The organism is Alteromonas sp. ABM1_013, assembly GCF_056160505.1.
This window is the reverse complement of sequence record NZ_JBSWXH010000005.1, coordinates 461371-519041: the sequence shown is the minus strand read 5'-3', so window position 1 is coordinate 519041 and position 57671 is coordinate 461371. Positions and strand designations below refer to the sequence as shown.

54 protein-coding genes (2 of these 54 only partly in view) are annotated in these 57671 nt (G+C 43.9%); 34 read left to right on the top strand and 20 right to left on the bottom strand.

All coding sequences use genetic code 11. The annotated features are described in order from the left end of the window. Nucleotides 1-279, bottom strand: the 5' portion of a protein-coding gene (locus ACXAGK_RS16970) for a DUF2244 domain-containing protein (protein WP_474857138.1). The gene continues 204 nt to the left of window position 1, outside the view; 279 of the gene's 483 nt are visible here — the first part of the coding sequence; the start codon lies at nt 277-279; its stop codon lies beyond the left edge, outside the window. A gap of 152 nt (nt 280-431) precedes the next feature. Between ACXAGK_RS16970 and ACXAGK_RS16965 the strand changes: the two genes are divergently transcribed. The 3 genes from ACXAGK_RS16965 to ACXAGK_RS16955 all read left to right on the top strand — a co-directional run bounded on the left by ACXAGK_RS16965 (nt 432) and on the right by ACXAGK_RS16955 (nt 3046). Continuing rightward, on the top strand, nt 432-1340 hold the full coding sequence (locus ACXAGK_RS16965; protein ID WP_474857137.1) for a sulfite exporter TauE/SafE family protein: 909 nt from the start codon (nt 432-434) through the stop codon (nt 1338-1340). Nucleotides 1341-1437: 97 nt separating this feature from the next. Next, a complete protein-coding gene (locus ACXAGK_RS16960; protein WP_474857136.1) occupies nt 1438-2742 on the top strand; it encodes an alpha-amylase family glycosyl hydrolase in 1305 nt (434 codons plus the stop codon). Nucleotides 2743-2827: 85 nt separating this feature from the next. Continuing rightward, nucleotides 2828-3046 (top strand): hypothetical protein, encoded by a 219-nt coding sequence (locus ACXAGK_RS16955; protein ID WP_474857135.1) that lies wholly within the window; start codon nt 2828-2830, stop codon nt 3044-3046. 187 nt (nt 3047-3233) lie between these two features. Here the strand turns inward: ACXAGK_RS16955 and nadS are convergent, their stop codons facing one another. The 6 genes from nadS to ACXAGK_RS16925 form a co-directional block, all read right to left on the bottom strand. Next, nucleotides 3234-3524: a NadS family protein gene (gene nadS / locus ACXAGK_RS16950; protein WP_474805911.1), complete on the bottom strand. Its 291-nt coding sequence runs from the start codon at nt 3522-3524 to the stop codon at nt 3234-3236. After that, on the bottom strand, nt 3521-3790 hold the full coding sequence (locus ACXAGK_RS16945) for a type II toxin-antitoxin system RelE/ParE family toxin (protein ID WP_474857134.1): 270 nt from the start codon (nt 3788-3790) through the stop codon (nt 3521-3523). Before ACXAGK_RS16945 ends, nadS begins: the two co-directional genes overlap by 4 nt. A gap of 275 nt (nt 3791-4065) precedes the next feature. Further along, a complete protein-coding gene (locus ACXAGK_RS16940; RefSeq protein WP_474857133.1) occupies nt 4066-4689 on the bottom strand; it encodes a phosphatase PAP2 family protein in 624 nt (207 codons plus the stop codon). A 127-nt stretch (nt 4690-4816) separates the two neighbouring features. Then, nucleotides 4817-5512, bottom strand: coding sequence for an EF-hand domain-containing protein (locus ACXAGK_RS16935; RefSeq protein WP_474857132.1), 696 nt, complete (start codon nt 5510-5512; stop codon nt 4817-4819). 319 nt (nt 5513-5831) lie between these two features. Beyond that, nucleotides 5832-6230, bottom strand: coding sequence for a GFA family protein (locus tag ACXAGK_RS16930; protein WP_474857131.1), 399 nt, complete (start codon nt 6228-6230; stop codon nt 5832-5834). A gap of 47 nt (nt 6231-6277) precedes the next feature. Next, nucleotides 6278-7333, bottom strand: a complete 1056-nt coding sequence (locus ACXAGK_RS16925; RefSeq protein ID WP_474857130.1) for an aromatic ring-hydroxylating oxygenase subunit alpha — start codon at nt 7331-7333, stop codon at nt 6278-6280. 162 nt (nt 7334-7495) lie between these two features. Between ACXAGK_RS16925 and ACXAGK_RS16920 the strand changes: the two genes are divergently transcribed. Together ACXAGK_RS16920 and ACXAGK_RS16915 are read left to right on the top strand one after the other, a co-directional pair. Beyond that, nucleotides 7496-8416, top strand: a complete 921-nt coding sequence (locus ACXAGK_RS16920) for a cation diffusion facilitator family transporter (RefSeq protein WP_474857129.1) — start codon at nt 7496-7498, stop codon at nt 8414-8416. 103 nt (nt 8417-8519) lie between these two features. Then, nucleotides 8520-8852, top strand: a complete 333-nt coding sequence (locus ACXAGK_RS16915; protein ID WP_474805923.1) for a hypothetical protein — start codon at nt 8520-8522, stop codon at nt 8850-8852. Between the two features lie 197 nt (nt 8853-9049). Here ACXAGK_RS16915 and ACXAGK_RS16910 read toward each other — a convergent pair whose 3' ends face one another. Next, on the bottom strand, nt 9050-9289 hold the full coding sequence (locus tag ACXAGK_RS16910; RefSeq protein WP_474805925.1) for a hypothetical protein: 240 nt from the start codon (nt 9287-9289) through the stop codon (nt 9050-9052). 298 nt (nt 9290-9587) lie between these two features. Between ACXAGK_RS16910 and ACXAGK_RS16905 the strand changes: the two genes are divergently transcribed. The 12 genes from ACXAGK_RS16905 to ACXAGK_RS16850 all read left to right on the top strand — a co-directional run bounded on the left by ACXAGK_RS16905 (nt 9588) and on the right by ACXAGK_RS16850 (nt 21706). Further along, a complete protein-coding gene (locus ACXAGK_RS16905; RefSeq protein WP_474857128.1) occupies nt 9588-11507 on the top strand; it encodes an ATP-dependent DNA helicase in 1920 nt (639 codons plus the stop codon). A gap of 76 nt (nt 11508-11583) precedes the next feature. Continuing rightward, on the top strand, nt 11584-12300 hold the full coding sequence (gene tsaB / locus ACXAGK_RS16900) for a tRNA (adenosine(37)-N6)-threonylcarbamoyltransferase complex dimerization subunit type 1 TsaB (protein WP_474857127.1): 717 nt from the start codon (nt 11584-11586) through the stop codon (nt 12298-12300). A gap of 136 nt (nt 12301-12436) precedes the next feature. Further along, the gene (locus tag ACXAGK_RS16895) at nt 12437-12730 is read left to right on the top strand and encodes a hypothetical protein (RefSeq protein ID WP_474805929.1); all 294 of its coding nucleotides are present in this window, start codon (nt 12437-12439) and stop codon (nt 12728-12730) included. 348 nt (nt 12731-13078) lie between these two features. Next, the gene (locus tag ACXAGK_RS16890) at nt 13079-13735 is read left to right on the top strand and encodes a Slp family lipoprotein (RefSeq protein ID WP_474857126.1); all 657 of its coding nucleotides are present in this window, start codon (nt 13079-13081) and stop codon (nt 13733-13735) included. Between the two features lie 96 nt (nt 13736-13831). Then, entirely contained in the window at nt 13832-14671 is an 840-nt protein-coding gene (locus ACXAGK_RS16885) for an alpha/beta fold hydrolase (RefSeq protein ID WP_474857125.1), read from the top strand. Between the two features lie 121 nt (nt 14672-14792). Continuing rightward, nucleotides 14793-16445 carry a long-chain-fatty-acid--CoA ligase FadD gene (gene fadD, locus ACXAGK_RS16880; protein ID WP_474857124.1) on the top strand — a complete coding sequence of 551 codons (1653 nt, stop codon included), beginning with the start codon at nt 14793-14795 and terminating at the stop codon, nt 16443-16445. A 62-nt stretch (nt 16446-16507) separates the two neighbouring features. After that, entirely contained in the window at nt 16508-17665 is a 1158-nt protein-coding gene (gene rnd / locus ACXAGK_RS16875; RefSeq protein ID WP_474857123.1) for a ribonuclease D, read from the top strand. Nucleotides 17666-17742: 77 nt separating this feature from the next. After that, entirely contained in the window at nt 17743-18039 is a 297-nt protein-coding gene (locus ACXAGK_RS16870) for a YcgL domain-containing protein (protein WP_474857122.1), read from the top strand. A gap of 6 nt (nt 18040-18045) precedes the next feature. Beyond that, nucleotides 18046-19128 (top strand): lytic murein transglycosylase, encoded by a 1083-nt coding sequence (locus tag ACXAGK_RS16865; RefSeq protein ID WP_474857121.1) that lies wholly within the window; start codon nt 18046-18048, stop codon nt 19126-19128. Continuing rightward, nucleotides 19128-19796, top strand: a complete 669-nt coding sequence (locus tag ACXAGK_RS16860; protein WP_474857120.1) for a fumarylacetoacetate hydrolase family protein — start codon at nt 19128-19130, stop codon at nt 19794-19796. Before ACXAGK_RS16865 ends, ACXAGK_RS16860 begins: the two co-directional genes overlap by 1 nt. Further along, entirely contained in the window at nt 19793-20287 is a 495-nt protein-coding gene (locus ACXAGK_RS16855) for a YcgN family cysteine cluster protein (protein ID WP_474857119.1), read from the top strand. The genes ACXAGK_RS16860 and ACXAGK_RS16855 overlap by 4 nt, the downstream gene beginning before the upstream one ends. Nucleotides 20288-20422: 135 nt before the next feature. Next, the gene (locus tag ACXAGK_RS16850) at nt 20423-21706 is read left to right on the top strand and encodes an alginate export family protein (RefSeq protein ID WP_474857118.1); all 1284 of its coding nucleotides are present in this window, start codon (nt 20423-20425) and stop codon (nt 21704-21706) included. Between the two features lie 85 nt (nt 21707-21791). Here ACXAGK_RS16850 and ACXAGK_RS16845 read toward each other — a convergent pair whose 3' ends face one another. The 3 genes from ACXAGK_RS16845 to nhaB are packed head-to-tail and all read right to left on the bottom strand — an operon-like array spanning nt 21792 to nt 24442. After that, nucleotides 21792-22340, bottom strand: a complete 549-nt coding sequence (locus ACXAGK_RS16845; RefSeq protein WP_474857117.1) for a GNAT family N-acetyltransferase — start codon at nt 22338-22340, stop codon at nt 21792-21794. Beyond that, a complete protein-coding gene (dsbB, locus tag ACXAGK_RS16840; protein ID WP_474857116.1) occupies nt 22337-22864 on the bottom strand; it encodes a disulfide bond formation protein DsbB in 528 nt (175 codons plus the stop codon). Before dsbB ends, ACXAGK_RS16845 begins: the two co-directional genes overlap by 4 nt. A gap of 3 nt (nt 22865-22867) precedes the next feature. After that, complete coding sequence (nhaB, locus tag ACXAGK_RS16835) at nt 22868-24442, bottom strand: sodium/proton antiporter NhaB (protein ID WP_474857115.1); 1575 nt, start codon at nt 24440-24442, stop codon at nt 22868-22870. Between the two features lie 429 nt (nt 24443-24871). Here nhaB and fadR point away from each other — a divergent pair, with 429 nt between their 5' ends. The 5 genes from fadR to ACXAGK_RS16810 all read left to right on the top strand — a co-directional run bounded on the left by fadR (nt 24872) and on the right by ACXAGK_RS16810 (nt 30212). Then, nucleotides 24872-25582, top strand: coding sequence for a fatty acid metabolism transcriptional regulator FadR (fadR, locus tag ACXAGK_RS16830; protein WP_474805955.1), 711 nt, complete (start codon nt 24872-24874; stop codon nt 25580-25582). A 361-nt stretch (nt 25583-25943) separates the two neighbouring features. Further along, complete coding sequence (locus ACXAGK_RS16825; RefSeq protein ID WP_474857114.1) at nt 25944-28121, top strand: S9 family peptidase; 2178 nt, start codon at nt 25944-25946, stop codon at nt 28119-28121. Between the two features lie 170 nt (nt 28122-28291). Next, entirely contained in the window at nt 28292-28651 is a 360-nt protein-coding gene (locus ACXAGK_RS16820) for a phasin-related domain-containing protein (RefSeq protein WP_025255732.1), read from the top strand. Nucleotides 28652-28862: 211 nt separating this feature from the next. Then, nucleotides 28863-29627: a hypothetical protein gene (locus tag ACXAGK_RS16815; RefSeq protein ID WP_474857113.1), complete on the top strand. Its 765-nt coding sequence runs from the start codon at nt 28863-28865 to the stop codon at nt 29625-29627. 309 nt (nt 29628-29936) lie between these two features. Then, nucleotides 29937-30212 carry a hypothetical protein gene (locus ACXAGK_RS16810; protein WP_474857112.1) on the top strand — a complete coding sequence of 92 codons (276 nt, stop codon included), beginning with the start codon at nt 29937-29939 and terminating at the stop codon, nt 30210-30212. A 78-nt stretch (nt 30213-30290) separates the two neighbouring features. On the opposite strand, the gene ACXAGK_RS16805 is transcribed toward ACXAGK_RS16810, so the two are convergent. Both ACXAGK_RS16805 and ACXAGK_RS16800 read right to left on the bottom strand, forming a co-directional pair. Beyond that, a complete protein-coding gene (locus tag ACXAGK_RS16805; RefSeq protein WP_474857111.1) occupies nt 30291-31724 on the bottom strand; it encodes a hypothetical protein in 1434 nt (477 codons plus the stop codon). 78 nt (nt 31725-31802) lie between these two features. Continuing rightward, complete coding sequence (locus ACXAGK_RS16800; protein ID WP_474805962.1) at nt 31803-33263, bottom strand: DUF3336 domain-containing protein; 1461 nt, start codon at nt 33261-33263, stop codon at nt 31803-31805. Between the two features lie 413 nt (nt 33264-33676). Between ACXAGK_RS16800 and ACXAGK_RS16795 the strand changes: the two genes are divergently transcribed. The 3 genes from ACXAGK_RS16795 to ACXAGK_RS16785 are packed head-to-tail and all read left to right on the top strand — an operon-like array spanning nt 33677 to nt 37056. Then, nucleotides 33677-34885, top strand: coding sequence for a DUF445 domain-containing protein (locus ACXAGK_RS16795; protein ID WP_474805964.1), 1209 nt, complete (start codon nt 33677-33679; stop codon nt 34883-34885). A gap of 55 nt (nt 34886-34940) precedes the next feature. Then, nucleotides 34941-35606, top strand: a complete 666-nt coding sequence (locus ACXAGK_RS16790; protein WP_474805965.1) for a TetR/AcrR family transcriptional regulator — start codon at nt 34941-34943, stop codon at nt 35604-35606. 10 nt (nt 35607-35616) lie between these two features. Then, nucleotides 35617-37056, top strand: a complete 1440-nt coding sequence (locus ACXAGK_RS16785) for a wax ester/triacylglycerol synthase domain-containing protein (protein WP_474805967.1) — start codon at nt 35617-35619, stop codon at nt 37054-37056. Nucleotides 37057-37080: 24 nt separating this feature from the next. On the opposite strand, the gene ACXAGK_RS16780 is transcribed toward ACXAGK_RS16785, so the two are convergent. Further along, nucleotides 37081-37806, bottom strand: coding sequence for a DUF1439 domain-containing protein (locus ACXAGK_RS16780; protein WP_474857110.1), 726 nt, complete (start codon nt 37804-37806; stop codon nt 37081-37083). A gap of 214 nt (nt 37807-38020) precedes the next feature. Here ACXAGK_RS16780 and ACXAGK_RS16775 point away from each other — a divergent pair, with 214 nt between their 5' ends. Continuing rightward, nucleotides 38021-39673, top strand: coding sequence for a GMC family oxidoreductase (locus ACXAGK_RS16775; RefSeq protein WP_474857109.1), 1653 nt, complete (start codon nt 38021-38023; stop codon nt 39671-39673). A gap of 139 nt (nt 39674-39812) precedes the next feature. On the opposite strand, the gene ACXAGK_RS16770 is transcribed toward ACXAGK_RS16775, so the two are convergent. Next, nucleotides 39813-40418 carry a TetR/AcrR family transcriptional regulator gene (locus ACXAGK_RS16770; protein WP_474857108.1) on the bottom strand — a complete coding sequence of 202 codons (606 nt, stop codon included), beginning with the start codon at nt 40416-40418 and terminating at the stop codon, nt 39813-39815. A 138-nt stretch (nt 40419-40556) separates the two neighbouring features. On the opposite strand from ACXAGK_RS16770, the gene ACXAGK_RS16765 reads away from it, so the two are divergent. The 3 genes from ACXAGK_RS16765 (at nt 40557) to ACXAGK_RS16755 (ending at nt 44231) form a co-directional block, all read left to right on the top strand. Further along, entirely contained in the window at nt 40557-41396 is an 840-nt protein-coding gene (locus ACXAGK_RS16765; protein ID WP_474857107.1) for a crotonase/enoyl-CoA hydratase family protein, read from the top strand. A 222-nt stretch (nt 41397-41618) separates the two neighbouring features. Further along, entirely contained in the window at nt 41619-43661 is a 2043-nt protein-coding gene (locus ACXAGK_RS16760) for an oxidoreductase (protein ID WP_474857106.1), read from the top strand. 207 nt (nt 43662-43868) lie between these two features. Then, nucleotides 43869-44231, top strand: a complete 363-nt coding sequence (locus ACXAGK_RS16755; protein WP_474857105.1) for a HopJ type III effector protein — start codon at nt 43869-43871, stop codon at nt 44229-44231. Nucleotides 44232-44302: 71 nt separating this feature from the next. Here ACXAGK_RS16755 and ACXAGK_RS16750 read toward each other — a convergent pair whose 3' ends face one another. The 4 genes from ACXAGK_RS16750 to ACXAGK_RS16735 form a co-directional block, all read right to left on the bottom strand. Beyond that, entirely contained in the window at nt 44303-46552 is a 2250-nt protein-coding gene (locus tag ACXAGK_RS16750) for a tetratricopeptide repeat protein (protein ID WP_474857104.1), read from the bottom strand. 79 nt (nt 46553-46631) lie between these two features. Continuing rightward, on the bottom strand, nt 46632-47852 hold the full coding sequence (locus tag ACXAGK_RS16745; RefSeq protein WP_474857103.1) for a retropepsin-like aspartic protease family protein: 1221 nt from the start codon (nt 47850-47852) through the stop codon (nt 46632-46634). Continuing rightward, the gene (locus ACXAGK_RS16740; RefSeq protein ID WP_474857102.1) at nt 47849-48298 is read right to left on the bottom strand and encodes an acyl-CoA thioesterase; all 450 of its coding nucleotides are present in this window, start codon (nt 48296-48298) and stop codon (nt 47849-47851) included. The genes ACXAGK_RS16745 and ACXAGK_RS16740 overlap by 4 nt, the downstream gene beginning before the upstream one ends. Nucleotides 48299-48404: 106 nt before the next feature. Further along, entirely contained in the window at nt 48405-49115 is a 711-nt protein-coding gene (locus ACXAGK_RS16735; protein ID WP_474857101.1) for a DUF8198 family protein, read from the bottom strand. A gap of 155 nt (nt 49116-49270) precedes the next feature. On the opposite strand from ACXAGK_RS16735, the gene ACXAGK_RS16730 reads away from it, so the two are divergent. The 4 genes from ACXAGK_RS16730 (at nt 49271) to ACXAGK_RS16715 (ending at nt 54479) form a co-directional block, all read left to right on the top strand. Then, entirely contained in the window at nt 49271-49954 is a 684-nt protein-coding gene (locus tag ACXAGK_RS16730) for an elongation factor P hydroxylase (protein WP_474857100.1), read from the top strand. Next, a complete protein-coding gene (locus ACXAGK_RS16725; protein WP_474857099.1) occupies nt 49951-51114 on the top strand; it encodes an ATP-NAD kinase family protein in 1164 nt (387 codons plus the stop codon). The genes ACXAGK_RS16730 and ACXAGK_RS16725 overlap by 4 nt, the downstream gene beginning before the upstream one ends. A 113-nt stretch (nt 51115-51227) precedes the next feature. Next, a complete protein-coding gene (locus tag ACXAGK_RS16720; protein ID WP_474805991.1) occupies nt 51228-51521 on the top strand; it encodes a YfcL family protein in 294 nt (97 codons plus the stop codon). 204 nt (nt 51522-51725) lie between these two features. Then, nucleotides 51726-54479 (top strand): M16 family metallopeptidase, encoded by a 2754-nt coding sequence (locus tag ACXAGK_RS16715; protein WP_474857098.1) that lies wholly within the window; start codon nt 51726-51728, stop codon nt 54477-54479. A gap of 62 nt (nt 54480-54541) precedes the next feature. On the opposite strand, the gene ACXAGK_RS16710 is transcribed toward ACXAGK_RS16715, so the two are convergent. Beyond that, nucleotides 54542-54883: a carboxymuconolactone decarboxylase family protein gene (locus tag ACXAGK_RS16710; protein WP_202943007.1), complete on the bottom strand. Its 342-nt coding sequence runs from the start codon at nt 54881-54883 to the stop codon at nt 54542-54544. 272 nt (nt 54884-55155) lie between these two features. On the opposite strand from ACXAGK_RS16710, the gene ACXAGK_RS16705 reads away from it, so the two are divergent. Beyond that, nucleotides 55156-57671, top strand: the 5' portion of a protein-coding gene (locus tag ACXAGK_RS16705; protein ID WP_474857097.1) for a hybrid sensor histidine kinase/response regulator. 1735 nt of this gene lie beyond the right edge of the window; 2516 of the gene's 4251 nt are visible here — the first part of the coding sequence; it begins with the start codon at nt 55156-55158; the stop codon falls past the right edge of the window.

Sequence of the window (57671 nt, the reverse complement as noted above, 5' to 3'; positions counted from 1 at the left end):
GTTCGAGCAGGATATAAGGATGCGGTCAGCCGAAATTATAATGGTTTCCCATCGGTAGGTGGCTCTAGACACCAAGTACATAACTAGCGCGAGCAACCCCACTTCTAATCCTGCAAACGGCAAAATTACCCAGGCCCCCGCTATTGACCACGCGATAGCGATTAGACCAATAAACAAAGCAAACGCCATGATTAAGTATTTAGTCTGGCGCCATGTTGCTGAGCGGTTTGGCGAAAGATGCAGTTGCACCTGCTGCTCAAATGTAGATACTTCAACCATATTTTACAAAGTACTGTATATAACAATTGTGTAAGTAAAAGCTTATACGTTATGAGCTAACAATAGTTTGAAAAATGTACTGATGCGAATGGTTAACGTATCAAACAAGTTTATTTTCTGACAATTATCATAGTTGTGTCGTAAGGACGTGTGTGATCTCTTTATTAAAGCGCCAACCTGGCAAGTCAATTTTTGTTCTACTTCTTCTTACTTGGTGTAGCCTTTTATTATCGCAGCCTGCATCTATTGAACTTGTTAAAGAGTTCGGACTTTTCAGCCTTCTTGGTGTGATAGGTGCTATATTTGCAAATGCTACAGGCGCCGGTGGCGGTGTGGTGTTTGTTCCGTTTTTTAACTATCTATCGTTTTCCCCTCAAAGCGTAGTGGCAACCAGCTTTGCTATTCAATGCTGCGGCATGACTGCGGGGGCATTGACCTGGGCGGCGTATTATAAAAGACAGCACCAGCACGATAACTATTGGAACGCGCTGCCGAGCGCTCTACTGCTAACCGTTCCTTCATCTATTTGTGGCATAGGGTTCGCGCAATATTCGTCGCAAAGCCAATTGTTGTTAGCGCAATTGTGGGGCGGTGCCAATAACCTTCACATTGCCTTCGGTGGGTTTTCTATTTTATTAGCCATTGCCATATTCGCGTCTGTTCCATTAATGAAGCGCACTCATTTAGTTAAGGATTTACAAACAAAAGATTTAGTGTTTTTACCATTCATTGGTTTTGTCGGGGGCGTTATTACAGCTTGGCTTTCAGTGGGAGTGGGTGAGTTAGTGGCGGTTTACCTCATTATTCGTGGGTTTAATGTCACTATGTCTATCGCGGTAGCGGTTATTTTATCCGCGTTTACTGTGTGGTCAGCGTTGCCGTATCACGCTTTTATAAATCCGTCGGTGGTTTGGCAGGTCGTTTTGTTTGCGGGGGCTGGTGCAATTATCGGTGGAATGATTGCCAAATATGTAGTTTTGGCATTTTCTGTTCAGCGTCTAAAACTTTTTTTCGGTATGTGGGTACTAATTTTAGGCATCACAAGTTTACCTATATTTTAAGCGTAGCTATCGCCGCTATACAAATGCTAGTGATTAAGGTCGTGAGTGTGATGCGAATTCTTCTTTAAAAACGCTAATCTGTAAAAGGAAAGATAATATGGATATCAATCCTACTCCCCAGAAACGCTATAACGTGCTTCAGCCAAAATGGTCATCTCATGCGGTTATTTATCAAGTAAATACCCGTCAGTTTTCAAAAGAAGGTAATTTTGAGGGAGTAAGAAAGGGACTTGCGCATATTAAATCCCTCGGCGCGGATATCATTTGGCTAATGCCTGTACATCCTATCGGTGAAAAAAACAGAAAAGGTGAACTTGGCAGTCCCTATGCCGTTAAAGACTACTTGGCCATTAATCCAGAGTTCGGTGGCGAAGAGGATTTCAAAGCGCTGGTGGACGAAGCGCACCGGCTATCGCTGAAAGTCATTATAGATTGGGTACCAAATCACAGTGCATGGGATAATCCACTGGTTGAACAACACCCTGAGTGGTACGCCAAAGACTACGAAGGAGATTTTCGTCCATCTCCGTGGTGGGATTGGAGCGATATCATTGAGTTCGATTATGAACAAATTGGCCTTCGAAAATACATGATAAATGCACTGTGTTACTGGGTTGAAAAGTTCAACATCGACGGCTTTCGCTGTGACGTAGCAGGCTATGTGCCTAACGACTTCTGGCGTCAAGCTGTTGAAACATTGAATGCAATTCGACCGGTCTTTATGTTGGCTGAATGGGAGAATCGCGATCTCCACGAAAATGCGTTCAATATGACTTATGCATGGAGTTGGAATGAAACACTGCATGAACTCGCTCACGGAAAGTGTTCACTGGATAGGTTGCGTAAATATTATTCGTGGAACGAACGCAGCTGGCCTCGTTCGGCTTACAGAATGACTTTCGTTAGTAATCATGACAAAAATGCCTGGGATGGCACACAGCGTGAACAGTTTGGCAAAGCACTTGAAGCGTGCATTGCTTTATCGGTAATAGGTGAGGGCATGCCGCTTATTCACAACGGGCAAGAAGCGGGAGAAACCAAACGCTTAGCATTCTTCGAACGCGATCCTATACAGTGGCAAGACCATGAAATTGGCAACTTGTATCGCGAGCTTATTGCACTCAAAAAATCTAAAGCCGTGTTAGGAAATGGAGAGTATGGCGCAAGAATGATTCAGGTCCCGAATTCGAAAATGGACCAGGTTTTTAGCTTCGTACGTCACAACGAGCGAGAAAAAGTGTTTGTTGTGATTAACTTTTCTAATAAACAGCTTGATGTAACGTTTGAAGAACCATTGTTTGAAGGTGATTATACGCACTGGAAGTATGAAAGAAAGCGAAATTTTGAAGCTGGTTCTGTCTGTAAGCTTGAACCTTGGAAGTTTGAAATTTGGGTAGCTTGAAGCGTTGATCGTTTGGCGTCGTGTTTAACTACAAAAGGTATATGAGATTTTTTATTTTTTACTAAGTAAAGATTAAGGACGAACAATGACTACGAATGATCCAAATGAAAAAACCGAAGACCGCTCTTTAAATAATCATGCTGCGCTGAAAACTTCCATTGCCAATGGGGATGTGGATGAGGTTAAAACGCGTCTTAAAGGCCACGCATTAGATAAGCTAGAAAAAGGTTATCTTATCGATCTCGCCCGCTTGAGTGGTAACAGTGAAATCGAGAAAGTGATCAAATCTACACCGGAAATTTGAATGTATGCCTTATAGACCTAATGTGTAACACATTAAGCCTATTGGTGTGATTACTAAGGGAAACTGACGGTATAAGTTCTAAGCTATTCTGACATAATCTGGCAGGCGGCTATAGACAAGGAGCGGATATTCGTCGTGGCTCCTAGTGCATTGCCGAACGTACTATCATGCGGTTAATATTGGCTATCTAGTGATTAAGTGCTTCCAAGGCGAGCTTAGGATCAGCATCTAAGATCTTAAGCAAAGCACGAGCAGGACCTGTTGGATGGCGTCGGCCTTGTTCCCAATTCTCTAGTGTGCGTTTACTCACCCCCAAAACGTCAGCAAAACGGGTTTGTGTTAACCCCGTTTTTGCACGAATGGCTTTAACTTGAGGCTTAGCAAATTCAGTTGTACGGGAAGGCTTTGCTTTACCTTTGATGATATCGTCTGCCTGAGACACACTTTCTATCAATTGTTCAAACATGTCACCATTCATTCTGACCACCTCTCTACGATCTTCTTCAGCGCTTTAAGCTGCGTATCTGTCAAATTATCCTGCACATTTTTTGGGTATGCCAACAGCATATAAAGTTGGTCATTGTCGGTCATCCAATAATAGATAACTCTAGCACCACCACTTTTACCCCTTCCTTCCAGCGCCCAGCGTACCTTTCTAAGGCCACCACTATTTTTAATTAATGAGCCTCTATCTGGCCTGCTGACAAGTGCTTCCTGCAAGTCTTTGTATTCATCATCATCCATCAACTCTTTTATGAGCTTGGTGAATATGGGGGTTTCTATAATTACCATGTGTTAACTATAACATTAACACCATAATACGCCAATGGCGTATGCGGATATTTAAAGCCCAACTAACCTTTTCCCTAAAAATAACAAATCACATCTCGCAGAAGTATGGATGATATCCTTAACTTTCTAGGCACCATTGTAAGCATTAAACAACAAGCCTATGCAAGTGTGTTCCCTCACTAAAAAAGTGAGGAAACATGCCTTAACTCGTATTTCCGTGATTAGCGTTATTTAAATCGATTCGGCAGGTGAGAGCTTTGCTTAAGACTTTCAACTTCATCTTCAACAGGCTTTTCGAGCTTTGACACCGCGTAGGCCACACCAAAGCCCAAACAACTTCCCACCAAAACATCTGATAAGTGATGCGCGTCGCGCTTAGTCCTCGACTTTCCTATAACTGCTGTAGCAGCTAAGCCTGCCGCTGACGCTAACAATAAAGGTCCAGAACTACGAGGTATTGAACCAGCCACTGCGGCTACTGCTGCCGCATGTCCTGATGGCATAGAGTTAAATTTGTCTTTCAATGCCGGGCCTTTTATTTCAGGGCCTGCCTCAGCTTTAGGACGCTTTCGGCCAATTAAGCGTTTAAGGCCAGCATTAAGTAGCCCCGCCACCGAAGCTGATAATGTCGATTTCAAAAGGAAGCGTTGTACCTTCGGAGCGTCCGTCATCTTAGATACGGCATAGGCTGAACCTGTTATTGCGACGACAGATGGTGGCGTCGTTGCATTACTTAATTTGCTGGAAGTAATAAGATTTTCTTTACCCTGCGCTTTATCTGCACTGGGCCCATTCATTTTTCGCAGTGCTCGGTAAGCGAGTAAACTTTTAATTCCTGTGGAAGCTAACATAAAAAATCCTTTCTTCAATGAAGAGGTGTGGAAGGAGTTCTATACGTGCAGGCTCGATAGCACGTCTACTAAAAAGTATTTGAATAATAAAAAGAGCCGCACGAGCGACTCTTATCTTGCTTACATATTACTCTTCCGAGTTATCGCCTAAATTTCCTTTAGATGTACGCTGATAACGCTTAAACTCTGTACGTGTAATCAATTCATCATCATTTAAATCAATTTTATCAAAATTGCATGTCACGCCACTTCTTGAGGCTTCAGCTTTTGTAAGCTCGCCATCGTTATTCGCGTCCATCATATCGAATTTACTACGCGCGATTACTGCTTCATCTGCGATCACAGTCTTATCGTTCACAACAGTATCTTTGGCTACTTTATCGACCTTTGTCTTTTCTAGGTTTCCATTAGCTTTAAGCTCAGTTTCAGCTCTTAACTCGTGAGTGAGCCTTTTATCTTTTGTCGCGGCAACCACTTCATCTACATCGGAATCAACGTTAACCTTCGTTTCCATTGTACCTTTTGCCCCCATGCTTTCTTTCATCGACTTGACCGTGGAAAGCACTTCATCATCGAAATGTTGAGGGTGTTTCATGACATGAGCATTAAATTCTTTGGCTGAAAGTTGCATGTCTGAATTGGTATCAATTTTAGAAAAATGTGCATAAATCTCATCGTCGTCAGCTTCTTCTCGTGAGATGTAGCCGTTATCATCGTTGTCTAAATCGACGAACGTTGTGTCGATTTTCTCCATGTCGTTGCCAGCAAATGCACCAGCAGACAGAGCGGCACTGATTAATGTAGCAATAGTTAACTTTTTCATATCTTACTCCTTGGTTTTTCGGCCTCCATACTGCATAAAAACGGAGGAGAGAGTTCACAAAGAGTCATTCACAGCATATGCCATTCAAATAAAGTTTATTTAAATCAATGTGTTGGTTTTTTTAAGGGACAGGTGGAGGCAGGAGGAATTGTGAGAACTATAGAATTTTATGAAAAAGTTACCCGTTATTTTTAACAAAAATGGAACATATTAAGCGGGGCATGTTGTGAATGTGAGCAACGATCGACCTGCCGTTATTCAAACCGCGATTTCTATCTAGTATAAAGCCACTATGTTTCGAATGAGCACCCAGTGTTTGTTACGGTAAACGTTCGAATGTTGTAATTGTTTCTAAGCTTTCTTCCCACGCAGCTTTGCTTACGCCGAAGATATGTGCAGTAGGTTTAATCAGTAGTTTCGTATCCAGACATCCAGCGGGTACGGCTAGAATGTCACCGAGTTGAGTACACGGAAGGGCTGAACCACAAATTTTACAGAAACTTTTGCTATGACGCGTGTTCTCGAGCGTGAAGTTGACTACAGCGTCAACACCCGATGCCCAAGTTAATATAGCCGAACTTGAAAACAGGTTGGCTGCGAAGGCCGAACCTGTATCCTTTTGACAATGTTTGCAGTGGCACAGATAAAAACTGTCAAAATCACCCTCAATTTTAAAAGTTACCGACCCGCACAAACAAGACCCTTTGTAATTGTTCATCAAAACTCCTTTTTTGTGAAATACCACTATTTAAAGCACTAAGACTGCTACTGTTTAGCAAGCCAATCGTAAAAATGCGCCACGCCCGCTTCTAAAAACGGTTCTATGGGACCGTGTTCTTCTTCGCCTGATAAATAAAGTGCTCGTCGACCTTTTTCTAGCAATAGGCAGGCTTCTTCATCTTCTACCGCTGTTTCCATATAGGCCGCTTTTTCCGCTGCAAAGTAGTCTGGCATATCTTTATAAAGTGCTTCGGGATAATAAAATTCAACGTGGTTTACACATGCGCCGGCACCCTTGGGATAAATAGTGCTGACGACAATAATATCTGGGTACCACTCAATCATAATATTAGGGTACAAAAAGCACCATATTGCGCCAAAGCGAGGAAGTGTTTGCCCGAATCGTGCCAATAATGCGTCTTGGAACTCTCTGTAACGCGGTGTTGTGCGCTTGGTAAGCTGGTCGCCTAGCCCAACTTTTTGAACTGAAAAATCATCGCCAAACGACCATTCTAAATCATCGGGTTTAACAAACTGGCGAAGCCCAGGGTGCATGGAGTACACGTGATAGTTCTCTAGATAGATTTCGATGAATGTCTTCCAGTTAAATTGATATTCCGTGGTTTCAGAACCGGCGTAAAAGTAATCGGTAAAGTCGAGATAGTCCTCAAGCCCAAGGGCAGATAAGTCCATATTAGGAGATCGCCCTCGAAATAGAAGACAGTTCCACACTGACAGTGATTCCTTTTTCAACTGACCGCTAGGGGCATCCTTAAAGTGGGGCGCACCTTTAAGCTGGCCTGTATTGTCATAGCCCCAGCAGTGGAGTTTACAAACAATGCTGCGTGCTCGACCTTGCCCTTCAAGAAGTTGAGCTTGTCGATGTAAGCAAACATTGGATATAAGTTCATAATTCTCACCCTGATTAAACAACGCATAACGGTCGTTAAAGTGAGGAAGCACTTGATAACTAAACTTCTCTGGCACCATTAGGGAATGGCCCGCATAAGCAAGCCCCCGAGAGAATGTCTGCTCGATTTCCTGCTGGCTTTCATCAGCATCAAAGTAACTTTTTATAGAAGGGTGGGTAACGGTATTCATAGTTTAAAATGAGTGCTAAAAACGCATTGCGTTAAGTAGAAATTATATAGGCGCTATTTATCACTGAATTGATTAAAAAAATAGCAATATTTTTATTCAAAGCACTATTATTTTTAAAATAACGGAGTAGAATCCGCGCACCTTAATTTCGATGTGACTCTCATGGACATTGGCTTCCATCACCTTGAAGAAAAGCGTTTATTAACGCTTTCTTTTTACATTGCCGGCGCATTTGTCGTTATTGCACTTGGTTTTGCCATTTTAACCAGTTCTGGCGCTATTTTATTTGATGCCGCTTACTCGTTAATTGCTTTTGTTATGTCAATGCTAACGCTAAAAGTGGCTAACTTGGTTCAACGTCCTGATGATGACCGGTTCCACTTTGGTTACACGGCAATTGAGCCCACGCTCAACATGTTTAAGTCGCTTATTATCATTGCCACGTGTGTGTATGCGGTCGCGAGCTCTGTTCAGAGTTTATTAGCAGGTGGACATGCTGCTGAGTATGGCATCGGTATGGTCTACGGTATGGTGGCAACGGTTGGTTGTTTTTCTATCTCTCTTTACATGCGTATAAAGAGTAAGCATTTGATTTCTGACTTGGTAAAAGTAGATTCCCACACCTGGATGATAGACGGTGTGTTAAGTGCATCCATTTTGTTCGCTTTTATTTTGGCCTACGGGCTTGAATTAACGGAATATAGAAGGCTGTCGCCATACGTTGACCCTGTATTATTAATTATTCTTGGCTCAGCAATGTTGCCAGTGCCTTTTAAAATTCTGCGTGAAAGTCTTAACGAGGTCATTAATAAGGCGCCTCCTGAAGCAATATCCGCAGTAATTGAAAAGAAGTTCAAAAAGACATTGGCCGACGTACCATACGAACATGTAGAAGTGCGAATTAGTAAACGGGGTAGGGATGTTTATCTTTTAGTCCACATTATAGTGGATGACGCATTCTCGATTGCTACGATAAGTGAGTTAGACGAAATTCGACTGAAATGCGAAGCAGAAATGCGCGAATGGGACCCTGCAATTATTATGGATATTTTGTTCATAAAAGACCCCGAACTAGCAGAGTAGTGATAAAGGGGGGAAATGATATTTCTCGTATTCACCCTCTTCGTGGCTGGCAAAATACTCCAAATTTTCCGATAATCAAGTCTTTAAACTAATTGAAGATGTGATGGAAACGCGACTTCCGCTATATAAAAAGCTGCTGGTGATGTACCGCATAGAACCGGGGTGTCTTGGGCCGCAAGGTGCAGACTATGTCGAGGAGTTTTGTGTATTTGCCAAAAAAAAGCTAAAGGACAACAATGGTCATTGCTTGAGATGGACCATTAAGCCCCGCTACGACAAGACACTGCCCGAGCTTGAATTTCAGATAAAAAACGCCGTACTTTCCCGTGACAATGCGGCTAAATATATGGATAGCTTTGGCATTGATATCGACGCTTTTGAAGAAGAGTTAGAGGAGGCACTGGCCGATTTGGTTGATGCATTTTTTGAGCGTTAACTTTTATATTGAGCTGCTATGGTATACGTCGCCGTCAAAAACGCTGAACAGCTAAAAATTTTTCTAAGACCAGAGCCCGAAACCACGCCCCAAAAAAGGAAAAGACCAAAAAAGAAAAGTACAAAAAAGCCTCGTCATTTCTGGCGAGGCTTGTTTATCAATTCAGATAAAGTGAATCAGTAACTCACCTTATTAGATTAGTTTAAAGATTTCAGCTTTTGGTAACCTTCAGCTTCTAGCTCATCATTTACGCACTCTAATACAAATGCATCTTCCGACTTGTCTTTTGTGCCTTCTTCTTCAGCGATTTCTTTACAGAACTGAGTTAATTCAGCTACTAGTTCCGCAGGTGCTTCTTCTGATGCAGCTGCAATTACAGAGAACGCCATTGCGCTTAAACCTACTAAGCCTAAACCTATAAAGCGTAAACCTTTCATAATTACCTCGTTAAATAGTTGAGTGTAAACATTTACGAGCTGGATTTTGCGCCTAAGTATTAAGTTTAAAAAGCAAATTCTTTTGTTCTAGAAGATAAATTCTTTTCATCAAAAAATTAACATTTGTGTTGCTTGATAAGTGAAGTTAAGCGCTACGTGCTTTTCGTAATTTAACTATCAAGCTAGGCAAATGAATGGAAGAAGACGACGTTAAAATGCAAACCTTTATTGGGCATTCAATAGGCTTTTTGGCATAATGCGCGGCCTAAAGTAGAAAAGTAATGACAGCGCTTAAACCATGCCCACAATAAATAATGTATTCTCATCAGATGGCCTTCTTGCTGGTGCTATCAAGGGGTTCGTACCTCGCGAAGCTCAAACTGAGATGGCGAAGGCGGTTAAGCGCGCTATTGATACCACAGGTAGTTTAATCGTAGAGGCGGGTACAGGAACCGGTAAAACCTTCGCCTATCTTGCTCCTGCATTGCTAAGCGACGGAAAAGCCATCGTCTCTACCGGTACTAAAAACCTACAAGAACAGCTGTTTCACCGTGACCTACCTTTGGTAAAAAAGGCTTTGGGCAGCAAGCGAAAAACGGCACTGCTAAAAGGCCGTTCAAACTATCTTTGCCTGCACCGGGTAGCGCAGCATAGCGGTAATTCTACTCTGGTTGAAAAAGAGGTATTGGGACAGCTTTCAGAAGTGAAACGCTGGTCTAGTACAACGAAAACGGGTGATATGGGTGAGCTTAAAACCCTTCCTGAAGATGCCCGTGTTTTACCGTTGGTTACCTCTACAGTAGATAATTGCTTGGGCCGCGATTGCCCAGATTATGAAGATTGCTACTTGGTAAAAGCGCGCAGAAAGGCGCTGGATGCTGATATTATTGTGGTAAACCACCACCTTTTCTTTGCAGATATGGCGCTTAAAGACACGGGGTTTGGCGAACTTATCCCAGAAGCTGACGCGATTATTTTTGATGAAGCCCATCAAATTCCTGATATTGCGAGCGACTATTTTGGTGAGTCACTTTCGACCAGACAAATTCACGATATTGCGAAAGATATCACGCTCTTGTTCAGAACAGTGCTAAAAGATGCTGGGCAGCTAGATAAAGCGGCTGACAAATGCAGAATGATTGCCTCTGATTTACGGTTATTGTTCCCGGATACGGCTGAACGTGGCAACTGGGCTGAGGCGCTAGACCGTGACGACGTACGAATGCAGGTGGGCAAGCTGGCCGAAGCGCTAGGTGTACTGCATGAGGTGTGCAAGTTACACATTGGCCGCGATAAAGATTTAGACAACATGTATGAACGTGTTGTCGCTGCACGAGAGCAGTTAGATGCGTTAAGTGACAATAAGCAAGAAAATGTAAGTTTGTGGTATGAGACTACGCAGCGTCACCTCATTATGCATTTAACGCCATTATCGATTGCGGCTAAATTTAGGCGTTTCGTATCATCGCCCCCGCGCGGGTGGATATTTACCTCGGCAACCTTAATGGTAAACGGCGGTTTTGATCACTTCCAGCGCCGCATGGGCTTAGAAGATGCTGAAACATTGGGATTAGATAGCCCGTTTAATTATCCTGAACAGGCCATGCTGTGCGTGCCCCGCTATTTACCAGAACCAAACAGCTACGCTATGCGCGAAACTTTGCTAGAAACAGCCAAACGGCTAATCAAAGCAAGTCGCGGCAGATGTTTTTTGTTGTTTACTAGTCACGCCATGCTTCGAGAAATTGCGCAGAAGCTAGAAGATGAGATAGACAACCCGCTACTGGTGCAAGGGACTACCACTAAGCAAGCATTGCTGGATGCCTACCTTGCAGATGAAAAAGCCGTACTAATGGGCACAGGTGCATTTTGGGAAGGGGTAGACGTACGCGGCAATGACTTGGTTTGCGTGATGATTGATAAGCTGCCCTTTGCGTCCCCTGACGATCCGCTGCTTCAAGCGCGTATGGAAGATGTAAAAAAACGAGGCGCAAATCCTTTTGGCGTCATCCAAATTCCCCAAGCTGTTATTACGTTAAAGCAGGGTGCAGGACGACTCATTCGAGACCCATCAGATAAGGGCGTACTGGTAATATGTGACAACCGATTAGTGACAAAACCTTACGCCAAAACCTTTGTCGGCAGCTTGCCGGATATGAAAAGAACAAGAAGCCTGGTCGAAGTGGAAAAATTTTTAGCCGGCATTGATGAAGCCTAAGTTAAAGCGCTGAAAGCGGTTAATGTGACTTCACCCACTAACACTATTTTCAGCTTATATGAAATAAGAGATAAACATGAATATTTTAGCTATAGATACGGCAACCGAAGCTTGCTCGGTAGCGCTTCATTATAACGACACTGTTGTTACGCGCTTTGAAATATGCCCTCAGCAGCATAGTCAGCGTCTTCTACCCATGGTGGATGAGGTGTTAAAGGAAGCAAAGATTTCGCTGGGCGATCTAGATTTACTGGCTTTCGGTCGAGGCCCTGGCAGCTTTACCGGTGTTCGAATAGCGACGGGAATGATTCAAGGTTTAGCGTTAGGAACAGGCTTAAAAGTAGCGGGCGTGAGTACGCTTGAAGCTATGGCGTTTGAAGTGGCGTCTGAAACTCAGAACAAAGATGCATTTGTCGCCGTTGCATCGGATGCGCGTATGGGGGAAGTGTATTTTGCTGTTTATAGGCAGACAGAAGAAGGTGTTTTACTCACTATTGACGAGCAAGTTTGTCCGCCAGAGGTGGCTATTGAACAGCTAAACGCGCTTAAGGAAGAGAATAGCGTCTCTGTGATTGCAGCTGGCACCGGCTGGTCTGCCTATGAGGAGCTTGATAACTGGAAGTCTGAGTTATGTGGCGAGGTAACGTCTGAAGTCACGCTTCCAAACGCACAGTACATGCTTAAGCTTGCAATAGATGCACATAACAAAGGCGAAGTATTTGACGCTGTGAATGTAGAACCTGTATATCTGCGCGATAAAGTCACGTGGAAAAAATTACCAGGCAGAGAGTAACGACGCGCCATAATTATGGGGCGCCCATTTCTAATAAAAAGGTTAATAGTAAAACGGCCAACATTGACAAAAGAAGCGAGTCTCGACGATGAAGCTCGCTTCCCAATGGTATGATTTTTGCCTTAATTAACTTCGTATGATTATCAACAATAATTTCGCCGTACCGTCTTCCGAACCTTCGCAAGGCCGTGTCGCTAAAATTAACAAAGACCCTGAACAGCAAAGTAAAGGGCAAAGTGAATCGTCTGCCAGGGCGATCGTTGTTGCGCCCGACGAACAGGGAACGGATAACGCCAAAGCGTACCAACAGTTTATCCGTGAAGACGGCAACACCTATTCTCAAAATGCCATAGCGTCATACACAAGCTTCGAAAAGCAGCAGCAACGGGATTCTATTCAATCGATGTTTGGTGTAGATATTTACGCATAACATCATCTCACTGCTAATTGTTCACTTGTCTATCAGTTCTAACGAATCGTTAAACTTCGCATACCTTTTTGAACTAACTACCGTTATATCTGTTCCAATTATTGTGGCCCAAACCCCATTCTTTATATATGTATTACATTAATTGAACGACAGTGGTAGTCGTCTCGTAATAATGCTAATGTTTAGTTGGTAGGGTGTGGTTTTTCTTTGTAACTTAAAGAGATACGTAAAAGTATATTAGAGTTTTTAGATGTGTTACCGCACGAGGATTTCATAAAGAGCACTTACTGCTCCCCTTATGATCCAAACAGGTGCAACATTTTTTCTAGGGTTCAGAGGAGCGCTTTGATGTCTCGTTATTTAGTTTTAATTACGGTCATGTTATTTACTGGCTGTACCATAGTTCCAGATAGTATCGATGTACCAGAAGGCACTCAGCTTGTTAGCTATTCAAAAGCGGTGACCTCAGGTGCTAATGCGCAAGGTCAAAAAGCGCGGTGGGGTGGTATGATTGTTGGGGTTGAAAATAAGCCCAACAAGACGTTGATCGAGCTTGCTCACTTTCCTTTGAACCACTACGGTAAACCTTCCACTAATGGCGAAACGTCAGGCCGATTTAAAGTGCAAATAGACGGCTTTGTTGACCCTATTGTTTTTGAAGAAGGCCGTTCTGCGACATTCTTGGGCAGCATAACAGCGCCAACGGCAGGCATGGTAGGAGAGCAACCTTATATCTACCCAACGATTATCGCCGACGATTATCATATGTGGAGAAAACAAGAGGTTTACGACGTAAATACTTATTTCTTTAATTATCACACCGGCTGGTATTCACCATTCTATCGTTTTAATGGGCCTTGGATGTACCCGCATTTTAATAGAACCCGCGTTATCCGCTATCAAAATGCACCGAGCAAAGCAAAGTTACCATCTACCAACAGTAGACCAAGTAACAACTATTCGGAGCCGCGCGGTAAATCACCAAGTACCAACAAGCGACAATAGGGATAGTTAAATGGGCGGCATATAATTGCCGCCTTATTGGTTTTAGTGGAAAGGAAATGTAAGGGAGGCGGCGGTTATTTGCCGGTACGGAGCGTTATGATTGAAACAGAGTTCAATATTGGAGCACTACACCTAGCTGCGTTAGACAACCAGGGTGCAGGCAAAGTTGTTATAGGTTTGCACGGGTACTTGGATAACGCAGAAAGCTTAAGGTTGCTAGCGCCTTACCTACAAACCCACCGCTTTGTTGCAATTGACCTAGCAGGGCATGGGCGTTCATCTCATCGTGTTCATGGCGCGCATTACAATCAAGCGGATTACTTACAGGACTTATACGCTTTAATTGAATCCCAAAACTGGGAAGAGGTAATCCTACTGGGGCATTCGCTTGGTGGAATCCTTGCTAGCCTATTTGCTGCGCTCTTCCCCGATAAAGTCTCTGCCGTCATTAGCATTGATGCATGCGGCCCGCTTACAGAAAGTGAAGAGACTACCGCATCGCAAATGCGAGAGTCTATTATCAGCCGTCATGCCAAATCCCGTAATAAATTGCGGATCGTTGATTTAGAAGATGCCGTAAAAGCGAGATGCAAAATTTCAGACATTCCAGAAGAGCACGCCCGTTCAATACTGTCTAGAAACTTAACCCAAGATGCTGGCGGACACTGCTTTTGGGCGAGCGATCCTAAACTACGTACAAAATCATCGCTAAGGTTCACAGAAAAGCAGGCAGAATCTCTTATGCGTGCTATTGTATGTCCTGTACTTTTTATCGGTGCATCCAATAGCTTTAAAAACCTAGCGTCAATCTTTCCAAAAAGGAAGGAGTGGTTTTTAAATGCACAATACGAACAATTAGTAGGCGGTCATCATATTCACATGGAAAATACTGATGATGTGGGGCTATTAATTCGCAATTTTGTTGAGCAATTGTAAATTGTGCCGTTTATTTTTTTTTACACTTCCTATACTATTCGCAAGTTATCAGACCAGTTACATGGGCACGTCTTCTAAAGTGCTCATTAAATAGTATAAGAATAAAGTAGAGGAGGTTTTGGTGGAAAAAACCTGGCTTAAGCATTACGACCCTCGCGTTTCCGCAGAAATCGATGCCGATCGTTACGCATCTGTAGTAGACATTTTCGAGCAGTCGGTTAAGAAGTTTAAAAACAAAGAAGCCTTCATTAACATGGGGCACTCAATTTCGTTTGAGGAGCTAGATACCTTATCAGCGCAGTTCGCTGCATACTTACAGTCTAGCGGCTTAAAACGCGGTGATGCTGTGGCAATTATGATGCCTAACCTCCTTCAGTACCCTGTTGCTATGTTTGGGATATTGCGTGCAGGTATGGTTGTGGTTAACGTTAACCCTCTTTATACCGCTCGCGAGTTGAAGCACCAGCTTAACGATGCCAACGCTAAAGCTATCGTTATAGTTGAAAACTTCGCTTGTACGCTCGAAGAGGTCATCGCAGATACTAATCTACAAGAAGTCTTTTTGACAGCATTGGGTGATATGTTGCCTGCTCCTAAGCGTTGGGTTGTGAACGCGGTGGTTAAGTACGTCAAAAAGATGGTGCCTTCATTCAACCTGCCTGAAACGACGTCATTTATGTCGGCGGTTAAAAAAGGTCAGTCCCTAGAATATACGCGTCCAGAGATTGATAGCGGTGATTTAGCCTTCCTTCAATACACAGGTGGAACGACCGGTGTTTCTAAAGGCGCAATGTTAACGCACCGCAATATGGTAGCAAACTTAGAACAAGTGTCAGGCATTCTAGAAACCGTCATAGAAGAAGGCGAAGACTTTGTTGTTACCGCGCTTCCGCTTTATCATATCTTTGCGCTATTGGCGAACTGCCTCATGTTCGTTAAATATGGCTGCCGCAATTTGCTTATTACCAACCCCCGCGACATGCCAGCTTTTGTGAATGAACTTAGCAAATACCCATTTACTATCCTGCCTGGTGTAAACACCTTGTTCAATGGCCTGTTGAACACGCCTGGGTTCAGCGAGCTTGATTTCAGTAAGTTTAAATTTGGCTTAGGTGGCGGCATGGCGGTTCAGCGTCCTGTTGCAGAGAAGTGGGAGAAGGTTACTAACACTGTGCTTCTTGAAGGCTATGGCCTTACAGAATGCTCACCTGTGGTCGCAGTAAACCCGCCACAAATTGAAGCATACAAAGGCGCAATTGGAATGCCGGTTCCTTCAACAGACATCAAGCTTCTTGACGACGATGGTAATCCAGTTGAAAAAGGCGAGCCTGGTGAAATGTGGGTGAAAGGCCCTCAGGTGATGAAAGGATATTTGAATCGCCCTGAAGCAACAGAAGAAATTCTGAAAGACGGTTGGCTAGCCACTGGTGACATTGCAACAATAGATGATGAAGGTTACTTCTATATTGTTGACCGTAAAAAGGATATGATCCTAGTTTCTGGCTTCAACGTGTTCCCGAACGAAATTGAAGAAGTAGCTGCAATGCATGACAACATTGTTGAGGCGGCGGCAGTTGGGGTTCCTCATGAGGTCAGCGGTGAAGTCGTGAAACTATTCGTAGTTAAAAATAACGATTCACTCACTGAAAAAGACGTTATCGCGCACTGTCGTAACCACTTAACGGGTTACAAAGTGCCTAAGCAAGTTGTTTTCAAAGACGACTTACCAAAAACCAATGTAGGTAAAATACTGCGTCGGGAGCTTCGAGACTAGTTTCATTGAAATAGTTTTGTGAAAGCCGGCGTAAGCCGGCTTTTTTATTACTGTGCAAAAATATGCAATATCAATTAATTACAACATCTGAACAACTTGAAAAAGTGTGCACTGCAGCTCAGCGTCAAGAGGCCGTAGCCTTAGACACCGAATTTGTAAGAACGAGAACCCTTACTCCTCACCTTGGCCTTATTCAGCTTTACGACGGCCATCAACTGGTTCTTATTGACCCGCTTGCCATCGACAACATGCGGCCGTTTATCGAGCTTATGGAAAATACTGAAGTAGTAAAAGTACTGCATTCGTGTTCAGAAGATATAGAGGCATTTCTCACAGCCTTCGACACGGTACCAACACCCGTTTTTGATACACAGTTGGCAGGAAGCATTTTGGATATGGGGCCGTCACTGGGCTATGCAAAGCTGGTAGAGTTGCTGTGCGATATTACGCTAGATAAAGGTGAATCGCGAACAGACTGGATAGCGAGACCCCTTCGCGAATCTCAGCTTAGCTATGCAGCAAACGACGTATTGTACTTACTGCCGTGCTATCAAGAGCTAGCCAGTAAAGTCCAAGAAGCGGGCAAAGTGCATTGGATTTACCAAGAAATAGCGTTGCTAGTAGATAAAAAACGCGCTCAAATGCCAGAAGATTTTGCCTATTTAAGTATTAAGAACAACTGGCGCTTAAACAGCGAACAGCTCACAGTATTGCAAGCGTTAGCCGCATGGCGTTTAAATACGGCACGAAAGAAAGACTTGGCGCTAAACTTTGTTTTCAAAGAAGGTCATTTGTTTGAAGCAGCGCAGCGCCTGATTGATAGTAAATCTGGCCTTTCGCGCATTAACGGCGTGAATCACCAATCGGTACGCCGCTACGGCGATACTATTATTACGCTAATTGAAGAAGCAAGAGCGAAGTATGCGCAAACGCCAGAGAAGCTACGGTTACCTGTTGTGTTGCGGCTTATCGATATTGCTAAATACAAGAAAACCCTTGCCGAACTTAAAGTAATTAGTGATCAAATTGCAAAAGATAACAACGTCAATAGCGACGTTATAGCGTCTAAAAAACAGCTAAATCAATTGTTAAAATGGTACTGGTTTTCGGTTGATGAGACCCGCGTACAAGGGTTAACGCCTGATGTGCTATCTACTTGGCGTGAGCCATTGTTTCGACCTCACGTAACCCGACTGTTAGGCGACGCGCCTTCCCAGTAACCCTCTACAAAACAACGTGGGTGTGCAAAAGTGAAAACTTTTACGACCGCACTCATTACAAAGCGAGTAAATCATTTATGTTATGCGCAGTTTATAAAACGCGAAAAAAAGAAGGCATGTATTTATATGTGCCAAAAAAAGATCATTTCGAAGATGTGCCCGAAGCGCTAATGGAAACCTTTGGTCGCCCGGAATTAGTGACCATTATCGCTTTAGAAAAACGGGAAAAACTGGGTATGGTCGATAAGCAAAAGCTTATCGATGAACTTACTGAAAAAGGTTTTTACCTGCAAATGCCACCTAAGGAAGACAACCTGTTAGAGCAGCATCGCGAATCTCTTGGACTTTCAAAAACTCCGGATAAAAAGTTTTAAATATTCATGTTAGTAAAAATGATCAACCGTGTAGTCCCTCGATTGGCGGTTCAAACTAAGGGGTGTAGCTTCAGCTTACTGCTTAAGTCGTTCAAGACCGCCGTATGTTTATTTAGTATCACTTTAAGTCTTTCACTAACGGCTTACGCTGAGAGCAAGCCGAGTAGTGACGAGAGGCTTAGCGAAGAAGGCTTTAACCGTTATGTTGCTCAGCTTAAAAACGAAGCGGCTGAAAAAGGCATAAATAAAACTAAGCTAGAGCAGGCGTTCGCTGATATCACTTTTAGACCCACCGTTGTCAAATCTGATAAAAGTCAGCCAGAGAAAAAAATCACTTTAGATGACTATCTAGCAACGCGAGTACCTGATTGGAAAGTAAAGCAAGCTGTTGAGCAGTACAACGAACATAAAGTATTACTTGAAGAGATTGCGAAGAAATACGGCGTACAGGCACGCTTTATTGTTGCGCTGTGGGGTAATGAGTCTAATTTTGGTAAAATTCAGGGCAATTTTAGCGTGCTGTCAGCGCTGGCATCGTTGGCATATGAAGGACGACGAGAGAAATTGTTTAAAGACAATTTTTTTGCCGCACTGCGCATACTTGATGAAGGTCATATCGACGTAGAGGCGTTTAAAGGCTCATGGGCCGGTGCGATGGGGCAAACACAGTTTATGCCCATATCCTTTTTAAACTATGCGGTAGATTATGACGGCGACGGCAGAAAGGATATTTGGGGCACCAAGGCTGATGTATTTGCGTCAATCGCCAACTACTTATCCTCTGAAGGATGGGACAGTGAGGGGACGTGGGGGCGCCAAGTCACTCTCACTCAACCAGTACCTTTTTCAGGGCTCGCGAAATCTAATATGAAGCCGCTATCTTTTTGGAGCTCAAATGGTGTTCGGCGCTACAACGGCAGTGAGCTTCCCAAAGCTAATGTCGATGCGTCACTTATTATGCCGGATGGTGAAAAAGGGCGAATTTACTTGGTTTATAACAATTTCCATACGTTGATGAAGTGGAATCGTTCGTCCTATTTTGGCGTTTCGGTTGGGTATTTATCTGAACGAATAAAGCGAGGTTACTAATGGCATATCGTCACATTGATACCCAAGGTAATGAAATACCATTACCTGTTAGTAAAGTGCTATGCATTGGTCGAAATTACCTCGACCACATTCAAGAAATGAACTCTACGGTGTCTGAAGCACCGCTGCTGTTTATGAAACCTAAGGCTGCGTTGTGCCATATGCATGAGCCCATTGCTATTCCCACTGACAAAGGCGAATGCCATAACGAGCTTGAAGTGTCGGTACTGCTTAAGTCACCACTTAAAAATGCAAGTGAAGATGAGGTCAAAGGTGCTATTTGGGGGATTGGCCTAGGGCTTGATTTAACTCTCCGCGAAGTCCAAGCAGCGCTTAAAAAGCAAGGACAACCTTGGGAACGAGCCAAATCTTTTGATAACAGCGCGCCACTTTCTGGCTTTGTGCCGTACAGTGAAGTTGGGAATCTTGATGATTTGCGCTTTACCTTAACCATAAACGGAGAGGTCAGGCAGCAGGGGCATACCGAACTCATGCTACACAGAATCATTCCTCTAATCGCTCACATGTCATCTATATTTACCCTAGATAGCGGAGACGTGGTCCTTACCGGTACGCCAAAAGGGGTAGGTAAATTGAGTCCTGCAGATAAGGTCGAGGCATCGCTAGATAGTTTGCTCGCTTTAAGTACAGAGGTGGTGGCGCAATGACGGTGGCATTTTGGGAAACTAAGTCATTAGAAGAAATGAACCAAAAGGAATGGGAGTCTCTTTGTGATGGATGTGGTAAATGCTGCCTGCAAAAATTTATTGATGATGACGCGGTAGAAGAATACGAAGTTACCGACCATATTAACGATAATGAAAAGATTCACTACACCAATATCGTGTGCACGTATTTGAATACGAAAAAGTGTGAATGTACGCAATATGAAAGACGCACTGAGCTCGTGCCCGATTGCGTGAAGCTTACCAAAGAAAATCTAAAGGATATTTTCTTTATGCCCAATAGCTGCACCTATCGTCGGCTTTACGAGGGAAGGGGAATACCATCGTGGCACCCTTTGCTGAACAAAGGTAAGAAACACGTAATGCATGCGAAAGGAATGTCGGTGCGGAATAAAACGGTGTTTGAAAGTGATGTGGATCTCAACCATTTTGAAGACTATATCGCTATTTGGCCGTTAGAAGATTTAGACTAAACCCTGCGAGTTGTGACTACTTAAATTCAACACCTCACCTTTGTTGATTTTGATTTTAGACTAAAGAGCGTGAGTGAAATGCGACTGACTCGCTTATACTTACGCTTTTCTTACCCGATTTTCAAAGGCTTAAAGATGAGTAAACTGAGTGCTAGTGCTCCGATATTATTGTTAGCCACTACTTGTATAGGCACATCATTAAAAGCAGAAAACCTAGATACCAGCTACAGCGGTTCAGTTAGAGTACGTTATGAAACGCTTAATAATCCAATCTTTCCTACAGACGAAAACATCCGCGCTAAAACAAATCAACGCCTTTCAACCCGAATTAGGTTAAAAGGCGAAGCCAGCTATGGAAATTGGAGTGCTGTCGCTGAGATAGAAGACTCTAGGGCTTATCTCGACGAGAATGATCCCACTCTCAAGTCTTCGCAGGTGAATACGCTTGAGCCAGTGCAGTTGTACATCACTTACAAGGGTATCAGTGAAGTTATAGATAGCGTAACTCTTGGACGCGTAACACTAGATCACGGCAGTCGTCGACTGATGGGGCGCACACGATTTAGGAACGCTACAAATAGCTTTGAAGGTGCACTAATTGATGCAACTTGGTCTGGATGGCATGTTCGTGGTTTCTATTTGCTGCCACTTACTCGCTTTCCATTAGATTCGGCCTCAATCGATAGTAATAAACGCGCTTTTGATAAAAGTTATAGTAATCAAAAATTTTATGGCGTTTATGCTGAATCAGAAGATAAGACCTTGAAAGTACACAGTTACTGGCTGAAAGAATCTGACTCAAAAGAGCTAGCGACAAAAAATCGTGACCTGTTTACCTTGTCGGTGGATTATTCGAAAACCTTTTCAGAAGATTGGAAATACAACATAGAAGCGATAGGGCAAACTGGTCAGGCAAGGCAGTCTACATCAACATCAGACATAGATGATAAAGACGTTACTTCTTGGATGATACATAGTCACATCGGCAAACAAATCAGTGCTAATACTTTTATTAGAGCAGAAATTGATGCAGCAAGTGGTGACAATGATAGTACTGACGACACCATAAAAGCCTTTGACTCTCTTTATGGTTTACGGCGGTTTGATTTCGGCCCAACGGACGTTTATCAAACATTTCCTCGTAGCAATATATTGGCACCGGGGCTAAGAGGCGTTACAAAGCTAAATGACGATAACACGCTTATGCTTGGGTACAAAGGACTGTGGCTTCAAAAAGTGGCTGAAAGTGAAGAAGACTTTCTAGGGCACCAAATAGAGTTTCGCTGGCGATATCAAGCATCTGCGCCACTAAGGTTCGAACTAGGCGGTGCATACCTTGCTAAGGGTGATGCGTTAGAAACTGGCGCGTACCCCGATAATTCCATGTACGCCTATACGGGGGTAATGTACTCTTTCTAAGAGTAATTACAGATTATAGGAAAACATTGCCACATAAACAGGAAATATTGGGGCTGTGGGTGGCTAGATTGCATATTTAAGCTGGTTAGATAGTGAGTGCATAAAGAAGCGCGTCTCTTCCAAATACGCGCTTTCTACACAGCCCTTCTTTCACACCGCCAATTCGCTCGGCAACACGCATACTCGCTTTATTGTTTGGTTCAACAAAGCACTCTAGTCGGTGCAGATTCATTTGCGAGAATGCGAGCTTTTTTAGCGCTTCACACAGCGCCGTCGCTAAGCCTCTACCGCAAGCGTCGGGTCTTAACCAGTAGCCGAGGTTTGCGGTTAAATGGGTGTGATGAATATGATTGATAATACCCATGCCCAAACACTTTTCGTCATGCATTAACAAATACGTAAGACCGTAGCCTGTCTGACGAGCTTTTTCCATATTAGTTATGCACTGCTTTGACAACGCTGGCGTAACAGGGCAGACCGCAGAGCCGAACCAAGGCTTTACATGGTGAATAGATTGTTGGCCCGCATCACACAGCGCATTGCAGTGTTTCTCTGCGATGCGCTGAATGCTAATTGGGCCTTGCTCCGACTGTATAGGAGGTAGGCGAGAGGGTAAAATGGATAAGTCGATCAAAAGGGTTTCTTATCCAGTAAGCGACAGGCAAATACGATGGCAAATACAGCGAAGTAAGCAGCAAAAATTATTTGCATCCACTCTGCCATTCCCATAGACAAAAACTGCCACGTGTCTTCTAAACAGTCCCCCTCAGCAGCAAACACCGCGGGCAGCCATTCGTGAAGCTGTAACCATGAAGGAAAGTTAGGCACTATTTCACAGCTGGCAAAAAACGGGTTGGCAGCGTTGAGAATACCTACGTGTTCTTTGGCTATTAAAAATCCCCAGCCTGAAGATACCGCCCAGCCAGCAAAGCCAAGCATACGGGTAAACCCGTTGTTTTTTATTACGACAATAAGTGCCGACAAAACAATGCCGTACATAGCCGTACGCTGATAAATACACATAATGCATGGTTTCAGGCCCATGCCATATTGGAAGTACAGGGCAGCAATTTCCAATGCTAGTGATGTAGCAAAAAGCACAAGCCATGAAGACTTGTGCTCTGCCCACTGGCTTATGCCGTGAATGACACCGCGCATAGATTAATGACCTACCGCTTGTGCGCCTGCTTCAGCTGCAGTGTGGTGTTCAATAAGGTGCATGTCGTATAGCCACTGAGTAGCATCAGCAAGCCCAATATAGGTCGCTACCAGACCAACAATAGTAAGTACTATCGTATATGGCAACGCCATCATAACCATACGGCCGTACGACAAACGAAGCAGTGGCGCGATGGCTGAGGTCAGCAAGAATAGGAAAGCCGCTTGACCGTTTGGTGTTGCCACACTTGGTAAGTTAGTTCCCGTATTGATTGCTACCGCAAGCATGTCGTACTGGTCGCGAGTAATTTGGCCTGCTTGCAGCGCAGCCGTTACCTCAGTGATATACACCGAGCCTACGAATACGTTGTCACTCACCATCGAAAGCACGCCATTGGCAAGATAGAACATGACCATTTGCGTTTCGCCTTCAAACGACAGTACCCAATGGATAACTGGCTGGAATAGGCCTTGGTCAATAATAACCGCCACTACACCAAAGAAAACACAAAGTAGTGCAGCGAAGGGCAGTGCTTCCTCGAACGCTTTACCAAGTGCGTGCTCTTCGATAACACCGCTCATTGAAGTAGCAAGTACAATAACTGACAGACCGATAAGACCCACTGACGCCATATGCGTAGCAAGGCCAATGATTAACCAAACACCAATTAGCGCTTGTACTATCAGTTTAGCGGTTTCACGCTTACTGCGACCCTTGTCCATATGGTCGTTGTAGTCGACCAAAATTTGTCTTACCGCCGCAGGTAATTTTGCACCGTAAGAAAACATTCCGGTTTTTTCTAACACTACGGTAGTTAACAAACCGAATACGAACACAGGCAGAGTAACAGGTGCCATACGGATAAAGAACTCGACGAAATCCCAGCCTGCTTTATCAGCAATAATTAGGTTTTGTGGCTCGCCTACCATGGTCATAACGCCACCTAACGCTGTACCTACCGCTGAGTGCATCATAAGGTTGCGTAGAAATGCTCTGAAGTCTTCTAAATCATGGCTTCCTAATTCGTCATCACTGGTGTGGTCGTGATCAGAGTGAAACTCTTTACCTGACGCCACTTTGTGATAAATAGAGTAAAAGCCCAAGCCGACACTGATGATTACCGCCACTACCGTTAGCGCATCTAGGAAAGCCGATAGAAATGCAGAGGCAAAAATAAATGAAAGCGACAGTATTAGCTTATTACGTACCTTGATAACCAATTTGGTGAATAGGTACATAAGTAAATCTTTCATGAAGTAGATGCCAGCCACCATAAATACAAGCAGTAGCAGAACCTCTAAGTTCACTTCAATCTCATGCATCATATGACCGGGTGTCGTCATGCCGATAAACATGGCTTCGATAAGTAGGAGTCCGCCTGGTTGGAGCGGGTAGCATTTAAGCGCCATTGCTAGCGTAAAAATAAACTGAATGACAAGCGTCCAGCCAGCTATATATGGGTCCACCATAAAGATGAAGGGATTAACAATGAGAAAGGCAATAATGGTTTTTTTATACCAGTCGGGCGCATGTCCCAGGAAATTCTTATAGATCGCCGCGATCATTGAGGTTTGCATGAGTTCCTGTTCCTTTTACAACAAAGCACGCATTTTGCGCATCTTTATACTGTGTAGTTCCGGTTATTGCATACTTAAACTGCTGGTGCTGTACGATTTAGTTCGTCTAACCGCTGTTTCGTTGCTGTCATTATAGTCGGAAATTAAGCGTACATGATATTACCGCCTTGAGAAAGCAATTCACAGACCCCACCATATGAAAGTCACTGAATATTTATCACTTTTTTGATGATAATTATCATTAAGATAGGAAATGCTGACTATTTTGGACATAAAGTAAACAAGCGTTGCTTTATAGTTTTTGAAATAACACTTAAATTTTAACAAGTTGTTAAAACCTTTAGTGGACGAAGCATAATTCATTGTGATAATAAAACAGCATCTGGTACAATCAGTTGCAAAATAACAAGAACGTGCAGGCGATTAGTTATGATTTATAAGGCACAGAGTCCAGCCGGATTCGCCGAAGAATATATTGTTGAATCTATTTGGAGTGGAAGATTTCCACCTGGCACCATTTTGCCTGCAGAGAGAGAGCTTTCTGAGTTAATTGGTGTAACGCGAACCACTTTGCGAGAAGTATTACAGCGTTTGGCGCGCGATGGCTGGTTGACCATTCAACACGGCAAGCCAACCAAGGTAAACAACTTCTGGGAAACGTGCGGTCTGAACATTCTTGAAACTCTTGCTCGCTTAGACCAAGAGGGCATTCCTGAGCTTGTCGATAATTTGCTTGCTGCGCGCACTAATTTAAGTGCGGTTTTCATTCGAGGTGCTATTCGAAACAACCCTCAAGCGTCTGCAGATATTATCGCGAGATACAAAGATGTCGAGCAAGAAGGGTTAGCGTTTGCGCAATTTGATTATCAGATGACTCATGATCTAGCGCTTGCCTCTAACAACAACGTATTTGTTTTGATGATGAATGGTTTCCGCGGGCTGTACTCGCGAATAGGTGGGTACTTCTTTTCGCATCAACCGGCACGAGATATCGCCATGAAATATTACGCAGACCTGCTTGATGCGGCAGAGAAGGGCGAATACGACAGGGTTCCTGTCGTGGTAAGAAATTATGGTATTGAGAGTGGTAAGGTGTGGCAAGCCATTCGTGACGAAATGCCAAAGGATTTAGTCGATTAAGGTTAGTGACGTTTAGGTTCAAAGAAGCATAAACGTTGTTCAAAATTCGATAACACGTTTTTATTTTAAACACCGCATTTCTCTATGAGTTATGCGGTGTTTTTGTTTGTGCAATCTGCACAATATTTGTTTGCCTGTAAGGCGTGTATATTTTGTAACACTTAATCCCCGCCTTACCCGCATCCAATTGCCATTAACGCTAGAACCTCACTTTCATTTATATATACTCGTTATATAAAACAGTGAAGGGCTTTTTTACACACAAATTCAAAATTACGATGGTGTTGAAGAAACACTTTTTGACAGCGATAAAGCACCAAGCGTGGATAAACGTAATCGAACGCGAGATAAAGGAAAAATAATGAAATTCATATGGATAGCACTAGCTGCAGGCGGGCTGATGTCAGGCTGTAGCCTTGAAAACAAAACGGAAAACGTTCAACAAGAGTTAGACAAGGCAGCTCCATCAGTTATGTTAAATACAAATGTAAATGCTCCAATAGCGAAAAAAGTGCCTTATGAGATGTCGGCACATGGAGTGACTAGAAACGACCATTATTACTGGATGCGCGATGATTCACGCACAGATGAAGAGATATTGGCGCATCTAGAGCAAGAAAACAGCTATGTAGAAACTGTACTTGCGCCGCTCAAAGAAAACCGCGAAGCACTTTATGAAGAGCTGGTTTCTCGTATAGAGAAAGACGATTCTACGGTACCTGTGTTCGACAACGGCTACTGGTACTACACCCGTTATTCAGGAGAGAACGAGTACCCTGTATATCTAAGAAAGCCTTCGCTAGATGCCGAGCCACAAGTGTTGCTTGATGCAAATGTTATGTCTGAAGGACATGACTATTTCAATATTGGTAGTTACGCGGTAAGCAGTAACAACACGCTTATGGCGTACTCTGAAGACACGCTTAGTCGTCGAATTTATACCGTATACGTTAAAAACCTGGATAACGGCGAAAAGCTTGACGATGTTCTAGAAGGCACGTCAGGCAACGCAGTGTGGGCTAACGACAATGAACATTTATTTTATGTGAAAAAAGACCCGCAAACCCTTTTAGGCTATCAAGTTTATCGCCATAAGCTGGGTACTTCTCAAGAAGACGATGTCTTAGTGTACGAAGAAAGCGACCCTACGTTTTATACCTACATCAGTAAAAGCAAAGACGACAGTGTCATTTATATTTATCATTCTCACACTGACAAAACTGGCGTGACTTTGATCGATGCTGATAACCCTACATCTCAATCAGAAATATTCTTACCCATTGAAGATGGCCAGGAGTATAGCGTAGCAAAAGCAAGTGACGGTTATTACGTATTAACTAACATTGATGCAAAAAACTTCAAAGTAATGAAGGCGCCATTAGATGCCACAAGTGACGTGTCAAAATGGCAAGAAGTAGTCCCACATCGTCCAGAGGTCTTTCTTCAAAGTATTGAAGTGATGAAAAATCATCTGGTTGTGAAAGAAAAAGAAAATGGCATGCTGCGCTTAGTTGTACACAACCTAACTTCAAACGAGCAAAAGGTTATACCAACTCAAGATCCTATTTACGGTGCATACTTTAATGCCAACCCTGAAATGGATACTAATAAGCTTAGAATCTATTACAGCTCATTGACTACGCCAGGCTCTATCATTGATATCAACCTTGATACGCTTGAGAGTGAAGTCATGAAGCAAACCCATGTATCTGACACCTTTGATTCTTCAGCTTACGCCTCAGAGCGAGTAATGATTGAGGCGCGCGATGGCGCTATGGTTCCAGTGTCCTTGGTTTATCGTAAAGATAAGTTCAAAAAAGACGGCTCTAATCCGCTATATCAATATGCCTATGGCTCGTATGGTGCAACTATCGACCCTACATTTAGAAGCAGCTGGCTTTCTTTAATAGACAGAGGGTTTGTTGTTGCCATTGCGCATATTCGCGGTGGGCAAATGCTGGGGCGTGAATGGTATGAGAGCGGCAAAATGCATCAAAAAATGAATACATTTACTGATTTTATTGATGTATCAAAAGGCTTAGTTGCTAAGCAGTACGCTGATAAAGACCGCGTATTTGCAATGGGCGGTAGCGCAGGTGGTTTGCTAATGGGAGCCGTTGTCAATATGGCTCCTGAGCTTTACCAAGGGGTGAGTGCCCACGTGCCGTTTGTTGATGTGGTGACCACTATGAGTGATGAGACTATTCCATTGACCACAGGTGAATATACTGAATGGGGTAACCCAGCAAATAAAGATGAGTTTGACTATATGCTGTCTTATTCGCCTTACGATCAAGTTGAAGCTAAAGATTACCCACACATGCTAGTAACTACAGGGTTACATGATTCGCAAGTTCAATACTTTGAGCCTATGAAGTGGGTTGCTAAACTCAGAGAGTATAAAACAGATGACAACTTGCTTCTGTTTAAAACCGACATGGAAGCGGGTCACGGTGGCGCATCGGGACGTTTTAAGCGGTTTGAATCAACTGCCCTAGAATATGCCTTTGTTTTGCATCTTGCAGGTGTACCACTTTAATTCGATGCTAATATTTTGAATTTAGCTTTTGTCTTTAAGCCCGAATAAGTCACCACTTTTCGGGCTTTTTCATTTTTTAGTGTTTTTAGTATGCGGATTCTAATTGTTAAGCGTACAGTTTATCCATGGTGTTGAAACACACTCAAATTTAGCATTCATAGGAGCTGAACATGACTACTACTGACACAATTAAAGGCAAAATTAACGAAGCCGAAGAGATGGCGCGTAAAATTTGGTTAGCAGGCCTAGGCGCTTATGGTAAAAGCGTTGAAGAAGCGCAGGGGCGTTACGAGAAACTAAGCGAAGAAGCGAACAAAATGTTCGACGAGCTAGTGACTAAAGGTGAAACGCTAGAAGACGATGCTAAGAGCAAGTTTAAATCGACCACTAACGATGTAGAAAATCGTGTAGCTGACGTTCGCAAAAAACTTGGTCTTGATTCTGAGCCAGCAGATCAGCGTATTGAAGAGCTGTCGGCTAAAATCGATGCCTTGACTGAAGCTGTTGCTAAACTGGCGGCCAGCAAGTAAAGCGATAGTCTTTTTTGGGCTCCGCTTGCGGTGCTCAATATGCAGTTTTTGATTACTACTTGGCTAAAGTAGGGTACTAATAAAATTGCAACTGAGTGGCAGTGAAAGCCGTGCGTTCAAGCTTAAAGTAAGCTATTAAGCAAAGCTTTGAGACTAGGCTGTGAATAGCCCTTACACTGCCATGCTTACAAATCTCCGCATTGGAGGCGTTATGAGCAACAAAAATATCCCTAATCCAGAAATTGTGCCTGTTGCCGAAAGAAAAACGACAACACTAAATGGTAGCAACGTTTCACCTCTGAAATCGTCACCCTTATTTGGATGGCTCTTTGCTGGTTCGGACCTATTATCTGAAAAGCTAGACCAAGCTGCAGGTTTAGTCAGCCAGAGAATTGACGATACACACGAAACCATCAATGCCATGCAGGTTAAAGGCCTAGAGGTGGAAAGTGAACTTAGACGTACACTAAATCCATTCGCTTTAGTCGACACTGCACAAAAACTGGTGGCATCAACGCCGTTATTTTCAGCATTATCAGGTGGTCAAAAACGTCAACAGAAAGAGCAGCAACTTGAAATGCTGAGTGCAAAAGTGGATTTGCTCGTCGAGCAAGTAGCCCTTTTGGCTGCAAAAGAGGCGGCTAAAAAAGCTGAAGCGACAAGTACTGCAAGTAAGGCTACTGCCACTAAAAGAGCAGCATCTAAAAGTGCTTCAGCTAAGTCGACCTCGACTTCATCAACGACTACGGGCACCCGCAAAGCGAGTACTGCAAAAACAGCCGCTAAACCGGCCGTTTCTTCGTCTAGTTCAACTAAAAAGGCCGCTACCGGAACAGCTAACAAGCGCACTGGGGCGAAGTCAACGGCAGCTAAGAGTACAGCGCGTAAGACAACAGCTAGTACTAAAGCAACACCGGCTAAAAGCACGGTTAAAAGTACATCGAGTTCGTCTGACACCACTAAGAACGACGAGTAAAAAGACTCGTTAAAAGTATGTCTTTTTTGTTTCCCAGGACTAAGCGCGTTTGGGTAAAACTAAAGATCCTGAGCGAGGAGTCGGCGCTGCACTGTTTGCAGCCCCCTACCGAATATACGAAGCTTTTGGCGGTTGGCTTGTACAAATAAAGTAATCGATAATGACAATTTATACTTGCAGTGGTGGTTATCAAAATTACTAGTGGATCTCATTTCTGGGTAGTGCTGTTTGATTATTGTTCAATAAACACTTGCAGATGTTGTTTGTATAACCTATTGTTTAACTGAACATTAAATGAAGGAATATGGCATGAGAATACTTTTAGTAGCGTCTGTAATTTTTTTAACGGCATGCGATTCAACAGAAATGGCACAGCAACAGCCAGAAGCAAATAGCGGCGCGGTTGCGCTTTATGACGCACAGGGCTTTTTCGTTAGGCAATACCAAGATGCACAGGATTGTCATGCTGCTGCGATACGTCATAATATGAGAGCCGTTAACAATAATACGAAAAATAATAACACCTACCGACGAGCTGGCATTATGAATGAACCTCGACTAACTTCATCATGTCGCGATGTATAACGGCACTTTGGTCATAAATAAGTTTCAACAAAAACGCCCTTAAATGGGCGTTTTTTTATGCTTCAAATTTACCGCTTATTAACTGTTCTTCGCCCACAAATTCTGATGTTTTTTAAAACCGAAGAAGTCGTAGGGTTCCCAAAAGCTTGGTACTAAATCGTCAATAGCATCTGGCGTAAAATTGCTCGACAGCTGGCTCATGATTTCGCCCAACCTTTCTTGGCCCACGCGCATTAACTTTTTTCTGTTCGCAGGGAAATACAGGTTTCTGCCTTTTGGAATGACTTCTTGCGCACCGCTAGTGATGTATTTTTGGTTCCTTGTCACGACTTTGCATAAAGGTTCTGCGGGGTTCGCGGGGTTCAATCCAACTACTATGGCGCACTCGTATTGGTCTTTTTCTTGGCCTTTTTCATTCACAGGAATATAAGTAACTCCAAAACCTTGCGGGAAGTAGCCAACCAGCTCAACAAAGTCCTGTGCTAATTGTTTATTTAGGCTACCTTTCTTCGCAAGTTGCTCAATTAGCATATACCCCTTGGGTAAGCTCATTCGTGAGTAGTCTGACTTAGTAGAAAGCACGATGGAAACGTAAATTTGAGGGATTTTTACAATCTCGCCTAAACCGGTTTTTGACACAAAGGCGTCTTTAACCAAACTCAGCAAAAATTCGTTAGCGTCTTTGTGAGTTTGATTAAAACGGTCTCTTTCTTCTTTGTTGTTACCTACGTAGTTAGGCTGCCCTAAACCATCGGATAAGTAACGTAACGTGAAGTGATAGTTTAGCTTCAGCAGGTCTTTTCGCTGCGATTCTTCTAACAAACGAAACTCATCTAGGTCGCCATTTTCACCTTTTAATATGGTTTGCGCAGCAGGGCTTTGTAAACCAATATCTTGCAGAAGGGCGGCGGTGATAAGAGGGCGGCCTAACTCAGTTTTCCATTTGTCTCGCCAATAGCGGTTTCCGCGAAAGCGAGAGGCGGCTTCACGATACTTTGATAAGTATCTGTGGGCGATAGTGTCGTGTTCTAAAAGTCTATCTACCAAACGTAAAGTTAAAACAGCCTTGTAAAGCGGTTTGAAGCGCATATGCACACGAGCGAAATTGCCCTCAGGCCCTCGTGTCAGCAACATTATAGTTCCAAGCAGCTTAGCGCTTAGCTGTTGTGTTTCTTGCCAGTTATCGCCTTCACAGAGCTCGATTATTTTAGTGCTTACAGCGTCCAAACGCTCCAATCTCGCTAAACGCTCTTCTTCAAGTTTTTCTGAGCTATTTTTTATTTGTTGGGCAAGCTGTTCAGCTAATAATTCTTTCTTTTTATTACCTTCAATTCGTTTAAGCTGTGCTTTTAATTCTTCAATATGCTGCTCGAGAGAAGGGGTGAGGGAAAAGTAATGACTGGCATCCTCAAAAACCGAACCGAAGCCCGAGTCTTTAGGATAAATCATGTTGATAAGTTGTTTTACCTGCTGCGTAAAAATGCTATCGGGGTTTTGGCTTTGTGCGCTCACCGTCTTCCTTTCAAATGATGCTGCGAATTGCTATTACGTTGCTATAAGCAATTCAGGACAGACCAAGCGACACAAAGGTTACCTAACCTCGTGCCCAAGCTCTACTGCCTCACGTTTTTTCAATTGACCTAAATGATACCGTAAATTTTCACTAATTTTGGTATTTCTTTTAATAACATGTAGTTGCGGCCATGATGCCCGCTCACCACTTACAATTAACTGGCTAATGCTTTCGCGGGTTGGGTTAGACAATACCTGAGATAAATTCCTTATTTGGCGCTTGGGTAAAATATTGATATTGCCTACATACTGCTGATCAATAATAGAACGTACTTTGTGAATTGCTAGCTTGGCGCTCTTATTCCCAGTCAAACGTTCAATGATATCGATAGCGAAAATACTATTGGTTTTTGCAAGTTGTCCAATGTGACGTGCCGACATATCCCATAGCGAGTTGGGGTCAATGCGATTTGATGAAATGAACGGCACCGCTAGCGGATTTGTTTGGCTAACGATACTGTGATTGACACCGTATAACCTAGCTAACCGTTCGTAGGGGAGGTCAGCCATTAACGAACCGTCGGCAAAACGTCGGTTAGGGATATAAGGAACTATCTCGCCAGATGGAGTTTTCGCTCTTAGCTGCACAGGGCTAAAGATAACGGGTACCGCACACGATGCACGTACCGCTTGGGTAATAATAGCATTGGGCGAGGTTTTGGCATTTAACAGTCGTGAATGCTGATGCAAATCCGCGGGGGAAACGGTTACGGTTATGTGCCGTCCTGTCTTCTTAAAGGCTTCTTCAAAGGTTGTAAGGTCGAACAGTTCAATCAGTGCATTTTCAAGTACTGAGCTATCAAATAGTCCTTTCTTTCCAAGACCGGCAAAGCTCCGCCAATGTTTAAAAGTCTCATAAATAAAGTCGGCGCTGAGTGCTTCTAATAATTGATCGTGTGTTCGCGTGCCCAACATGGCTGCGATGATTGACCCTGCACTCGAGCCAGACACTACCGTAGGTAGTAAATTCTTTTCGTTTAACGACTTAACCACACCTGCATGAAAAAAACCTAAGCCTGCGCCACCTGACAGCATGAGGCAGCTTCGCCCGAAGGCGTGCGCGGTTTCGTCAAAAAACGATAGCTTTTCATAGAAGTCTACGTCTTGTTCATCGGCGTTATAGATCTGTTCTAGCGCCAATATCACTTCATCAATAAATTGTTCAATAAGGTATTTAGTGCCAATTTTGCACTGGCTAAGCAGTATAGGGTTGGCGATATTGCCCAAATTACCGTGTAGCCCTTCGTGCAGTATGGACATCAGAGCATGTAAATCGCCTCTGCTTCTAGCAAGCTGTAGGCGTTGAACACGCTTTCGAATAAGCTTGTAGTCATAGTCATCGCTGGCATCTTCTGCTTTCCACTCGTCAGCGCCAGACAGCGCATCGTGCGCTAGGCACGCGGCTTCATATTCATCGTAACTGCTTGCATGTTCAATATCATGTTCAAGTTTTTTTAACCGAAAATCGAATACTGCCATAACGATTACCTATTTTAATTGATGAGCACTGTTGCCTTTTCTTATATGACGAGCGAACAGGTGCGTTTAACACCAGTAAAGGATAGATACGTATTTCGAACCCTGTTTACTAAGTGGCGCAGTTATCGGCATTTGCCAAAAAGCATGTGGTAAGCCTGCGCACATCAACAGCGGTCTCTACGCTATATTGAGTGTATGGCGTAAATTTAGAATCCACTACCTAAACCCTTTTTCTTAATTAACCGCTTTGTGCTTTTAGCGCGTGACTCAAGGCGGTATCTTTTAATAGTTAGACTTTCAGAGGGTTGTTTTCAATCAACAATTAGCAGTAATTTTGTTTTTTACATTGACCATTTCATAAGCACTCAGTAGCCTGAGAGTGAAAATAATAATGTGGACCTCTTTTTTGTAGTATGGAATGGAATTTTCAAACGCTAAGCCTGCTATCAATTCCTTTAATTAGTGCCATCGTCGGGTGGCTGACTAACTATTTGGCGGTAAAAATGATGTTTTACCCCATAGAGTTCGTAGGTATTAAGCCTTTCTTTGGATGGCAGGGGCTCATTCCCGCAAAGCGCCGCCAAATGGCAGAGATCGAGGTTGAGCTAGTTTTAGGCAAATTGTTAAGTGTTGAAGAATTAGCGCAGCGCTTAGATGCAGATGAACTAACGAAGGCTATTGAGCGCCGCTTAGGGCAGGTTATACGCAAAGTCGTCAATGACGTAATGGCCGAATCAGCGCCTCAACTTTGGGCTGCTTTGCCTGTGCAAGGCAAAAATTTAGTTTACCAGCGTATCGAAAACGACATCCCCAATGTGGTTCACAAAATGGTGGACGACTTTCAGCATAACGTTTCAGAAATTTTGGATATTAAAGAGTTGGTGGTTGAGCAACTGGTTAATACTCCAGAACTCGTTAATGAGATTTTCTTAACCGCAGGCAGCAAAGAGTTCCCATTTATAGTGCGTTCTGGCTTTTATTTCGGCTTCCTGTTCGGCTTACCAACCATGCTGCTTTGGTATTTCTATCAAGCATGGTGGATTCTACCGTTAGGTGGACTGCTTGTGGGCTATGCTACCAACTGGATTGCCATCAAGATAATTTTCGAACCCAAACGCCCGAGAAAACTGGGGCCTATTACTATTCAAGGTATGTTTTTAAAGCGGCAAAAAGAAGTATCAGAAGTTTACTCAAGCATTATTGAAAAAAAGCTGATAACGCCGAAAAACATTACCCACGTTATATTGCACGGTTCTGGTTCTGCGCAGCTTTTAGAACTAATCGAGCTTCATGTTAACGACGCTATTGAACGCTATGTAGCTATCGCGCAACCTTATTTTGCGCTAGGTGTTGGGTCAGAAAATTACCATCAAATGAAGGCGCTAGCCGTACGTCAAATATTTGATAATTCCGATAAATACTTACTTTATGCCTTTGATTATGCCAACAATGCGATGCAGATTGGGCACGATTTGAGCGAGCGCATGCAGGCACTGAGTGTTGAAGAATTCGAAGGGGTGTTGCGCCCCGCTTATCAGCAAGATGAGTGGAAACTCATCGTAACGGGCGCTATTTTGGGTATGGTAGCTGGTGTTGCCCAACTTTATCTGGTGTTCATGTAAGTTATCTTATTAGCAAAAACTAACGCACAAGGATGGCAAAGGGTCGGACTGAACTATGAAAACCGCGCAGAAAATACTACTCACCGCGCTAACGTTATTTAACGAGCACGGCGAAAACACGGTAACCAGTGTCGATATCGCCGTTGAGATGGATATTAGTCCGGGAAACCTTTATTACCACTTTAAAGGCAAGGACAGCCTGGTTAACGCGTTGATGAAAATGCATGAACAACAAATGCAGAAGATACTGAATCGAGAAAAGCTCGATACACTTCATCCCGAAGAAATTATGTATTATCTGTATTTGCTCATAGACAGTATTCATGTATTTCGCTTTTTCTATCGCAGTCCAGCTGACTTGGCGGAAAAATACCCGAGCATTGTTCGGCCTAGACAGCACATACTATCGAGCTTAAATAAACAATTAGCCTTTCTTTTTGAGTCACTATCAAAGCGAGATATTCTTATTGCCTCAGATGCAGATAGGGCGCTATTAGTAGATTTGATATCTTTAATTATTACCCAGTCTTGTCAGTTTGATGAGCTAAACAGTCATATGGATAGCACAATGCAGCGTTATCATGCTCTGTCACTCATGATGGTGAGTGTATTGCCAAGGCTGACGCTGCCTGATGAACAAAAGCTTCTGCTAGAACAGATGCTGCACTCACATGACTTTGTGAGAAATGCCTCAACCCCGTCACCCCTCGACTTCGCGTAAAGGAATAGTAATGGCAAAAACGCTCAGTTTCTTAGATAAGTCATTTTGGATAACAGAGTCAGACGAGAACCCCAAACATGTTGCTTGCTTGCAGCTACTCGCAATTCCAAAAGGGGCAAAAAGTACTGAATATGTGCCTCAGTTATTCCAAGAAATAAGAAGCTTTGCTCGGGCTACTTCTCCGTTCAACTGTTCGGTGAAAACGGTGCTAGGTTACCCTGTTGGGTTTGCGCCTGTGAAAAAGCTAAACATGGACTATCATGTGCAAATTCACCGAGTGGCAGATATTACAAACCGAGAGGCACTAGACGCCTTCGTTGCGAGGTTACATGCGTCGCGGTTAGACCCTGACAAACCTTTGTGGCAATACCATTTTATTTTTGACGATAATAGCGAAACATTTGCCATTTATGCTCGCGTTCATCATATGTATGGTGATGGTGCGACTTTGGTACGCTGGTTTCAGGCCGGTTATGTGTCTAACTCTCACGAAACAAAGTTTACGCCTGTTTGGGCAGTAAAGCGGCTTCGCCATAAGCGTAGAGACTCGGTGAGTTTTTACAAGCGTTTAGTGGGCGTGGGGTACGCGCTCAAAACCGCACTTGATTTGCTTGTCATCTTTATCCGCATATTTATGAAAGCGCTGCGAGTAAATCCACATTATATGCCAATTCCTTTCACTGGTACGAAAACAGTGCTTACCGGGCAAGTGAAAGCGGGTAGGGCCGTGGCAACTATGGATTTAGATTTCAAGCGGGTGAAAGCGCTAGCAAGGCGCACGCGCTCTACCGCAAACGAGGTATTGCTATGCGCCTTTGATATCGGCGTACATAAGTTACTACAAGATCATGGTCAGGTATTTAAAAAAGCCTTATTCACCAATATGCCGATTAACTTGCGCAAACCCGGTGAAAAAACCACAGGTAATAAAATAGCTATTGTGCCGGTGGAGTTAGCACATGGTGAAAACGACCCCTATCTTAGGTTGCGTCAAATTGTAGTGAACCATCGTATCGTTAAAAATGCGGCGCAGCATGCGCGTCCTGCAGCATTTAGTGGCTATACCATTGCCATTCAATCTCTTGCGCTGGTCTTCGAATGGTTAAAGCTATCTAGCGTGGTTAAACCTATTGCAAATATTCTTATTTCAAACGTACCCGGCCCCAAAGATACAAGGTATTTAAAAGATGCGGAGTTGTTGGCCTGCTATCCCATTTCTACCATGACGCCAGGCGGAGGGGTAAATATTACGCTTATGACCTACGCGGGCACTGCAAATGTTGGGTTGGTGTGCTGCAATAAAAATATCGAGTCGTTACAACCATTAGCGCGTTACGTTAAAGAGGCATTCGACATGCTAGAAGCGAGCGTGGACGATCCAAGGCTAAACATCGACGATATTGGTGAGCAGGTGGATACCGTGCCTGTCTCTATTGTGTCAGATCACTAGTATGCGTAACTTTTAGACTGAGCGCTATTCAATGAGATAGAAGCGCAGTACGTTGTCTTCTACACGTACGTTTTGACCTAGTTTCGAGAAGAGCACTTCGCGCCAGTGGTCACCACGCATAGTATGGCTTAGGTCTTCTTGGTTAATTTGTTTTTTAATAGCGTCGTTAATATGGGGAATGTGGTATTCCAATACTGCTTGTTTCGAGCCCGTTAAATAGACCTGTAAATAGTCTGCTGCAATATCTGATGTCCCGGCGCTAAAAATCGATAGTGCCGACTTCAATGAGCCGCCAAGCAGAGTGTTTACACTTTTAGGAAAGAACCGCGAAACCAAAAACTGTGTGTCTTTAATCAACGCGTAATCATCGTTAACTAAACTGACACTATCAGTGGAAAGGCCGGTTAGATAAAGCGTGCTCATATTTTTGTCGTAATGAGGCGACGCTGACACAGTAAACACCACGTGAGCACGGTAAATGGTGGTAGAAGCTACCACAATATTAAGTGCCGCAAGGCACTGAAGACCAATACGGTTATTTGCATTATCTAATGTAATGTTGCCTTCAAGCACGGTCACAGTGCCACTTCCCATAGGGATGTTGAAGGTGAAGGTGTAAGGAAGGCTATGGTTTATAAGGTCTTGGAGTTCAGCTTTGGTAAAGTCGTCGTGCGTCAGCTTACCCCATTTCACAAGCCATTGTGCCAGGTACACTTTGCATTTGTCTTTGAAGGATAAGTTATTGGTCAAGGTGTATTCTTAGCCTAATGTTGCTAGGCAGTGGCCTGTTGCTAGATTGTCTAACGTAATGCATATACCAGTACAGCACTTAAGTTATCAGGATTATTAGATTTTTTAAATCTTACAATTTAATTCTTTTATTGATGAAGTATTGTTTGCTAATCTGGTCGTACCACAACGTTTTATTAACATTTAAAAGTCTTGCCCTCAAGGAGTTGGCGAAATGAGCGAAGTACTCAGCAAATACGATTACATCATTGTAGGCGGGGGCTCTGCGGGTGCAGTGCTTGCCACTCGATTATCGGAAAATCCTGCGTTAGATATTTTGCTATTGGAAGCTGGCTCAAAGGATACCAACCCACTTATTCATATTCCTTTTGGTTTGTCTCTGCTTAGCAGGTTTGAAGGCATTGGTTGGGGTTATCATACGGCTCCTCAAAAAGAAATGTACGACAGAGAGCTGTTCTGGCCTCGCGGTAAAACCTTGGGCGGCAGCAGTTCAGTCAACGCCATGTGCTATATTCGAGGGCAAAAAGAAGACTACGACCGCTGGGCTAATGAAGAAGGGGCCGAGGGCTGGTCATTTGAAGATGTACTGCCTTATTTCAAACGCTCTGAGAACTTTGAAGAAGGGGCTGATGAGTACCACGGCACAGGTGGCCCACTAAATGTTAGCAAGCTTCGGCATACCAGCGTACTGTCCGATGCTTTTGTGAACTCTGCGTCGATTGCAGGCTATCAACAGCTTAATGACTTTAACCGAGACGATAGGGAAGGGCTTGGTTACTATCATGTTACACAAGTCAACGGCCAGCGCTGCTCAACAGCAAAAGGGTATTTAACGCAGGCAAAGCACCGCAACAACTTAACCGTGCTTACAAGAGTCGCTGCTGAAAAGGTGTTATTAAAAGAAGGGCGTGCTATTGGGGTTCAAGTGCGTGAAAAAGGGGTAGTAAACCGCTATTTCGCTAAAAGTGAAGTTATTCTTTGCGGCGGCGCGATCAATTCACCTCAACTTCTAATGCTTTCGGGGATTGGACCCAGAGCAGAATTAGAAGAAAAGGGGATTTTTGTACAGCAAGACTTGCCAGGTGTGGGCCAAAACCTACAAGATCACCTAGATGCCATCGTGCAATATACCTGTAAAGCCAGAGAAGGTTATGCCGTGGCATTCGGAGCGCTGCCTTCTTACGTTAAAGCCACCGCAGACTACGCGTTTAAGCGCAAAGGTATTCTTTCTTCAAATATCGCTGAAGCCGGTGGTTTTGTTAGTTCAAGCTTAGCAACACAAGGTCCTGACATTCAATTCCACTTTTTACCTGCAATTTTAAACGACCACGGAAGACAGCTGGCTTTTGGTTACGGTTATGGCCTGCACGTATGTTGTCTATATCCTAAAAGCCGCGGCACTATTTCGCTTCAAAGTAACCATCCTGCCGATCAAGCGCTTATTGACCCGAATTACTTATCCGCAGAGGAAGACCAGCAAGTCATGATTGAAGGCGTGCGTATTGCCAGGAAGCTGCTATCTGCGCCAGACTTCGACAAGTTCCAAGGTAGTGAGTTATACCCAGGGGAAGATGCGCAAACTGATGAAGAAATATTAGAATTTTTACGTGAGCGCGCTGAAACCATCTATCACCCAATTGGTACGTGTAAAATGGGCAGTGATGACGATGAGATGGCAGTGGTTGATACTCAGTTGCGGGTAAGAGGCATAGCAGGTCTTAGAGTGGTAGATGCTTCGGTGATGCCAAGCTTGATTGGCGGCAATACCAACGCACCCACCGTCATGATTGCCGAACGTGCTGCTGAGTTCATTAAAGCGACGCACGAAGGTCAGCCAATATCTTTGGCTAAAGCAGAATCGGCGTAAATAAAAAATGCTAAGAGCGAGCCCTCATCTCGCTCTGGCAATTCATCCGCTCTAGGTTATTTTACCGCTCTAGGCAGTTAAACACTTTTCGCGGCGTACAAGCGCAACGCTATATTCAAGTGGTTGCGTTGATAAGACGTTATACCTGCTTTTGCATAAATAAATCCGCTGCACAATCACACATCTCGTCGATATGACTGCTGTCAGCGTATATTCCGTCAATAAGTAAACGCGCAATACCGTGTAACGTACCCCACGTTACCTGTGCTAGTCTCAGCGCATCCTGATTGTTCGGAAGTAGCCCTTTATCCTGCCAATAGCGCGTCATCGTTACTTGAAACTGAAAGCAGGGAAATGCAACATCTTTCAGATCGTTGGTCGCCGCTTGGTTTTGCCAAATAGTGCGACCAAACATCAATTCGTACATCTCGGGGTTGTCGGCAGCATAGCCAATGTATTCGTGCACAAATTCGCGAAAACGCACCTGTGGTGTCTTATCTTCTTGCTCGAATATACGTTTAGCTGCGGTATGCCAATCGCTAAAGCCTTTGGCTGCAATGGCGCTTAACAGCGCACTCTTGTCTTTAAAATGGTGATAGGGCGCAGTACGTGACACACCGGCATCCTCTGCTAGCTTTCTAAGAGATAAACTATCAACGCCGTGCTCAGAGAGACGCGCGGTAGCCGCCTCTATCAGTGCGCTGCGCAGGTCGCCGTGATGGTAGCTTTGTACTGCATTAGCCATAAATCCAATGTTTCCATTTTCAAAATTGAGACGAATAGATAACGTTTTATCTTGACAGTGTCAACATAGCCTTTTATCTTGACGCTGTCTAGTTTGCAAATTTGTTAACAGGAACAGCCCAAGGAGACAGCGCAAACCATGAAGTACTCTACATTAGAAGTAAAACAAGAGGGCCATATTGCCCACGTAGTACTTAACCGCCCCGATGCAATGAACAGTATGATCCCTGAGTTCTGGACCGAATTGCCAGCGGCTATTCGTGAAATCGATGACGAGGGTCAAGCCCGCGTCATCGTTATTTCATCTACGGGTAAGCATTTCTCTGCCGGTATGGACTTATCGGTGTTCCTGAATATGAAAGAAGACTTTAAGGGCGACCCGTCGCGCAGAGCAGAGCGCATGCGCCGTATGGTGATGTTGCTTCAAGATAGCTTTACCGCCATAGAACAGGCACGTATGCCGGTTATTGGTGCAGTTCAGGGCGGGGCAATTGGTGGTGCAGTAGATTTACTAAGTGCATGTGATATGCGTTATTGCACCCAAGACGCTTTTTTCACTATTAAAGAAACCCAATTAGGTATGACAGCAGATGTCGGTACGCTCCAGCGATTACCAAAGCTTATACCTATTGGCATAGTAAAAGAACTGGCTTATACCGGGCGCAATTTTGGTGCCGCAGAAGCGCAGCAACTTGGCTTTGTAAATCAGGTATTTGACGACCAAGAATCAATGCTAGAAGCGGTGATGAAAATAGCGCAGCAGATTGCAATGAATTCGCCGCTCGCAGTTTCAGGTACTAAGACTATGATTAACTACGCGGTAGAACACACTGTGGCAGAAAGCTTGACCTATATGGCCACATGGCAAGCGGGCATGTTTCAAATGGAAGATGTGTTTAAAGCCATGGAAGCACAGAAAACCAAAACGCTGCCGGAATATCCGCCATTACACCCGGCCATTAAGAAAATGAATTCGTAAGTTTATGTATGAACGCGCGCTGTCCTAGCTGCTAATTGCTCATTGTTGGCCCAATGATAATTACCATTCGTTAAGGCTGGTGCGCGACATGATTTCTATTACAGAAATTAAGTAAACACTTAGACAAATAGCGCTTCTACAAAAGAAGCGCATCAAATAAGAACATTTAAACAGGCTTTTTAACGGCTTTTACCAAGCCTAAACCACTTTCAGGAATGTATCATGAATCAGACCGTTACCGATCATCCCGTTTACCCTCATTTATTTCGCCCATTAGATTTAGGGTTTACTACCCTAAAAAATCGCGTGCTTATGGGCTCTATGCACACGGGTTTAGAAGAATTACCCGACGGCCATAAACGTATGGCAGCATTTTATGGCGAACGTGCCAGAGGTGGCGTAGGTCTTATTGTTACCGGCGGTATTGGGCCCAATGAAGAAGGCGCTACCCATCCTTCAACGTTTCGTTTAGACACAGACGAAGCAGTGAAAAACCACAAAGAAGTGACTGACGCAGTGCATATTGCTGGCGGCAAAATTTGTATGCAAATATTGCACACGGGCCGTTATGCGTATAGCCCTAAGCTTGTTGCACCTTCTGCGGTACAAGCGCCAATTAACCCGTTTAAGCCAAAAGCGCTAGAAGCTGACGAGATTGAAAAGCAAATTAAAGATTTCATCACTGCAGCAACTCAAGCCCAGCGCGCTGGCTACGATGGCGTTGAAATCATGGGTTCTGAAGGCTATTTCCTTAACCAGTTTATTGCTAAACGCACTAACCATCGTGACGATGAATGGGGCGGTGAATACGAGAACCGTATCCGCTTACCTATTGAAGTCGTGCGCCGCGTGCGTGAGGCTGTAGGTAAGAACTTTATCATTATCTACCGTTTGTCGATGCTTGACCTTGTTGAAGGAGGCTCTATTTATGAAGAAGTCGTACAGCTTGGCAAAGAAATCGAAAAAGCGGGTGCTACTATCATTAACACCGGTATTGGCTGGCACGAAGCGCGTATCCCAACCATTGCTACTAAAGTACCGCGTGCGGCATTTACGTGGGTAACGGCTAAATTCCGCGAAGCACTTTCGATTCCGGTAATCACATCGAACCGTATCAACACCCCTGAAGTTGCCGAAGAAGTACTGTCTCGCGGTGATGCAGACATGGTATCAATGGCTCGCCCATTCTTGGCCGACCCTGACTTTGTGCGCAAGGCGCAGCAAAATAAGGCCGATGAAATCAATACCTGTATTGGCTGTAACCAAGCCTGTCTTGATCACGTATTTAACGGCAAAATGACCAGCTGTTTGGTAAATCCTCGTGCGTGTCACGAGCTTGAAATTAACGTTAAGCCAGCAGAGACTAAAAAGCGTGTAGCGGTTGTAGGCGCAGGTCCTGCGGGATTAGCAGCAGCAGTGACCTCGGCCGAGCGTGGTCACGACGTTGTGATTTATGACGCATCTAGCGAAATTGGTGGGCAGTTTAATATTGCTAAACAAATCCCTGGCAAAGAAGAATTCTATGAAACGCTGCGTTATTTCAAGCGCCAAATTGAGCTCCATAAAAATATTACCCTCAAATTGAATACTTATGTTGACGCGGCTGCGCTTAACGATGAAGGTTTCGATGAAGTTATGATTGCGACGGGTATTAAGCCACGCACGCCAGCAATTGATGGTATTGAGCACGAAAAAGTGCTGACCTATATCGAAGTGTTAAAAGAGAAAAAGCCTGTAGGGAATAAGGTGGCCATTATCGGTGCTGGCGGTATTGGTTTTGATACCGCTGAGTATTTGTCTCATGGCAAAGAAACGCCAAGCCAAGATATTCCTGCATTTATGAAAGAGTGGGGCATTGATATGACCTTCTCGGCTCGCGCGGGTATTGAAGGCGTTAAGCCGCAGCCAGAGCCATCGCCAAGAGAGATTTTCCTATTGCAGCGCAAGACCACAAAAGTTGGCGCGGGTTTAGGCAAAACAACAGGATGGGCGCACAGAGTAGGCTTGCTGGCCAAAGGCGTGACCATGATCCCTGGCGTAAGCTACGATAAAATTGATGATGAAGGGCTACACATTACGGTAGAAGGCAATAGCCAAGTATTGCCGGTAGACAACATCATCATCTGTGCAGGCCAAGAGCCGATGCGTGATATCGTTGAAGGCTTAAACATGCCTTATCACTTAATTGGTGGTGCCGATGAAGCGTTGGAACTAGACGCTAAACGCGCCATCGACCAAGGTACACGGGTGTGTGCTGCGGTTTAATGACCTAGTGCAAACGCGTTTAGAAATAGAAGTGCCGCATCAAAAGGTGCTTTAAATTGATGATAAACCCCTCTTTTTTTCGGAGGGGTTTATTTTTTTAAGCCGAAGGCTGTGATTTTTTATGAAAATACCGAAACCACACCTGTTTTAGCCTGTTGAAGTTACCTAGACCTGCTATTATCGTTTTCTTTTTTCACTGAGATAAACATGACGTTCAGCAACACTCAAGACTTAGTTCAAGCCGTTAGCAATTCACCAGAGACTATCGAGTTTAACGATGTTATCGCGCTCGTTGATAGCATGTTTGCTTTTACGCCAACCGCGTTCACCAATGGTGATGTAACAAACGAAGCTAACCAGAATAATGGCTCATGCAAGCTGCTTGCACTGGGTCAGTATTTAAACCTAAACCAAGCACAAACACTGGCTTTGTTTGGGCGCTTTTATCGTGAAGACGTACTCAATAACCCCGATGGTAACGACCACGCCAATATCCTCAACTTTATGAAAACAGGGCATGAAGGCGTGGCGTTTGAGACGTTTCCTTTAGTTGTAGTAAATGCTGATTAGTGGCTTTTTACAGCTAGAACGCTTGCCCATTAGGGCATGCAAAGCATGACCTCAGTAGTACGGTGATTTGTTTATCGCCTAACTTTAGACTGGAATAAGCGGTACGACGCTTCATCGCCTATTTTTTGTGAAAGTGACAACCCCAAGCTGATAAGCGAATTATCAGACTGTCTCTTTATGGCTTTTTTTAGTACGTTGAGTGCGCTTTTCGTTTGACCTACACTATCTAAAGCGAGGGCGTAAATATACCAATTTTGTGGGTTCTCAGGGGCAAGTTCTGTTGCTTTTTTGAAAAATGTAACTGCAGTTGCTTTATCCTGTTTACGAACATGCAGCATGCCTAACGAATAATGGATGAGCGCGCTATCAGGTAAATTGCTCATTCCATCAAGGAGGGTTTGTTCTTCTAACAGAAGTTTATTTTGAGCGCGATACAATTCGGCCAAGTTGATGTAGTTTGCCTCAAAGTAAGGGTCTACAGTTAAACCTTGTTTAAGCAGATTTTCTGTTTGATGAATATTGCCGAGCTGATATTCAACCAGACTTTGATTGAGGTTACCTTCCCCCCGCCATTGATTTACGGTATTCGACAACCTAAGCTCTCCAAGCGCTTTCTTAAAGGTCTCTGTGTTTAAGCCCTGACCAAGCAAGTTATTAGCTGCAGTCACTCGAATGGCTTTATACTTATCATCAAGTAGATTAGCGTACGTTTTCGTTCGTTCATTAGGAAGAAGTGCACGACCGGCTTGCGCCGCCCCCAGTCTTAGCAAAGGCTCTTCATGCAGAATAAATTTCCGTAAATCTTTATCAGTAAGTGCCTGGTTCGACGATGCCAACAAGCTCAGCGCAGTAGCCCGTTTTATAACTGGAAGAGACGACGAATGGGCAATACGCAGCACAGCTTGTTTACTATGAATATTACCCTGCATAACAGAGATATAGTTTTCTTCTTGTTTGTTTAGTGTAGAGTCTTTGCCATACCAGTTGATTAGCTTTTCTGATGCCCAATCATTATCTTGGTCGTGACAGTTTAAACATGCGTTGGGTGCGCCAGTAGTCGAAGAAACGTTGGGAGTTGGAATACTAAAGCTATGATCCCGCCGTGCATCTACACCCATATAGGTGCGCGTAGGCATGTGGCAGTTTACGCACTGATTTACATTTTCACTCCCCACATGCTTTGTATGCTTTTCACCTTCATAAGCCGATGCCGAGTGACACTGAAGGCACAAACCATTTCCCTCTATTTTGAGCTTCATAGAGTGTGGGTTGTGGCAGTCTATACAGTTAACACCAGCTTCATACATGCGGCTTTGTAAAAAAGAGCCGTATACATAAACCTCTTCACGTATTTGCCCATCAGCAAAATACAATGGTGAGATAAGAAGCGAAGGTGAGAACTGGTCTAAGAAAGGTTTTTTAGGGTCTATTCCATCAGAAAGTGAGGTGCGCAGAGAGTGACACGCAAAGCACGTTTCCATAAACCGATTGTCTCGTTTTGCAGGAATAAATTCGCCATCTTTTTGTTCGTGCCAAGTAGCGATGTTGCTTCCATCTTTTAACAGCCACCTTCCAATTGCTTGTTGTTCATTTTGAGACAGATCGTGAGAAGTGAGCAATGACCTATGGTGATTGGCTTCTTCAACTTGCGTAACGTTGCCCTTTTTATTTGGTTCGCTGTCATTAACGCTTGTTGTATTTGCAGTATAATGCGATGCCATATCACCGTGGCAGGATGCGCACGACACATTGATTTCATCAAACTGGCTGTCGAATGTAAGCGTCTTAGTATCAAAATTGCGCTTTAATCCGCTTGAGTGGCAGTCTGCACACATACCATTCCAGTTTTGCATCGGTTGTTTCCAATGCAACCTGTCTTTAGGAGTAATATCCTCAGATGGATAATTGGGGTACCAACGTTGGCCGCCTTTTGATTCGTCTCGAGCATCCCAAGCAAAAGGAAAAACTTGAAATTTACCTGCTTGTGTTTCGATGAGGTATTGCTGCAACGGAAAATGACCAAAAACATAAGTGATTGGATAGATATTCGTACTTCCTGCTTCTGTGAGCGCGGCAAAAAATTTATTTTCGTTTTTGAAAAAACGTGCCTTCTGCGTGAAGTGAGTTATAGAAACATTATCGAAATTGGCAAGCACGGTTTTATCATTAGCATGGGCCATTGCTTTCGCGTGGTCTGATTGTTGCCACAACGTAACTTGTTCCTGATGGCAGCTAACACAATTAGCATACTCTTGTGCGTGTAAACTTTTAACTAAACTTGATAGATAAATAATGCTGAAAAGAATAACCAACCGTGGCATTACAACTGCTGTCTGAATATTTGTAAACTCTCTGGACTTTATCACAGGGGCACGAGCAGCGGTAAACAAATTTTGCGGGCTAATTATCACGCTCCGTTAAAATCAATTCACTAGACTGAGGCATTATCGCAAAGTCAAACTGTCCTAAAACGTTCATTCCCAGTAAACCATCAGCATCGGGTAGGGCGTCTTCGGGGAGAACGATGGCAGATACATCGTTGAACTCGTATCCAGCGAAATAAAAGCGCGGTATTTGTACCAGAGGGGCTTCGATAGTTCCCGATGCAGTTCTAACGTTGAAGTTGCCAATAAACGTGAGGTTTCGCATACGGCCCAAGCGAGCAAATAATCGCGACGATATTGCAGTAGTACTAGCACCCGTATCTAAAATCATGGTGGCTTTTTGGTTTAACGCCTTTGCATCAAGGCGATATTGATCGCCAATGCGTTCTAAAGCTACGCGTGTTTGATAACGCGCGGCATCAACGTCTGATGGCGCTAGCTCGCTTTCGCTTGGCGCGTTATCTATGTTGGCCAAATCGCGCATGTCATAGGCTTTATTGCGAATGATATTGGCGTCTCTATCGTTTATCGGCAGAGCAGCGAGTACATCTTCCATTAGCGTAAGCTTTTGCTGGTAAGCATAAGCTTCAGCCAAATTTAGGGTGTAGTGTTTTGCGTCGGGTATGCGTTGATACAGTGGCTCATTTAATCTAGCCACCAGTTCCCATTGTTCGTCTTGACTTAACTGCGTTTGCGCTTGTTGATACAAAGTAGCAATTTTTGTGTCGATAAACGCGAGAGTTTTAGTTGAAAGAGGCAGTTCAGCCAAGTCGTAGTAGTGTACTATCGCTGTGGGCAGGGGCTTGGTTAACTCAATTAGTTCAGCTTCTAGCAACAGCAGCGATTCGTTGAGCGGGTCATTTTTTAAAAGGTTTGTAAGCTCTGTGGCGAGCAACGCATATTGTCCATTATTGAGTAGGGTAGTTAGCGTAGCGATATCACTTTGGGTAATTTGTTGCGAAGATAAGCGCAAATCTTCACGCTCATTTGACGGTATGTTAGTTCTGTCAGCATTCGAAAAAGAGGTGGATTCACGTTCTTTGTTGAAGGGCTCTATATTGCCCTTTGCCTGAGTCTCACTTTCTAGCGCTGCTTCATGTTGTAAATGATGCTCATAGTCTGCTTCTAACTTATAAGCACCGTTTTTATGCTGCTTTAAGCTAATCCATAGGTAAACATTGATGCCCAACGACACACATAGAAACAGTGTAAGCAGTACTGCTAGCCAGGTTCTCATTTGGATATACAAGCCTCGCCGTATATGTCCACAAATTGCTTAGGCATCCGCTTTGGCGCGCCAGTATCAAGGCTGACGCAAACGAAAGTTGTTAGTGCATCAAAAACGGGTTTGTTACGCTTTGGGCAGATGAACTGGAATTGACGCTTCAGAGTTAGTTTGCGATCGCAAAACACTATCCAAGTCGCACACTCTAACGTATCTCCAAGATGTGTTGGCAGGTGGTAGTTAAGCTCGTGACGCTTAATAACCATGCCGCGGTTTAGCGCCTGATAATCGGCAAACTGTAGGCCGAGGGCGTTTGAATGAGCCCAAGCTAAGGTTTCGAGCTGAGAGAGGTACGCCACATTGTTCACATGCTGATAGTGATCGATGTGTGTTTCATTAATATGCCATTGCTGCACATAGGGGTTATCTAACATCCAATTAAGCGTTGGGTTGCTCAAACCTTTTCCTTATTCATATATCTTGTTTATACCCTATTTGCTTCATTACCGTCGGCGTAGTGCCGTTGCTCACGAAGGCCTGTTTTTGCATTACTTTCTTTGCAACTTAAACTACAGGCAACGGATTATCTTCAGGTAAGGTTAAATCGTCACTTAACAAAGATTGCATAATTGCTTTTTCTCTTACCAAAACAGGTTGTATAAAGCCTTGCACATCGCCTAGCGCTTTAAATGCATTAAAACCACGCTCTAAAAACTCATGCAGAGCCAGTAAGCCAGCTAATTTGGCTGGGCGACGGGATAGGGAAATCAACATACCTATACCACGAATCTTTATGACATCAGAGAGTTGATCGCCCAAATGAGAAATTATGTCGATTTGATGCGCTCTATCTTCCATCCTGCCCACATTGCGATAAGCCAAAGCGTAGTTGTCTCGGTTGATGGGCTCCCCGGGAAAATGACTTTTTAAGTACTGGGCCATTGCCATATCTAAATCGAACGATAGTGCATTTAATGACAATGCATCGTCCATGGCATTCATGGCTTTGTCGGGCAGTACTTTTGCGAGCTTCGGAATAACGCGAACTAAATCAGCGTCGCGCTGGCTAAAATCTTTCGGGCCGTACAATTCATCTACAAAAAACGCCATGGCTTTTTGATAACGTTTTTGCTGCGCCAAATCGTCGTGCGTGACCAGTAAGCGTTCGCACTGCCAATGCTGCAGCTGATGAATGATAGGCATTACTCCCAACTGATTGGCCAAATCACGAAGGGCATTTACCCGGTGAATATGTTTAATTATCTCTTGCGCCAAATGAGAAACTCCCTGTTGAGCTAGTGTGGCTTATCTGCTGTTGTAAACCTAGATTGACCTAAGCAAGCGTGCCTTTCAAGTGAGAAGACAAAGTTTTACTGGTATACTCTGCCGCCATTAGTTTAGCTTGCTTATTTAGATTTTTAATTTACTTAATGAACAGTCAAAGTAGTCAGTCATCATTGAACAATGCCTGTAAAAATGAGACCACTGGCGCACACGCCCCAGGTTTAGAAAAAGACAGCGATGTTCCAACGTTAATATCACTGTTTAATAGCACGTTTGAAGATTTCAATACGCGCTTGGTTTTGGGCGATGATGAACCTATTTACATCCCCGCGGATAACGAAAAGCCTTACCATCAAATCGTGTTTGCTCATGGGTTCTTTTCAAGTGCCTTACATGAAATTGCGCATTGGTGCATTGCAGGCGAAAAGCGCAGACTTTTAGAAGATTACGGTTACTGGTATTGCCCTGATGGCCGCGATGCAGTGCAGCAAGCAGACTTTGAAAAAGTAGAAATTAAGCCACAGGCTATTGAATGGGCGTTTACCGAAGCCGCCGGCAGAAAATTTCAGGTAAGTACAGACAACTTAAATGGTGCTGAGCCCGACAGAGAAGGTTTTACCCGAAACGTGGCTGCTCAGCTAGAAGCTTTTAAAACTAATGGTTTTCCACCACGCGCTGAACGTTTTATACAAGCGCTGTCATCTGTGTTTGGCGAAAGCAAGTTGTCAGCTGTACCCGGCAGTGAAGCAGGAAACAAGGCGGCTGAAAATACACCAACAGTTTTAGAAAGCAGCGAAACAGGTTACGGGATAGGAGTTGTTGCTGAATGAGTCAAGTAAGCACTAGTCAGTCAGTGTCTGATCATAAGCCCACATTCAAGCTAGGCATTATAGTAAACCCTTTTGCCGGTATTGGCGGAGCGCTTGCCCTAAAAGGTAGCGATGGGGCTGAAATTCGTGAAAAAGCCCTCGCTATGGGAGCAGAGAAAAAAGCTAACGAAAAGATGGCCAAAGCGCTCAGTATCTTAGAAGCGTTGTCGGGGAAATTTACTGTTGTGACTGCGTCGGGCGATATGGGCGAAACAGTTTGTGAATCTCTAGGTATTCCTTATGAGGTAATCTATACGCCTAGTGCTGCACAAACCGAAGGCGAAGACTCAGAACGCGCAGCTAAAGCCATGGTAGATGCCAACGTTGACTTGCTGCTTTTTGCAGGCGGCGACGGCACAGCCCGTAATATCTGTAGTGTAGTCGGCACACAAGTTCCCGTGTTAGGTGTGCCTGCCGGTTGTAAAATTCATTCTGGCGTTTACTGCGTGTCGCCGTCAGCAGCAGGTCAGGTATTAAGTCAAATGATCGCAGGCGAGCTTGTAAGTGAAATGGACGCCGAAGTGCGTGATATTGACGAAAACGCGTTTCGCGAAGGGAAAGTTATTGCTAAGCATTATGGCGAAATGCGCGTACCGGCAGAACTCACTTACGTTCAAGCCGTAAAAATGGGCGGCAAAGAAGACGAAGCGCTGGTATTGGACGACATTGCTGCTTATGTCAGCGAAATTATGGACGATGAACCTGACACCTATTTTGTAATGGGCTCGGGCTCGACCGTAGGTGCGGTTATGGAGTTCCTTGGCTTAGACAATACCTTGTTAGGCGTTGATGTGGTGAAGCAAGGTGCACTAATCGCAAGTGATGTGACTGCTAGCGAGCTAATTGCGCTGACTCATGACAAACCCACCAAAGTTATTTTGACGGTTATCGGTGGTCAGGGCCACATTTTGGGGCGTGGAAATCAACAGTTAAGCCCAGCGTTTATCCGTCAAATTGGCAAACAAAATATGCTTGTCGTTGCCACTAAACAAAAACTACAGGCATTAAATGGTAAACCGCTTCGTTTAGATTCAAGCGATGCCGCGCTAGACGCTGAATTAGCAGGCGCTTTTACGGTTATTACCGGCTACAAAGACAAGGTACTTTGCCAAGCTGTTTAAAGGCATTACGCCATACACTAAAGCGAATTTATTGCCTTTAGAACAACGAGGTTTATCTCGACCTGAAAACATAGAGATAAACAACTGAAATTAACAACAGAAAGGAGTAAGACGTGTTACCACCTGCTGCAGCACCAGAAAGTGTCGTTAAAGCTATTGCAGATATTGAGGCATCGCTTGATGACGTGGTAAATCACGGTAGTGATGACGAATTGTTTATTGCCAGCTACTTACAAGGTCATTTCGCGGTAGAGGCACGCCAACTAGAGATGCAAGAAGGCGCTACCATTGCGATGCTTAATGACAAAATGCTCGAAAGCCTTAATAATGCTTTCGCTAACAACGAATTAGACAGTGAAGATGCTCAGCAAGTCAAAGCACTTTGGGCACGGTTAGTCGCAATGTAATTGCGGCTTTCCTTATTTACTTTCTCACAAGAACTATCTCCCCCGTTCATCGTTTTTCCTCTTTTACAATCCGTTACAGTTTTCTGCACTACAGCCCTTTATTAACCGCCAGATTGGTTTATGTTTAGTACAGGCGAATAGCCGCTTTGTGGTGCCTGGCACATTCTGGTGTTCAGCGCAGATAATAAGATTAAGGATGACGACATGACTGTACTTAAGCATCTCACCCAGCGCTTGAAAGTGAGCGTAGGTGTGCTGGCAGTAAGCAGTACGCTGATAGGCTCAGCGTTTGCCAAGAACGATATCAATATCGATTACGAAAAATTTACTACTGATAATGGGTTAACCGTAATTGTTCACGAAGACCGCAAAGCGCCAGTGGTAGCTGTAGCGGTGTGGTATAAGGTGGGCTCAAAAGATGAGCCTGAGGGTAAATCTGGGTTCGCGCATTTATTTGAACACCTCATGTTCAACGGTACCGAAAACTATGATGATGAGTGGTTCGGGCCGCTTCAAGAAGCCGGGGCCACAGGCCTCAACGGTACCACAAATTTTGACCGAACTAACTATTTTCAAACCGTTCCAACGCCGGCTCTAGACCGTATATTGTGGATGGAATCTGACCGTATGGGACACCTGTTAGGTGCGGTAACACAAGAGAAGTTAGACGAACAGCGTGGCGTTGTACAAAATGAAAAGCGTCAAGGCGAAGACCAGCCTTACGGAAGCGTATTCACCCATATTTTTGAAGGCTTATTTCCCGTAGGGCATCCCTATCATCATACGGTGATTGGTTCGATGGAAGATCTTAACTCCGCATCGCTTGACGACGTTAAGGGCTGGTTTAACCAATACTATGGCCCCAATAACGCAATATTGGTGCTGAGCGGGGATATTAACGCAGAAGAAGCCAAGCCTTTGGTTAATAAGTACTTCGCTGATATTGAACCGGGTCCAGCACTGTCTAAATGGGAAGCATGGGTACCGAAACGTAGCGCAAACACCCGAGAAGTGATCCAAGACAAAGTGCCACAGTCGCGCATTTATCGCCTCTGGGTCTCACCTGAAAACACGTCATCGACCGCAACCGACCTGTTTATCGCTGCAAGCGTGATGGGCGATGGTAAAAATTCACGTCTTTACAAAGAGTTGGTGTACGATCAGCAAATTTCCACCAATGCCTCGGTATTTAATTACGAGCTACAAATGGCGTCTATCTTTGGTATTACTGTTGATGTTAAAGACGGCGTTGACGTAGCAAAGGTAGAAAAAGAGATTGATAAGGTCATTAATGAATTCTTGCGTAAAGGCCCTAGCAAAGATGAAGTTAAGCTTGTATCGACGAAACAACGCGCTTCAATTATTCGAGGGCTAGAAGAAGTAGGGGGCTTTGGCGGGAAAGCAGACACCCTTGCTAGCGGTGAGTTTATTGCTGGTGACCCTAACTATTTCAAAACTGAATTAGAGGAGCTAGGTGAGGCGACGCCCAAAGGTGTTAAAGCGGCTGCGAATAAATGGTTAAAAGAAGGGTGGCACCAAATCACGGTTGTGCCGTTTATTGAACATACAGCATCAACTGAAAGCGTTGATCGCAGTTCAGGTTTGCCGTCAATTGATGCAGAGACACAACTAAGCTTCCCAGAGGTTACGCAGACCACTTTATCTAACGGTGTGAATGTAGTGTTTGCGAAACGCTCTACGGTACCTTTAGTTAACGTGGCGGTGCAGTTTGATGCAGGTTACGCTGCTGATGCGGGGGGTAAACTTGGCCTCGCGAGTTTCACTACGCAGATGCTCGACGAAGGCGCGGGTAAATACGATGCCTTGGAACTAGCGGCAGAGCTAGAGCAATTGGGAACAAATTTAAATGCTGGCTCAAATCTAGACACCACTACAGTTAGCATGTCGATGCTTACCGAAAACATGAAGCCTTCTTTGGCACTTTTGGGGGATATATTAAAATCGCCCACGTTTAAAGAAGAAGAGATTGAACGTCAACGTGCCCTTATTTTAAGCAATATTGCACAGCAAAAAACACGCCCTGTAAGTATTGCGCTAACCTTACTTCCACCGCTTATCTATGGTGAAGACCATGCTTATGGTATTCCGTTTACCGGTACCGGAACTGAGCAAGACGTGAAAGCAGTGACGCGAAGCGATCTAGTTAGCTTTAAAGATACGTGGCTACGCCCTGATAATGCGACAATTTTTGTCGTTGGTGACACTACGTTAGACGTCATAAAACCTATGCTTGAAAAAGAGTTTGGTAAATGGAAAGTAGAAGGCAATAAAGGAACGAAACAAATAGCTGAAGCGTCCATGCCTGAGCAAGGCCAAGCGATTATTATTGATCGCCCAGGTGCGCAACAGTCGCTAATTCTGGCAGCGCATTTAGCGCCACCAACAGGTGCAGACAACAATATAGCCATCAATGCTATGAACCAAACACTAGGTGGCGCTTTCACTGCTCGCGTGAATATGAATTTACGCGAAGATAAAAGCTGGTCTTATGGCGCGTATACCTTTCTTCAAGACGCAAGAGGTCAACGCCCATTTATGGTGTATGCACCAGTGCAAACCGATAAAACAGGGCCGTCTCTGCTTGAACTCAAAAAAGAGCTCAATGCATATATAGGGGATAAGCCCCCAATGGCGAATGAATTGGAAAGAGCTCGGTTGGATGAAGTCCGCTCGTTGCCTGGTCAATTCGAAACGGCCGATGCGGTAATGTATAGCCTCTTATCAAATAAGAGATTCAATAGAGAATATAATTATCCAGAGTCTTTGGTCGAAAAGTACAATGGCTTATCTTTAGACGATTTAAGCAATGCGGCGAAAGAGGTGCTGCATCCGGAAAAGTTGACTTGGATAATCATTGGTGATGCAGAAAAAATCAAAGCGGATGTTGAAGCAGCGGAGCTTGGACCTGTCAGTGTGCAGAGTATGAATTCACTGTAATAAGCGACACTACAAAGCAAGCGAAAGGGCCGAAAATTTTCTCGGCCCTTTTTTATTAGGAATTATTCACTAAACTCATCAAATGCACGCAAAGCATCTGCAGCGTACATGAACGATGGGCCTCCGCCCATGTAAACCGACATACCACACACTTCTTCGATTTCTTCACGGGTAGCACCTAATTGCACTAACGCTTTAGCATGAAAGCCTATGCAGCCATCGCATCGCGTTGCAATACCAATCGCAAGAGCAATAAGTTCTTTCGTTTTTTTATCCAACGCACCGTCTGCGGTCGCAGCCTTAGCCATATCAGAAAACCCTTTCATGACTTCTGGCACGCCTTTTTTAACCTCGGCTAGATACGGATTTAAGCTATCGGTAATTTCTTTATATGACTTTGTCATTGTGTTCTCCTGACGCAAATAAAATCGGGCTTTAATGTCTCTTTTTCTTTCAGCACAAAAGCGTTTAAAAAGAGACTATCTACTGGCCTTGTTGGTTAATGTCATCGTTAATCATATACCTATAGCTTTTGTACGTCATGATTCAGGTCAAGAAGCGTTTATTTGTTGGTGACAAATGCGCCTTTTGTAGAATGGTGAGCGGCGACAACATGCACTAAAGTTAAACAAGTTTAATTAGCTGCTCAATTCTTGATTTGAAGACAACCCCTCTGGTGAACACGACAAAATTTATACTCTCCCCCTTCCGCGTGTTTGCAATCGCTTTTCTAAATGTAGTGTGTATTACTGTTGCGCTCGCATCTGGTTCGAATAAGTTAATGAACGAATATGCGGTCGAACTTTTAACCGCTGAAGATGGCTTTGTTTCATCAGAAATCTATTCCATAGTCCAAGACCGCCAAGGCTTCCTTTGGTTTGGCACAGCAGAAAATGGCGTCATGCGTTATGACGGTCGCAACGTTAAGCTCTTTGAATCGAATAGCGAAGACGGCCAAAGCCTTTCTCATAACGATGCCGGCAACTTAATGTTGGATGCCGAGGGCAATATTTGGGTGGGTACGTGGGGCGGTGGTGTTAACAAATACGACCCTACAACCGGTGAGTATGAGCGCTATTTAAATGTGCCTGATAATACAAATTCTTTGTCATCAAACCGAATTCAGTCACTTTTTCAAGATAACGCAGGTGATATCTGGCTAGGCTCTTACGACAAAGGGCTTAATCGTTTTTTAGGCAATGGAGAATTTCAGCGAGTACAAAAAATACCAGGGGATAAAAATAGTCTTTCCCACAATCGCATTTGGGACATTATTGATAACGATGCCGATAGTCTGTGGGTAGCGACCAGCTATGGGATAAATTTACTCGATAAAAAATCGTTAGACGCCAAGCATTTCTTGCCGGATCCAAAAAACAAAACGGCTACGGGCGCGAATGAAATACGTAGTTTACTTCGTACATCTTCTCATCAGCTATTCGTCGCTACGCAAAATGGACCCTTCTTATTCTTTCCAAGTTCCGGTGTTTTTCTGCCTCAAACGACACGAGAAGGTAAACCACTAAGCCAAGTAAACTCAATGATTGAGGACCACGATGGTCAAATATGGTTCGTCACTACCGAGGGATTGTATCGTCATACCGGAGAGGGGAACTATGTTGAAAAGGTCGACTTTGGTTATGAAAATGGCCTTCGCATAATTTTTGAAGATCATACTAAAACCAAGTGGATTACCAGTGAGGTTCACGGGATTTTTAAATTTTCTCCTCGCGGAAAAATTAAACAAATTAATAGTGAATTACTAACCGCACCAAGTGGTATCGCACTTGATCATGTAGATGAAAATGGAAATAAAAATGGCGATGAAAAGGGCGATGTGCTCATTGTTACGGCAAACGCCGACGTGTTCAAATGGAAAGTGAGAGAAGAGCTTTTGCAAAAAGAATACGACTCGGTATTTAAAGAGCTTGAAGGTTATAAAGAGCGTGGGGTTATAGAAAGACCTATTATCGTGCCGGATCAAGAAGGGTTTCTGTGGGTAGCACAAGATGACTTTGTGGTCAGAGTTGATCGACATACTAAAGCAATAAACCGCATTGAATACCCTAAGACTGACAGCAATTATCGTCAGTTTCGTGAGTTCAGAGCACTTGAACTAGACAATAGCGGCAACGTTTGGATTGGTACTTATAAGCATGGTATCTACATTTACAATAAGCATTCCGAAAAATTCATGCATCTCACAACCGAAGACGGCTTAACGCACCCAGAAATTCATAGCTTATACAAAGACGCCAGCGGCAATATGTGGGTAGGTACGGGCGGAGGTGTGAATTTGTGGTCAGTCGATAGTGAAAGTTTCACGTTTTTTAGTGGCGCAAAGGATCAGCAGGGAAGTTTGGTTGACAGCATTGTGGAAGATATCCACCAAACGAATGATGGAGAAATATGGATAGCTACGCAAAGGGGGTTGTACCAGTATTTCGCCGAGTCTAAAACCTTCAAGCATTTTAGTGAGAAGAATGGGCTGCCCACCACCTTGATAAGAGCTATCGCCGATGGCGAGGACAGCAGACTGTGGCTTACCACCAACAAAGGTGTTTATCTTTATAATCCCGACATACAAAATGTTATTAGCTACAACAGTAATACAGATTTGGCAGGTAAAAACTTTTACTCTGATAGCTTAATTAAAGCGGGTGAAAATACCTATTTTACGAGCAGTCAGCGGGGGATAGAGTACTTCAAATATAACCAAGAGCAAACCGATGCAGTTAGCGCAAATATAGTTCTTACCGGTTTTAACAAAATGGGGGAATCAGTAGAGCTTAATAAGCCACTGTCCTATGTTACTGATATCAACCTTTCTTATGAAGATTACTTTTTTTCATTAGATTTTGCGATTTTAGATTTTTCAGACCCTAAGCGTGCCCGCTTTGCTTACAAATTAGAAGGGTACGATGAGCAGTGGATTGATATTGGAAATCATGCTTCGGTGTCGTTTACCAACTTAAATGGGGGCGACTACAGGTTACTCGTAAAAGCCATGAAACCCAATGGTGAGTGGGGTGATGATACTCTATCATTGAATTTACATGTGGCAGTAGCACCATGGAAAAGCTGGTGGGCATACACTATCTACGGCTTATTTTTGATAGGTATGGTTGTATTAGTGATTTACCTGCGCACCCGCCTACAGCAAACCGAAATCACTAAACAGAAACGCTTTGT

Bases quoted from the DNA above. Each gene is read 5' to 3' on its own strand.
- nadS (WP_474805911.1), bottom strand. From the start codon at position 3,524: ATGAATGGTGACATGTTTGAACAATTGATAGAAAGTGTGTCTCAGGCA.
- ACXAGK_RS16815 (WP_474857113.1), top strand. From the start codon at position 28,863: ATGAGCAACAAAAATATCCCTAATCCAGAAATTGTGCCTGTTGCCGAA.
- ACXAGK_RS16775 (WP_474857109.1), top strand. From the start codon at position 38,021: ATGAGCGAAGTACTCAGCAAATACGATTACATCATTGTAGGCGGGGGC.
- ACXAGK_RS16795 (WP_474805964.1), top strand. From the start codon at position 33,677: ATGGAATGGAATTTTCAAACGCTAAGCCTGCTATCAATTCCTTTAATT.
- ACXAGK_RS16800 (WP_474805962.1), bottom strand. From the start codon at position 33,263: ATGGCAGTATTCGATTTTCGGTTAAAAAAACTTGAACATGATATTGAA.
- ACXAGK_RS16790 (WP_474805965.1), top strand. From the start codon at position 34,941: ATGAAAACCGCGCAGAAAATACTACTCACCGCGCTAACGTTATTTAAC.
- fadR (WP_474805955.1), top strand. From the start codon at position 24,872: ATGATTTATAAGGCACAGAGTCCAGCCGGATTCGCCGAAGAATATATT.
- ACXAGK_RS16745 (WP_474857103.1), bottom strand. From the start codon at position 47,852: ATGAGAACCTGGCTAGCAGTACTGCTTACACTGTTTCTATGTGTGTCG.
- ACXAGK_RS16885 (WP_474857125.1), top strand. From the start codon at position 13,832: ATGATTGAAACAGAGTTCAATATTGGAGCACTACACCTAGCTGCGTTA.
- ACXAGK_RS16755 (WP_474857105.1), top strand. From the start codon at position 43,869: ATGACGTTCAGCAACACTCAAGACTTAGTTCAAGCCGTTAGCAATTCA.
- ACXAGK_RS16945 (WP_474857134.1), bottom strand. From the start codon at position 3,790: ATGGATGATGATGAATACAAAGACTTGCAGGAAGCACTTGTCAGCAGG.
- ACXAGK_RS16960 (WP_474857136.1), top strand. From the start codon at position 1,438: ATGGATATCAATCCTACTCCCCAGAAACGCTATAACGTGCTTCAGCCA.
- ACXAGK_RS16825 (WP_474857114.1), top strand. From the start codon at position 25,944: ATGAAATTCATATGGATAGCACTAGCTGCAGGCGGGCTGATGTCAGGC.
- ACXAGK_RS16760 (WP_474857106.1), top strand. From the start codon at position 41,619: ATGAATCAGACCGTTACCGATCATCCCGTTTACCCTCATTTATTTCGC.
- ACXAGK_RS16930 (WP_474857131.1), bottom strand. From the start codon at position 6,230: ATGAACAATTACAAAGGGTCTTGTTTGTGCGGGTCGGTAACTTTTAAA.
- ACXAGK_RS16710 (WP_202943007.1), bottom strand. From the start codon at position 54,883: ATGACAAAGTCATATAAAGAAATTACCGATAGCTTAAATCCGTATCTA.
- ACXAGK_RS16910 (WP_474805925.1), bottom strand. From the start codon at position 9,289: ATGAAAGGTTTACGCTTTATAGGTTTAGGCTTAGTAGGTTTAAGCGCA.
- ACXAGK_RS16765 (WP_474857107.1), top strand. From the start codon at position 40,557: ATGAAGTACTCTACATTAGAAGTAAAACAAGAGGGCCATATTGCCCAC.
- ACXAGK_RS16865 (WP_474857121.1), top strand. From the start codon at position 18,046: ATGTTAGTAAAAATGATCAACCGTGTAGTCCCTCGATTGGCGGTTCAA.
- ACXAGK_RS16770 (WP_474857108.1), bottom strand. From the start codon at position 40,418: ATGGCTAATGCAGTACAAAGCTACCATCACGGCGACCTGCGCAGCGCA.
- ACXAGK_RS16730 (WP_474857100.1), top strand. From the start codon at position 49,271: ATGAACAGTCAAAGTAGTCAGTCATCATTGAACAATGCCTGTAAAAAT.
- ACXAGK_RS16905 (WP_474857128.1), top strand. From the start codon at position 9,588: ATGCCCACAATAAATAATGTATTCTCATCAGATGGCCTTCTTGCTGGT.
- ACXAGK_RS16870 (WP_474857122.1), top strand. From the start codon at position 17,743: ATGTTATGCGCAGTTTATAAAACGCGAAAAAAAGAAGGCATGTATTTA.
- ACXAGK_RS16890 (WP_474857126.1), top strand. From the start codon at position 13,079: ATGTCTCGTTATTTAGTTTTAATTACGGTCATGTTATTTACTGGCTGT.
- rnd (WP_474857123.1), top strand. From the start codon at position 16,508: ATGCAATATCAATTAATTACAACATCTGAACAACTTGAAAAAGTGTGC.
- ACXAGK_RS16855 (WP_474857119.1), top strand. From the start codon at position 19,793: ATGACGGTGGCATTTTGGGAAACTAAGTCATTAGAAGAAATGAACCAA.
- ACXAGK_RS16895 (WP_474805929.1), top strand. From the start codon at position 12,437: ATGATTATCAACAATAATTTCGCCGTACCGTCTTCCGAACCTTCGCAA.
- ACXAGK_RS16725 (WP_474857099.1), top strand. From the start codon at position 49,951: ATGAGTCAAGTAAGCACTAGTCAGTCAGTGTCTGATCATAAGCCCACA.
- ACXAGK_RS16920 (WP_474857129.1), top strand. From the start codon at position 7,496: ATGGACATTGGCTTCCATCACCTTGAAGAAAAGCGTTTATTAACGCTT.
- ACXAGK_RS16940 (WP_474857133.1), bottom strand. From the start codon at position 4,689: ATGTTAGCTTCCACAGGAATTAAAAGTTTACTCGCTTACCGAGCACTG.
- ACXAGK_RS16955 (WP_474857135.1), top strand. From the start codon at position 2,828: ATGACTACGAATGATCCAAATGAAAAAACCGAAGACCGCTCTTTAAAT.
- ACXAGK_RS16915 (WP_474805923.1), top strand. From the start codon at position 8,520: ATGGAAACGCGACTTCCGCTATATAAAAAGCTGCTGGTGATGTACCGC.
- ACXAGK_RS16850 (WP_474857118.1), top strand. From the start codon at position 20,423: ATGAGTAAACTGAGTGCTAGTGCTCCGATATTATTGTTAGCCACTACT.
- ACXAGK_RS16935 (WP_474857132.1), bottom strand. From the start codon at position 5,512: ATGAAAAAGTTAACTATTGCTACATTAATCAGTGCCGCTCTGTCTGCT.
- ACXAGK_RS16860 (WP_474857120.1), top strand. From the start codon at position 19,128: ATGGCATATCGTCACATTGATACCCAAGGTAATGAAATACCATTACCT.
- ACXAGK_RS16715 (WP_474857098.1), top strand. From the start codon at position 51,726: ATGACTGTACTTAAGCATCTCACCCAGCGCTTGAAAGTGAGCGTAGGT.
- ACXAGK_RS16810 (WP_474857112.1), top strand. From the start codon at position 29,937: ATGAGAATACTTTTAGTAGCGTCTGTAATTTTTTTAACGGCATGCGAT.
- tsaB (WP_474857127.1), top strand. From the start codon at position 11,584: ATGAATATTTTAGCTATAGATACGGCAACCGAAGCTTGCTCGGTAGCG.
- ACXAGK_RS16750 (WP_474857104.1), bottom strand. From the start codon at position 46,552: ATGCCACGGTTGGTTATTCTTTTCAGCATTATTTATCTATCAAGTTTA.
- ACXAGK_RS16925 (WP_474857130.1), bottom strand. From the start codon at position 7,333: ATGAATACCGTTACCCACCCTTCTATAAAAAGTTACTTTGATGCTGAT.
- dsbB (WP_474857116.1), bottom strand. From the start codon at position 22,864: ATGCGCGGTGTCATTCACGGCATAAGCCAGTGGGCAGAGCACAAGTCT.
- ACXAGK_RS16785 (WP_474805967.1), top strand. From the start codon at position 35,617: ATGGCAAAAACGCTCAGTTTCTTAGATAAGTCATTTTGGATAACAGAG.
- nhaB (WP_474857115.1), bottom strand. From the start codon at position 24,442: ATGCAAACCTCAATGATCGCGGCGATCTATAAGAATTTCCTGGGACAT.
- ACXAGK_RS16820 (WP_025255732.1), top strand. From the start codon at position 28,292: ATGACTACTACTGACACAATTAAAGGCAAAATTAACGAAGCCGAAGAG.